Raw genomic sequence first — 57671 nt, forward strand, 5'->3', positions numbered from 1 at the left:
CGCACACCAAAAAATATTAAACGCAGCGAACATCAGCAACGCCAGCACACCGCGAATCTGAAGCACTCTTTCCTCGCGCAGCAGCCTCAACATTGATGTAAGCAGTTGCGGGTAGCTCAGGGTATTTGGCACCGCCGTTAATACCGGCAACCGACGCCATAACGGCAGTGCGATGCTCAGCATCAGCAAAGCGGCAAAAATGTAAACTCCGCGCCAGCCGAGCAGATCGCTGATGCCTCCGGAAAATACCCGCGCCATCAGCAGTCCGATAAACACTCCGCTTTGCGCGGCACCGACAACGCGCCCCTGCTCATGGGGCAAAGCGGCGCTGGCTGCGTAGGCAATTAATCCCTGAGTCATCGCGGTCCCCAAAAGGCCAACGGCAAGCATGCTGCCCAACAACATCAGGGCAGAAGATGCCATGCTTACCGCAGCAAGCGCGGCAATCAGTAGTATCAATTGTATCGCCATCAGGCGGCGGCGATCCACCCGGTCACCAAGCGGCACCAGCAATAACAACGCCAGCGCGCAGCCAATCTGGGTCGCCGTAATCACACCCCCGACGGCAGCATGGCTAATAGCAAAATTTCGTGCTAACGCGTCGAGCAACGGTTGCGCGTAATACACATTTGCCACACTCAAGCCGCTGGCGATGGCAAATAACCAGACCAGACTGCGTGGCATCACTGCAACCGGGTCCATTGATGATGGCGATACTAATGACGCTTTCATGATTCCAACCTTACCATTCTGGTTTCAAAACAAAACCAGTTGAAGGCTAGATGATGTAGTTTTAAAATGCAACCAGATTAGCCAAATGTCAGGAGAGCGAATGTCGTCGCGTGAAAAGTTGGGAAATGAGACCTGCCCCGTGGCGCGCAGTGTGGATATTATCGGTGACCGCTGGTCGTTGATGATTGTTCGCGACGCCTTTGATGGCATGCGCCGCTTCAGCGATTTCCAGCGCAGCCTCGGAATGGCCCGTAATATTCTCTCCGATCGTCTGCACAAGCTGATGGATGCGGGTATTCTGACCACTCAGGCTGCTTCAGATGGTACGGCCTATCAAGAATACGTACTGACGGAAAAAGGAGAGCGCCTGTTCCCCATCGTCGTCGCGTTACGCCAGTGGGGAGAACAATATCTCTTCGCCGACAGCGAGCGTCATTCAGTCCTGATCGATAAACGGACGCAGCACGCGCTCCCTCTGATGATGCCGGTCGCCCAGGATGGAATGCCGCTAACGCCTCATGAAACAGAGGTGCAAAAAATTAAATAAAACTCGTTATTTAACAGCTGTTTATATTAAAGGTGTATAATTAGAGCTAAACTATTCAAATCATAAATAAAATGGAGAACTGGCATGCGCGTACTCGTGGTTGAGGACAACGCTCTGCTGCGCCATCACCTGAAAGTTCAGTTGCAGGAATTGGGCCATCAGGTAGATGCGGCAGAAGATGCGAAGGAAGCAGATTACTATCTGGGTGAACACGTTCCGGACATCGCTATTGTTGATCTTGGCCTGCCGGATGAAGACGGTCTGTCGCTCATTCGCCGCTGGCGCGGTCACGACGTCTCGGTGCCGATTCTGGTGCTCACCGCGCGTGAAGGGTGGCAGGACAAGGTCGAAGTTCTCAGCGCCGGGGCCGATGACTACGTCACCAAACCGTTTCATATCGAAGAGGTCGCCGCCCGCATGCAGGCTCTGCTGCGGCGTAACAGCGGCCTGGCCTCACAGGTTATCTCCATCCCGCCTTTCCAGGTTGATTTGTCGCGCCGTGAACTGTCGGTCAACGACCAGCCGATCAAACTTACCGCTTTCGAATACACCATTATGGAAACGCTGATCCGTAACCGGGGCAAAGTGGTCAGTAAAGACTCGCTGATGCTGCAACTCTATCCCGACGCCGAACTGCGCGAAAGCCACACCATTGATGTACTTATGGGAAGACTGCGCAAGAAAATCCAGGCCGAGCATCCGCAGGATGTGATTACGACGGTCCGCGGCCAGGGCTATCTGTTCGAACTTCGCGGATGAAAGGCGTGCTACGGCATATTCTGCCGCTGTCGCTTCGCGTCCGCTTTCTGCTGGCGACAGCCGCTGTGGTGCTGGTGCTGTCGCTGTCTTACGGAATGGTGGCGCTGGTCGGCTATAGCGTAAGCTTCGATAAAACCACTTTTCGCCTGCTACGTGGCGAGAGTAACCTGTTCTATATGCTGGCAAAGTGGGAAAACAACACAATTGAGGTCGATATTCCCGAAAACCTCAATATGCAAAGCCCCACAGTGACGCTGATTTACGACGCCAACGGCAAACTCTTATGGGCACAGCACGACGTGCCGTGGCTCACCAAACGCATTCAGCCGGAGTGGCTGAAAAACAACGGTTTTCATGAGATTGAGGCCGATGTCGACAGCAGTAGCATGCTGCAACACAATAACCTGGAAGTGCAGCAACAGCTGGACGCTATCCGTGAAGAGGATGACGACTCCGAGATGACCCACTCGGTGGCGATCAATCTTTACCCCGCCACCAGCACGATGCCGCAGTTGAGTATCGTGGTCGTCGATACCATTCCGGTGGAACTTAAGCGTTCCTATATGGTGTGGAGCTGGTTTATCTACGTGCTGGCGGCCAACCTGCTGCTGGTGATCCCGTTACTATGGGTAGCAGCATGGTGGAGCCTGCGACCTATCGAGTCGCTGGCAAAAGAGGTGCGTGAACTGGAAGAGCATCACCGTGAGATGCTCAACCCGAACACCACTCGCGAGCTCACCCGGCTGGTCAGTAACCTCAACCGCCTGCTGAAAAGTGAACGCGAGCGCTACGACAAATACCGCACCACCCTGACCGACCTGACCCATAGCCTGAAAACGCCGCTGGCGGTGATGCAAAGCACCCTGCGCTCGATGCGCGGCGGGAAGCTCAACGTCAATGAAGCCGAACCGGTGATGCTGGAACAAATTAGTCGTATCTCGCAGCAGATTGGTTACTATCTCCATCGCGCCAGCATGCGCAGCGGCGGTTCTCTCCTCAGTCGCGAACTTCACCCAATCGCCCCACTGCTTGATAGCCTGACCTCGGCGCTAAACAAGGTCTATCAGCGTAAAGGCGTGAATATCACCCTCGATATTTCACCGGAAATCAGCTTCGTCGGCGAACAGAATGATTTTATGGAAGTCATGGGCAACGTGCTCGACAACGCCTGCAAGTATTGCCTGGAGTTTGTGGAAGTCTCCGTGCGTCAGTCCAACGACAACCACCTGCATATTCTGGTTGAAGATGATGGTCCAGGGATCCCCCAGAGCCTGCGTAACGCGGTGTTCGATCGCGGTCAGCGCGCCGATACCCTGCGCCCCGGACAAGGCGTAGGCCTCGCCGTCGCCCGCGATATTGTTGAACAGTATGATGGCCGCATCCTGACCGAGGACAGCTTACTCGGCGGAGCCTGCATGGAAGTCATTTTTGGTCACCAGCTCCCTGACGATAAAGAAAGCTAAAACAATCAGTTTTTTAACGGCGCCTGCATCATGCAGGTGCCGCATCCGTTATAATCCCTAACAAACACCTGCTGTGGAATATAATTATGGATTATCAATTAACGCTGAACTGGCCCGACTTTATCGAGCGCTACTGGCAAAAACGCCCGGTAGTACTGAAACGTGGCTTTGCTAATTTCGTCGATCCTTTAAGCCCGGATGAGCTGGCTGGGCTGGCCATGGAGAGCGAAGTCGACAGCCGCCTGGTTAGCCACCAGGACGGCAAATGGCAGGTCAGCCACGGTCCGTTTGAGAGCTACGATCACCTGAGCGAGAATAACTGGTCGCTGTTGGTACAGGCGGTAAACAACTGGCACGAGCCATCAGCGGCGCTGATGGCTCCGTTCCGCGCCCTGCCCGACTGGCGCATCGACGATCTCATGATCTCATTTTCCGTCCCTGGCGGCGGCGTCGGTCCCCATCTCGATCAATACGACGTATTTATCATTCAGGGCACCGGTCGTCGCCGCTGGCGTGTGGGCGAAAAGGTGCCGATGAAGCAGCACTGCCCGCACCCGGATCTGCTGCAGGTTGATCCGTTTGACGCGATTATTGATGAAGAGATGGAGCCAGGCGATATTCTCTATATTCCACCGGGATTCCCGCATGAGGGTTATTCGCTGGAAAACTCGCTGAACTATTCCGTTGGCTATCGCGCCCCTAACGCCCGCGAGCTGTTCAGCGGCTTTGCTGATTATGTTTTACAGCGCGAGTTAGGTAGCCAGCGTTACGCCGATCCGGACGTGCCGTCGCGGGATCATCCGGCGGATATTTTGCCTGCCGAGCTGGATCGCCTGCGCGAAATGATGCTCGGGCTGATTAACCAGCCGGAGCATTTTAAGCAGTGGTTTGGCGAGTTTATTACTCAGTCCCGTCACGAGCTGGACGTCGCGCCGCCGGAGCCGCCGTATCAGCCCGATGAGATTTACGACGCTCTGCAGCAGGGGGATAAGCTGGCGCGCCTCGGTGGCCTGCGCGTGCTGCGTATCGATGGCGAAGTGTTCGTCAACGGCGAACAAATTAACTCCCCGCACCGCCCGGCGCTGGATGCCATGGCAACGCACCTTTCGCTCAAGGCAGACCATTTCGGCGATGCGCTGGAAGACCCATCATTCCTCGCCCTGCTGGCGGCGCTGGTCAACAGCGGTTACTGGTTCTTCGAGGACTGATCCCCCAGTTTGCCCGGTGGCGGCTAACGCCTTACCGGGCCTACGGCCGAGCTCCGGATTTGCGTACCGACCCGTCTGTTTTGCCCGGTGGCGGCTAACGCCTTACCGGGCCTACGGGCCAAGCTCCGAATTTGCGTACCGAACCGTTTGTTTTGCCCGGTGGCGGCTAGCGCCTTACCGGGCCTACGGGCAGGGCTCCGGGTTTGCGTACCGAACGCGGAGCGGTAGGCCGGGTAAGGCGCTAGCCGCCACCCGGCGTTCTATCTGCGCTCTCCGGCGTCAAAATCGGCAACTTCCCCCGCCCAATCAGACGAATACAACCCCGCGCGAACATCACGATGAAAAGTTGAATACGGCCAATCAATAACTCTCTTCACATAACCATGCTTCACCGGGTTGATATAAACGTAATCTATATGCCGCTGGTAATCTTCTTCGTTGCGAATCGCATGCTCCCAAAAACGCGGCTGCCAGACTTGCTGCATCTCTAACTCACGGGTGAAGATTTTTTTGATATCCCGCCAGCGTCCCGAATAATCGGTATCGCCTTCCGGCAACGTCCAGATACAGTGCATATGCTCAGGTAAAATAACCAATGCATTAATCAGAAAGGGCTTTTTGCGTTTGATAAGCGCGGTGGTGGCACGCAGTTTTTCAATGTGCCGGGTCAGGAGATCGCTTTGGCGGTTTTGCAGATTTACCGTGAAGAACCAGGTACCGCCGGGGATATAACTACGGCGATAATTTGACATCAGAGGTTCCCTCCTCTTCAGCTTATATGGACTCTTTTTGCCCGGTGGCGGCTAGCGCCTTACCGGGCCGACAGGAGCGGGCTCTGGGTTTAGCGTTTTGCCGTCAGCTCGGCGATACGCACAATCACCTGCACCGCTTTTTCCATACCTTCGAGAGTTACGAACTCATGCTTGCCGTGGTAGTTATAGCCGCCGGTAAACAGGTTCGGGCACGGTAAGCCCATAAAAGAGAGCTGCGCGCCGTCGGTGCCGCCACGAATCGGCTTCATTTCCGGCTCAATATGGCAATCAACCATCGCCTGACGAGCAATCTCGACCACGTGCGGGTGCGCCATCACCTTCTCATGCATATTGTAATAGCTGTCCTCAATAATCAGCTCAATATAGCAATCCGGGTGCAGCCCTTTGCCAACCTTCTTGGCGATCTCCATCATTTTGCGTTTGCGGGCTTCAAACTGCTTACGGTCAAAATCGCGGATAATATAGTGCATATCCGCACGATCGACCGTACCTTTGATACTGGCCAGATGGTAGAAGCCCTCGTAGCCTTCGGTGGTTTCCGGTGCTTCATCGGCGGGCACTTCGGCATGAATTCGTGCCGCCAGCGACAGCGCATTGACCATCACGCCCTTTGCGGTGCCGGGATGCACGTTGTTGCCGACGATCTTAATCGTCACCGACGCGGCGTTAAAGTTTTCAAACTCCAGCTCACCCACGCCGCCGCCATCGACGGTATAGGCCCAGCGGGCGTCAAACGCGGCGACGTCAAAATGCTTCGCCCCTTTTCCCACCTCTTCATCCGGGGTAAAGGCCACGCGAATATCGCCGTGGGGAATGTTCTTCGCCTTTAGCGTTGCCAGTGCGGTCATAATCTCGGCAATACCCGCTTTATCATCAGCGCCGAGCAGGGTTTTACCATCAGTGGTAATTAACGTCTGTCCAAGCAGCTGGTGCAGCACCGGAAACATCACCGGAGAAAGCACCTCGTCACCAATACCAAGAGCAATATCGCCGCCGCGGTAGTTTTCAACTATCTGCGGATTGACGTTCTTGCCGCTGAAGTCTGGCGACGTATCAACGTGAGAAATAAAGCCAATGGCCGGAATATCGCCCGCGACGTTAGCCGGCAGGGTGCCCATGACTGTCCCTTTCTCACTTAGCGTCACATTGACGAGTCCCATTTCTTCCAGCTGCGCCTGGAGCAGGCGTAACAGCTTCCACTGCCCTTCGGTGCTCGGAACCTGACGCACACCAGGCTTCGATTGCGTGTCCAAAGAAACGTACTGCAAAAAACGCTCAAGCAATTTATCCATGTAGCCACCCTCTTCTTTTGTGACAACATTATTGATAAGCCGGAAAAGACAAATATTGCGTCAGGTCATTTTTAGCCCGGCAAATGAGAATTTAATACATTTCGAACGATAATGTTGTAAAGGTAGTTCATCGTGGCGCATCAATCATTGGCGATTACAATCGTTTGCCGTAGAATGCTTGCCCTTATTATTTCATGTGCAAACCCAAAGGTGGTTAACCACAAACCCCGCATCGGTAAGCTTTCCGCTGCGTCTACATGGGACAGAGTCAAAAATTGAATATACAACCGCGTTCGCGTTCGCCGCTGGTTCAACTGGCGGGAATTCGCAAAAGCTTTGATGGTAAAACGGTAATATCCGACCTCAATCTGACCATCAACAACGGTGAGTTTCTCACCCTGCTTGGCCCCTCTGGCTGCGGTAAAACAACCGTTCTTCGTCTTATCGCCGGACTGGAAAACGTCGATAGTGGCCATATCCATCTCGAAGATCACGACATCACCCATATCCCGGCGGAAAACCGTCACGTTAACACCGTTTTTCAAAGCTATGCGCTCTTTCCGCACATGACGGTATTTGAGAACGTCGCCTTTGGCCTGCGCATGCAAAAAACCCCGGCGGCGGAAATTACCCCCCGCGTCCATGACGCTTTGCGCATGGTCCAGCTTGAAGAGTTTGCCCAGCGTAAACCGCATCAGCTTTCCGGCGGGCAACAGCAGCGCGTAGCGATTGCCCGAGCTGTGGTTAATAAACCGCGTCTGCTGCTGCTTGATGAATCCCTCTCCGCGCTGGATTACAAACTGCGCAAGCAGATGCAGAACGAGTTGAAAGCCCTCCAGCGTAAGCTCGGTATTACTTTCGTGTTCGTCACTCACGATCAGGAAGAAGCGCTAACCATGTCCGATCGCATCGTGGTGATGCGCGACGGAAAAATCGAGCAGGACGGCACGCCGCGTGAAATCTACGAAGAGCCGAAAAACCTGTTTGTCGCCAGCTTTATCGGCGAAATCAACCTCTTCAATGCCACGGTTATCGAACGTATTGATGAACAGCGAGTGCGTGCTAGCGTTGAAGGTCGTGAATGCAATATCTATGTCAACTTTGCCGTCGAAAAAGGCCAGAAGCTCAATGTGTTACTGCGCCCGGAAGATCTGCGCGTCGATGAGATTCACCACAGTAATGAGGCAGATGGCCTGATAGGCTATATCCGTGAACGCAACTATAAAGGCATGACGCTGGAGTCGGTGGTTGAGCTGGAAAACGGCAAGATGGTGATGGTCAGTGAATTCTTTAATGAAGACGATCCTGACTTTGACCACTCTCTCGACCAGAAAATGGCCATTAACTGGGTAGAAAGCTGGGAGGTTGTGCTGGCCGATGAAGAACACAAGTAGATTCCAAAATGTGGTGATTGCCACCATCGTGGGCTGGCTTGTGCTGTTTGTCTTTCTGCCCAACCTGATGATTATTGGCACCAGCTTCCTGACCCGCGACGATACCAATTTCGTCAAGCTGGTCTTTACGCTGGATAACTACGCGCGCCTGCTCGACCCGCTCTACTACGATGTGCTTCTGCACTCGCTGAATATGGCGCTGCTGGCGACGCTGGCCTGCCTGGCGCTCGGCTATCCCTTTGCCTGGTTTCTGGCGAGATTGCCCGAGAAAGTGCGTCCGCTGCTATTGTTTTTGCTGATCGTGCCTTTCTGGACCAATTCACTGATTCGTATCTACGGACTGAAGATCTTTCTCAGCACCAAAGGTTATCTCAACGAGTTTCTGCTGTGGTCAGGCGTTATCGATACGCCGCTGCGCATCATGTACACTCCCTCGGCGGTGATTATCGGCCTGGTCTATATTCTGCTGCCGTTTATGGTAATGCCGCTCTACTCCAGCATCGAGAAACTCGACCGCCCGCTGCTGGAAGCAGCGAAAGATCTGGGTGCCAACAAGGTGCAAACCTTTATCCGCATCATCATTCCGCTGACCATGCCGGGCATTATTGCTGGCTGCCTGTTGGTGATGCTCCCGGCGATGGGGCTGTTCTACGTTTCTGACCTGATGGGCGGCGCGAAAAACCTGCTTATCGGTAACGTGATTAAGAGCCAGTTCCTCAACATTCGCGACTGGCCATTCGGCGCAGCGACGAGCATTACGCTCACGTTGGTGATGGGCCTGATGCTGCTGATTTACTGGCGCGCGGCACGTTTACTGAATAAAAAGGTGGAGCTGGAATGATCGGTCGACTGCTGCGCGGCGGCTTTATGACCGCCATTTACGCGTACCTCTATATCCCCATTATTATTCTGATCGTCAACTCGTTTAACAGTTCACGCTTCGGCATTAACTGGCAAGGCTTCACTACCAAGTGGTATAGCCTGTTGATGAACAACGACAGCCTGCTGCAGGCGGCGCAGCACTCACTGACCATGGCGGTGTTGTCGGCGACTTTCGCCACGCTTATCGGCTCGCTGACCGCCGTGGCGCTGTATCGCTATCGCTTTCGCGGTAAGCCGTTTGTCAGCGGGATGCTGTTTGTGGTGATGATGTCGCCAGATATCGTGATGGCGATTTCGCTGCTGGTGCTGTTTATGCTGATCGGTATTCAGCTCGGCTTCTGGTCGCTGCTGTTTTCGCATATCACTTTCTGCCTGCCCTTTGTGGTCGTCACGGTATTCTCGCGCCTGAAGGGCTTCGACGTGCGGATGCTGGAAGCGGCAAAAGATCTCGGTGCCAGTGAAATAACCATTCTGCGCAAGATTATTCTGCCGCTGGCGTTGCCCGCAGTGGCAGCAGGCTGGCTGCTGAGCTTTACTCTGTCGATGGATGACGTGGTGGTCTCTTCGTTCGTTACCGGTCCAGGTTATGAAATCCTGCCGCTGAAAATTTATTCGATGGTCAAAGTTGGAGTATCGCCAGAGGTCAATGCGCTGGCGACCATTTTGTTGGTTCTGTCGCTGGTGATGGTGATTGCCAGCCAGTTAATTGCACGTGATAAAACTCAGGGGACGTTAAAATGAAAAAATGGTCACGCCACCTGCTCGCTGCGGGGGCTCTGGCAGTAGGTATGAGCGCCGCGCACGCGGACGATAGCAAAACGCTCTACTTCTATAACTGGACCGAGTATGTTCCACCGGGCCTGCTGGAGCAGTTCACCAAAGAGACCGGCATCAAGGTTATCTATTCGACCTACGAGTCGAACGAGACCATGTACGCCAAGCTCAAAACCTATAAAGACGGCGCTTATGACCTGGTGGTGCCGTCCACCTATTTCGTCGATAAAATGCGCAAAGAGGGCATGCTACAGAAGATCGACAAAAGCAAGCTGACCAACTTCGGCAATCTCGATCCTGAAATGCTGAACAAACCGTTCGATCCAAATAACGACTACTCGATCCCCTACATCTGGGGCGCGACGGCGATTGGCATCAATAGCGACGAAATCGATCCAAAGACCGTCACCAGTTGGGCTGATTTGTGGAAGCCCGAGTATAAAAGCAGCCTTCTGCTGACCGACGACGCGCGCGAAGTGTTCCAGGTCGCGTTGCGTAAACTGGGCTACTCCGGCAATACCACCGATCCGAAAGAGATTGAAGCGGCGTATAACGAGCTGAAAAAACTGATGCCTAACGTGGCGGCGTTCAACTCCGATAACCCGGCGAACCCGTATATGGAAGGCGAAGTAAATCTCGGCATGGTGTGGAACGGCTCTGCATGGGTGGCGCGCCAGGCCGGTACGCCGCTGGAAGTGGTATGGCCGAAAGAAGGCGGCATCTTCTGGATGGATAGCCTGTCGATCCCGGCAAACGCCAAAAACGTCGACGGCGCGCTGAAGCTGATCAACTTCCTGCTGCGCCCGGAAGTGGCCAAACAGGTGGCGGAAACTATCGGCTACCCGACGCCAAATCTCGCCGCGCGTAAGATGCTGAGCCCGGAAGTCGCTAACGATAAATCCCTCTACCCGGACGCCGAGACGATTCAAAAAGGCGAGTGGCAGAACGACGTCGGCGGCGCCAGCACCTTGTATGAAGAGTATTATCAAAAGCTGAAAGCGGGTCGTTAATCGCTCCAGCCTGCCGGGCTTCGGTTAAGTTTAATACCCAAAATAGTTCGAGTTGCATCACGGCGGCAACTAAACGCATCCCCGGGAGCGTACAAACAGTACGTGACCGGGGTAAGTGCAGGCAGCCAACAAAGATGCGGCTTGAAATATGACGGGTATTAATGTGTTACAAGGATAAGTACACATGAAACAAGACAGTAAAGTCCTTTATTATATCTTCCTCAGCATTGGCATCGTGATGATGCTCATCTCCGCCGCTATTTTTTATTATCAATATCGCTCTACCAGCAACGTTATCCATACTACCGGTATTATCGTTGATACCGAATTGCGCAGAAGCAACCCCAACGCCAAAGGGACAAAACGCAACAAAGCCACCTGGCGTCCCGTTGTCGCCTTCCGCCCGACGCCGGATTACACGCTCATTTTTAAATCAAAGAGCGGAAATTCCCTTTATGAAAACAGTGAAGGAGAAACCGTCGACGTTATTTACCCTCCTGGACAACCGCATCAGGCCAGAATCCATAGCCCATGGATGAATTTTTTTAAATGGGGTTTTTTAGGTCTTATTGGCATCATTTTTACTGCGGGTAGCCAGCTTATTCGCCCTTCCTCTAAAAAGAAACGGAGGGTAGTCCAGTGAGGAAGTTAATTACCCTATTGTTCTGTCTTTCGATATTTCATCCTGGTTTCGCAGCGTCAACGCCTGACATCGAAGGATACTTTACGGATACTACCAATACGGTCTCCAGTAAGAGCGACATTATCCAGCGCGCTGAGCTTTTCAAAAAGCAAACGGGGATCGCGCCGTTTATTCTGTTAACCACGCAAGAAACCCTTTTGCTGGCGAAAAAAGCACAACTCCTGCAATCGGCAAAACGACTGGCTGACGAAAATCAGGGCTTCCTTCTGCTGATTATCACTACCGACAGCCGCCAGATTGAACTGATTGGCGACCCGAAAGCACAGTCACGCCTACGGGACAGTCACGCGGCCTTAATCATTGAGAATCACACCCTCGCCTACTGGCAGAATAGTCTGTGGTTCCAGGGACTCAATACCGCGCTGGACGTATTACAGGCGGCGCTATTACAGCAGCCCACTCCGCCGCTCACCTGGTATGCTTCGTCGGATGCGCCCTACAAAAACGATTTGCCCGGCCATCCGCTCGGTTTTCTCTTCTGGGTACTGGCGTTTATGGCCTTCACATGGTGTTTCCGCTTCACCACCCGCTGGCGCTATGCGCTGAAGTTCACGCTGGCCATGACGATAGCCAACCTCTTTTATCAGGCGCTGTGCCTGTTCTTAAGTCACGGCGGGTTCTCACTGCACAAAATTGCTCCGCTATGGGCAGTGCTTATCGGCTTCTGCACCTTTCTGGCTACCTGGCTATGGACGAGAAGAAGGCGTTGAATAACGCCACTGATTGCTGACAAAGTGCACTCATCTGGAATTGCCCGGTGGCGGCTAGCGCCTTACCGGGCCTACGAAAATGCACAATTTATTAATATTGTGGGTTTTGTAGGCCGGGCAAGGCGTCAGCCGCCGCCCGGCAGAAACGCGAGCACAATTTTTAAATCTGGTTTGTCATCAGTCTCAGGCGTTGAATAACGCCGCTCTTTTCTTAACCCTGCTGGTGCAGAGCGTCGGCAATTAAGCGCGCTTCTTTCGCCGGGTCTTCCGCGTGGGTAATCGCAGAGCCCACAATCACCACGTCCGGCTTCAACGCCGCGTAGGAAGCAATCGTTTTGCTGCTGATGCCCCCGGCGACGGCGATTTTGGCATGGCGGCGGTGCTCAATCATCACCGCCAGGTCGTCAATCGGCTTACGCCCCGCGGCCTGCTGGTCGGTACCGGTGTGGACCGCCAGCATATTGGCGCCGGCATCTTCAAGCTGGTGCACGCGCGCCGGAAGGTCATCAACGCAAATCATATCGACCACCACCTGCTTACCGAAATCTTTCGCCGCCATAATGCAGGACTGAATGGTCAGAATATCCGTCACGCCCAATACCGTGACATATTCAGCGCCAGCGTTAAATGCCATTTCAGATTCAAAATAGCCGCCATCCATAATTTTGGCGTCAGCCAAAACTTCTTTATGCGGATATTTCTCTTTAATGGCTTTTATCGCGTGGCATCCTTCACGAATTAAAAAGGGTGTTCCTACTTCAATAATATCAATATCCTTCTCAACTTTATCAATAAAGACCAGCGCTTCGCTTAAGGTCATTTCATCAATAGCCAGCTGTAATTTCATGTTAATTCCCCTATGATTATTCAAGATTGGCGTGCAGCGCAAAACCTTTGGTTAATAGATGGCCGTTCATTTCTGCCAGACGTAAAGTCAGGGTATCGCCGAGCAGCAATACGCTCTCTTCAAACATACTGCCGCCGGGCAGCACGCCTTTAACGTTATCCGGTCCGTCCGGCAGCTTGTCGGTATAGGCCGGCAGCTTCACCGTGACATCCGCCAGTTGGCCTAAGGTTGATTCTGGAAAGATGCTTAACAACGCAATTTTACCGCCCAGACTACGGGCCTTTTTGGCGACCTGAATCAGCAAACCGGTTTCACCGGACGCGCTGGCAAGCAGCAGCAAATCGCCTTCCCGCAACGCCGGAGTCACGACGTCACCAACAATATGCACGCTTATACCGATATGCATCAGCCGCATCGCAAACGCTTTAAGCATCAGCAGCGAACGCCCGGCCCCATAAACAAATACCGCAGGGGCTTCGCTAATGAGCAGTTCCAGATGCTGTACATCATCGGCATTCACTTTTTTAAATAGCTGATGCAGATCGTTGCTGGCCTGAATGACGTTATTTACCGAGTTCATTATCTTCCCTCCCGAACGGGCAATAACTCATCGTGAATATCCAGCATGGACATAATTTCATCGACATAACTGTCAACGTTACCCAAAAAATGAAAACGCGGCGGGTCTTCTTGATAGCTCTGATAAACCGGTTTATTAAAGACGATCCCCAGCCGTGGATTCTCTTTTACCGTGGCAAAGCGTATTTTCGGCAATTGTGGATAATGTTTATTTTTCACCACCGTCAACTGACCGTTCTCTTCATAGACCGAACAGCTCATACCGTGATAATACTGAACGGGTTCGTAGTGGATCGCACAGGGGACATAGGCCAGATTGCTGAATACCAGCGGACCGTCACCAATATTAATTGCGCAGTGGCCATAATTTGGCGGAACAATGATACTTTGCCCGGCCTTAACGACGGCAATAATAATGTCATCTACCGCTAAATCTTGTGGATCAACGGAATAATCTGGTGATTTTTGCAGAACATAGGCCGCCGTACCGCTGATGACTTCATACACCTCAGGGTGCGTATTCTTACCGCTCTCATTAATGCCATGATAATGGCCGCTGGTTTTCTTACGCTCATTGCCAATCAGCCCGGACAGCACAATCGTAATATCGTAGCGATACCTGTCGGCCTCCAGCATTTTTTCATCTTCAGGGAAAGAAATCCCCCGATAAACATCATAAACCAGGGTATTTTTTTTCTCTTCGCTAAACTCCCAGAGTAGCCCCGCCATCTGCCCAGCCTTTTTTCGTCCATAGCCTAAATAATTCAACGGTGCCTTAAGAGCCATAACCTCATCGGTATCCAGCCACAGGGGAATACCGCTATGCGTGAGTAATTTCATAGAACCTCCTTTAAGAGTGAACAGTGTGAAGTACAGCCTTTTCCTGCTGCGCCTTAACGGCGCGAATTTCTTCTTTTAAACGGTCGGATTTCATGCCAAAAACGCTTTGAATATTCTGTCCAACCTCAACAATTCCCGATGCGCCTAATTGTTTAAGCCTGTTCTTATCCACAATAGCTTTATCGACAACATCAATACGCAGTCGCGACATGCAAGCCTCAATGCTGCGCATATTCTCTAATCCACCGTAGGCGGCAATAATGTTGGTGATTAGCGCATCCGATTTCACATCCGCGCTATTACCGTTTTCTGCTAATATTTTTTCACGCCCCGGAGTGAGTAAATTCCAGCGTTTAATTGCCCAGCTAAACAGGAAGTAATAAACCGCGCCCATCACCAGACCGACCGGAATCACCATGTACCAGTTGCCGCCGCGCGGCAGTACGCCAAAAAATAGGTAGTCAATTAAACCGCCGGAGAACGACAGACCAATGTGAACGCTGAACAATTCCATCAGCAGGAATACTACCCCGGCAAGCACCGCATGAATGCCGTAGAGCACCGGTGCGACGAACAGGAACGAGAACTCCACGGGTTCAGTAATGCCGCAGACGATAGAAGTAATCGCGCCGGAGAGCATAATGCCTTTTACCCGCGCCTTATTTTCGTCATCAGCGCAGCGATAAATCGCCAGGGCAATGGCCGGGATACAGAACATCTTGATTGGCGTCAGGCCGGCCATAAAGGTCCCGGCGGTGAGCGGCACCTGGTCTTTTAACTGCGCGAAGAAAATCAGCTGATCGCCGTGAACCACCTGCCCGGCTTTATTAACGTATTCGCCAAACTGTAACCAGAAGGTAGGCCACCAGACGTGGTTTAAACCAAAAGGAATCAGCAGGCGCTCTACGAAACCAAACAGGAAAGCGGAGAACCCAAGGCCGGAGTTCATCATGGTATTAGACAGGCCATTAATCGCATGCTGCACCGGAGGCCAGATGATTGCCATAACCAAACCAACAAACAGCGCTGCGAAGGAGGTAATAATTGGCACAAAGCGCTTACCGGAAAAGAATTCCAGCCAGGAAGGCAAGCTTATCTGGTAATAACGCTTATAGAGCCATGCGGCGATAATACCGATAACAATCCCGCCAAAAACCCCCGTTTGTAGCGATGGGATCCCCAGCACAAAGGTATAATCGCGCACCTGAGATACCGATTCGGCAGTAATACCTAAAAACTGCCCGATGGTGACATTCATTATCAAAAATCCGACTATCGCCGATAGCCCGGCAATACCCTGATCGTTTGACAATCCCACCGCTACGCCGACGGCAAATAACAACGGCAGATTGGCAAATATAATTCCGCCTGCCTCCGACATAAGTTTTAATGTGTGAACTAACCAATTTGCACCCAGAAAAGGCAGCTGCGCCACAATATTGGGATCCTGTAAACTGGTACCAAATGCCAATAAAATCCCTGCCGCCGGTAACATTGCAATAGGAATCATTAGCGAGCGACCAATACTTTGCAGTTTTTGCAACAAATTAAATTTTTCCATTCCGCAACTCCTGATGATCGTTGAACGTCATTTAGCCCGAAATATTTTTTTGCTTTCGCAACTCTGACTTACACGTTTACTCCAGGCTGCGAATAGACTGATTATTTGCCGTGGAATGCTTTTTAAAAACTGTAATAAGCCACACTTATTACTTCCGGTTTTAGCCAAAAACAGGAAGTACTTTGAACGCAATCACACTTAAAGCCGCCATTCCTGCATAAAATAGGAAAAAATTCCTTTTATGGAGCGGAAAACTGATGGCGAATATCGAAGATCACTTCCGCAAATTGTACGCACGCTACGGCGTCGGCCAGGATATGCCGGTCCAGGTGCAGCAAATTGCCGAGTTGTTCGATTGTTCAATAAGAAATGCGCGTATTACCCTCACGCGGATGCAGCAGGAAAAATGGATAGAGTGGCAGCCCCAGCGCGGTCGGGGTAAACAATCGATATTGCGTCTGCTGATCGCACCGGATACGTTAATCAACCAGAATATTGAGCAGATGATTGCCCATTTTGACTACGGCAACGTGCTGAAATTTATTGGCAATGAAAAACAGGCCCTGAATCGAATTATTCAATATCGCTTCGGCGCCCAAGAAAATAATAGCGAAACCCGCGTTCGTATTCCCTATTATCGCGATATTGACCGGCTCAATCCCCTGCACCCGCTGCGGCGTACGGAGCGACATCTGGTTCGTCAGTGTTTAAGCGGTCTGACCCGTTATGACGGCGTTCAGGGAAAAATTGTCCCGGATATCGCGCATTACTGGACTCACAACGAGCAGGCTACTCGCTGGGAGTTCTATATAAAATCAACGGCCCATTTTTCCGACGGCGAACGGCTAAGCGCGCCTCTGTTGGCGCGCTGTCTGAACGCCGCCAGCCAGAGCCCCTGGTTTGCTGCGTTGTTTAGTGATTTATCCGCCATTTACGCTGCCGATGAATACCAGATGGTGGTCGAAACATCTGTCTCAATGAACCGGCTCGACTGCCTGCTGGCGACCCAGGCCGCTCTGATTTTCGACCTGCGGGACAGCGAAATGCGCTGTAGCGGCCCCTTTCGCATTCAGCGGCACCAGGGCAACTTTCTGACGCTCCATCGCAATGAGCATTATCATCAGGCCCGGCCAATGCTCAATGAAATCAACATCTTTACCTGGGCACCGGAGAGCATCAGCATGAGTTTTATCCCGGTGTTACACGGAGAGCAGGCGCTGGATACCCGCCCGCTTAGCGAGCGGCAGCTGGAAAAAGGGAGTTGCTTTGTGCTGGTGGATAACGAAGGGCTTTTCGCTGACGATGTCGGCAGGCGTTTTCTCAATCACGTGCTGCAACCCATGGCGCTGCTCGATCGCACTAATCTTCCACAAGAGTACGCCAGCATCCTGTCGATTGCGCAAGGGTTACTGCCAGAATGGAACCACCGACGGGTCGATTTCGGCAATATTCCGCTACCGTTTACCGCTCACCGTCAGGTAACGATTGCCACCTTCGGTCAACCGGAGCTTGTCGAGCTTGCGCAGGCCATGGCCGACATCCTGCGTGGGCATCATTTTCAATGCACCGTGCACGTTTACACTTTTGAAGAATTTACGATGGGGAACACGCAGAGCGCGGATGTCTGGCTCACTAATTTTATGCTGGATACGCTTTCCAGCCCGGCTTTCCTGGACTGGCTGGCCTCGTCCCCCGTCTTTCGCCATTTGCCGGAAAAAGCGCAGCAGGATCATCGGGCGCTTATTCAGCACATTCTCAATGAGGCCGACGATGTTGCCCATCAGAGTATCAACGAACACTTTCATCAGCTCACTCACCAGCGGTGGATTATTCCGCTGCTGCACCACTGGATGGAGTTCGCTAACGAAAATTCGTTTACCTGGCGCGATTTGAGCACCCTGGGCTGGCCCGATTTCAGCCAGCTGTGGCTATAGTGAAGGGTTACGCTCTAAGCGGGTGGATCCTTGATTTAACCAGCGCTTCCTCAACGTCAAAATCCGCCAGCGGGTAGTTGGTCGCCACCAGATAAAATCGGCCATCTTGCGCCGGGTATTCATGTACGTTGTAGTTCACCATTTTTGGCTGCGCGGAGGCGGAATCTGTATTGGCGGCGTAACGCTGAACCGGCGCTGAGTATTTCGAACGGACCTGGAGAGAGTGGGTTTTGATATCGCGGTAGGTTTCGCCGTGATGTTCGTCGCCGAGGATAAGGTAGTCAACATACTCAGTGGCCATGGTTATATTCCTTCTCTGTTACCTGAGTTAAGGAACATGCCACAAATGAATATTTGATAATGCCTCGTTAGTCACAATGTTACTTTTTTGTGAAACAAAACAGCATTAAAAGCTCCCGGAAGTGCGGCCTTACCGCCCCGCCCCGGGAGCAATCTAAGACCTACAGCAGCGCTTTCGCTTTGGCGACTACGTTGTCAACGGTGAAGCCAAACTCTTCAAACAGCAGCTCAGCCGGAGCAGATTCGCCGAAGGTAGTCATGCCGACGATAGCGCCGTTCAGGCCCACGTATTTGAACCAGTAGTCAGCGATGCCCGCTTCAACGGCTACGCGAGCAGAGACGGCTTTCGGCAGCACGGCTTCACGGTAAGCCGTATCCTGCTTGTCGAATGCATCAGTGGACGGCATGGAAACCACGCGCGCCTTCACGCCTTCGGCAGTCAGTTTTTCGTAAGCAGCTACCGCCAGCTCAACTTCTGAACCGGTGGCGATAAAAATCAGCTCTGGCTGGCCAGCGCAATCTTTCAGCACGTAACCACCGCGGGCGACGTTCGCCAGCTGCTCTTCGGTACGTTCCTGCTGCGCCAGGTTCTGACGGGAGAGGATCAGCGCGGTCGGGCCGTCCTGACGCTCAACGCCGTATTTCCACGCGATAGCAGATTCAACCTGGTCACACGGACGCCATGTGGACATGTTTGGCGTGACGCGCAGGGAAGCAACCTGCTCAACCGGCTGGTGAGTCGGGCCATCTTCGCCCAGACCGATGGAGTCGTGGGTATAGACCATCACCTGACGCTGCTTCATGAGAGCCGCCATACGCACCGCGTTACGGGCGTATTCCACGAACATCAGGAAGGTAGAGGTGTACGGCAGGAAGCCGCCGTGCAGCGAGATACCGTTGGCAATCGCGGTCATGCCGAACTCGCGCACACCGTAGTGGATGTAGTTACCGGCGGTGTCTTCGTTAATCGCTTTAGAGCCGGACCAGATGGTCAGGTTAGACGGTGCCAGGTCAGCGGAGCCGCCGAGGAATTCCGGCAGCAGCGGGCCGAAAGCTTCGATCGCATTCTGGGATGCTTTACGGCTGGCGATTTTCGCCGGATTCGCCTGCAGCTTAGCGATGAACTCATTCGCTTTCGCATCGAAGTCAGACGGCATATCGCCTTTCATACGACGGGTGAATTCTGCCGCTTCCTGCGGGAAGGCTTTGGCGTAGGCCGCGAACTTCTCGTTCCAGGAGGCTTCTTTCGCCTGACCGGCTTCTTTCGCATCCCACTGAGCATAGATATCAGACGGGATTTCAAAGGCCGGGTGTTTCCAGCCCAAAGCTTCGCGGGTCAGCGCGATTTCCGCGTCGCCCAGCGGCGCGCCGTGGGAGTCGTGAGTGCCCTGCTTGTTCGGCGAACCGAAACCGATGATGGTTTTGCACATCAGCAGGGACGGTTTGTCGGTAGCTGCACGCGCTTCTTCCACCGCGCGTTTAATCGCCTCCGCATCGTGACCGTCCACGCCACGAACAACGTGCCAGCCGTAGGCTTCAAAACGCTTCGCGGTGTCGTCGGTGAACCAGCCTTCAACGTGACCGTCGATGGAGATGCCGTTGTCGTCATAGAACGCCACCAGCTTGCCCAGTTTCAGGGTACCGGCCAGGGAGCATACCTCGTGAGAGATACCTTCCATCATGCAGCCATCGCCCATAAAGACGTAGGTAAAGTGGTCAACAATGTCGTGGCCCGGGCGGTTGAACTGCGCCGCCAGCGTTTTCTCCGCAATAGCCATACCTACCGCATTGGCAATCCCCTGCCCCAGCGGCCCGGTGGTGGTTTCGACACCCGGGGTGTAACCCACTTCCGGGTGGCCCGGCGTTTTAGAGTGCAACTGGCGGAAACTCTGCAAATCGTTCAGCGACACATCGTAGCCCGTCAGATGCAACAGGCTGTAAATCAGCATCGAGCCGTGACCGTTGGAGAGAATAAAGCGGTCACGATCGGCCCATTCCGGGTTGTTCGGGTTATGCCGCAGGAAGTCCCGCCACAGGACCTCCGCAATATCCGCCATCCCCATCGGCGCACCGGGGTGACCAGAGTTTGCTTTCTGCACCGCGTCCATGCTCAGCGCACGCAGCGCATTGGCGCACAGGCGGCGGGTATTATTGGTTGTGTTCATCAGGATATTCCCCACGCCTTACAGCATCTGCTGAATCTGATTTTCCAGTTTGACCTGGTCGACCGCGAACAACCGGATCCCTTCCGCCAGTTTATCCACTGCCATGGGGTCCTGATTATGCGACCAGAGGAACTCCGCCTGGGTCATCGGGCTGGGGCGGGTTTCCGTCACGTTGCCTGGCAACAACTGACGGGTCAGGGTACCTTCGCTGGCGGCCAGTTCATCAAGCAGCGCCGGAGAGATAGTCAAACGATCGCAGCCTGCCAGCGCCTGGATCTGCTCAATGCGGCGGAAGCTGGCGCCCATCACCACGGTGTCGTAGCCGTGGGACTTGTAGTACTGATAAATCTGGCGCACGGAAACCACGCCCGGATCGCGGTCCACCTGATACTCCGTCTGCGGCTGATTTTTCTGATACCAGTCGTAAATACGCCCGACAAACGGCGAGATTAAAAAGACGCCCGCTTCGGCGCAGGCCCGTGCCTGAGCAAAAGAGAACAGCAGGGTCAGGTTGCAGTTGATGCCGCTCTGCTCCAGCTCTTCAGCAGCACGAATGCCCTCCCAGGTGGCGGCAAGCTTGATTAAGATACGCTCTGGACCGACACCGTTCTTTTCGTACATCTGGATAAGTTTGCGTGCTTTCGACACGCACATCCCGCGATCCCAGGCAAATCGGGCATCGACTTCTGTCGAGATACGCCCCGGTACGTGGCGCAGCACTTCGCTACCGATATCCACCGCGACCTGGTCGCAGGCGTTAATCAGCTGCGTTTGCGCGCTGCCGCCCTGCTGGCGAGCTTTGCCGATAGCGTCGGCAATCAGCGCCTGATACTGCGGCAGCTGTGCGGCCTTGAGCACCAGCGAAGGATTAGTTGTGGCATCCTGCGGGGCAAATTTTTTAATCGATTCAATATCACCGGTATCGGCGACAACCGTGGTGTATTTTTTCAGCTCGTCTAACTGGCTCATAGTCTGTTCCTTATATTACGACTGCGGATATTAATCTCTGGCGTGCTGGTGTTCGTAATAATCGATACGCTCTACTTTCGATGCAGAGCCGCCGCCTTCATATTCGGATTCAAGCCATGCCTGAATAATTTTTTTGCCCAGCTCCGGGCCAATCACGCGAGCCCCAAGGGTAATAATCTGCGCATTATTACTTTTGCGCGCCCGTTCGGCGGAGAAGGTATCGTGGCACTGGGCTGCACGAACGCCCGGCACTTTATTCGCCACAATGCTCATCCCAATACCGGTGCCGCAAATTAAAATGCCGCGTTCGTGCTCGCCCTGCTTAATCGACATCGCCACCGCATGGGCAACGTCCGGATAGACCGTACTGCCCTGGCGTTTATCGCTGCTGTAATCCGCGACGTTAATTCCCTGCCCATTCAGATAAGCGACGATAGCGTCGCGGAAAGCATAGGCGGCATCATCCGCACCAATAGCGATTGTTTTCATGGTAGTTTCCTTAATTTAACAGTACGTCTTAATTCAGATTTTATAGAAAGAAATTCGGTCGCCAGTTTGGATATATTGTGGTGCTTTGCCACAAAGATGTACCGTCCCTGGTAATTCAGCAGTTATAGCGCCATCAAAATTTAATGTAATATGACCAAGCTGTTTTAAATTTGCCGTTGCAACACTGCCCACCGCAGTCACCCGATAAATAGTCTCATTTATTTTCATTATCTGCCCGGGTGACAGTTCAGCCGTCAGCTCACTGCCCTGGTGTACGGCGCAATACATCGCAATATCGTCAGGAACGGAATCTGAGAATAAAATCAGTTTCTGCTCCAGCAGGTAGTTTTCGACGTATTCCCCAACAGCCGTGATAAGTAATGAATACAACGGCACGGTCATATTATTTGTTTCCTTTTGCGGCATGAGAAGATAATGCCACCTTCTCTTCACTCTCTTCTTTCACTGGTTCAACGACCGGAGCGCGTTTTTTCAGGCGTTTATCGAACCAGGCCACCAGAATCGGTGCGGTGATCATGGTGATAATGCTCGCCGTCGCCAGCTGTGCGGTGGCGGCATCAACGTACATCGCCAAAGAAGGGTCGGCCTGAGCCACCATTGCTGGCGTCAGCGCCGAACTGGCGGCAGTCGTCCCCAACGCGGCACCCAGCGCAGTTTTCTTCTTCAGAAACAGGTTGTAGATAAAGTAGAACACAATGCCGGTTATCGCGGAGATAATACCCAGTAAGATCCCGGACAAACCGGCGGTAAAGACCGTATTGATACTGGAGTTTGCGCCGATAGCAAACGACATAATAATGATGATCAGCGGTTGAGCGGCGGCGCACAGCTGCTTGAAGCGCTCATCAAGGTTGCCCCACAGCATGCCAATCAGTAAAGGGATCAGCATCGACAGCAGCGCGGCGAACGGGATATTAGCCAACCCGCTGACGCCCAGTACCATCATGGTCACGAACGGACCATCTTTGACGCAGAAGACGGAAATAGCCCCAGCATCGCTGGCATCGCCGTAGTTGCTGCATAGCGCGATATACAGCGAGCTGTTGGAGCTGGTTAAGCAGGCAATCAGCGCCAGCGTCGAGATGCCAAGAAAACCATTAGGGCCAAACATCGCCCCAGCGGCCCATACGGCCAGCGCACCGGCAAGGCATTTAAGGAACAACAGCACCGCGCCTTTATAGAGTGGCAGCCCGGCCTGGCGGATATTAATCGATGTGCCACAAATAAGCAGAAAAATGCCCATCATCGCGCTGGAACCGACTTTAAATAATGCGGTCGTCGGGCCGCCGATGCCCAGAACTTCAGGAGCAAAGGTATTAATAAGAATCGCCGCGAGCAACGGTATAATAATTAAACCGCCTGGCACCTTATTCATTTTCTCAAGTATATTTATGTTCATAGGGTAACTCATAAATTATGATTTAACAGAGATAACGACGCAATACTACCCGTACGACCATTACGCCGTTTTTTAGTTATATGACTTTTGGGTTATTGCTGTGATTCTTTATAAATTCTATCGACAATGGTACTAATAATATCCTCCGGCCCGGTTAAACCTCCTTTGCCGACGCAAATCAACCCGGCATAATCGCCCCCGATAATACGCACCATATCGGTTTGCGGTATCACATAGTCAATCATTTCAATACCGGTAGCACCGAGTTCCTTCAGCACATTCACCATGGTGTCACCGCCGGTCATATACAGACCTTTAATTTCACCCGATGCACAGTTAAGCACTTCACGTACGATACTCCCCAATCCCTGGTTAATATTTTCCGCAGCCTGACCGTGCGCCAGGCCAAATCGCTGCTCTTCTTCCTGAAGATTCAATAACCGTCCGGTTAACGCAGATTCAAAAACAAACAGCGCGTTCTGCTGTGCCGGTACGCACTGCCGCGCATGCTGAACCACGCGATTGACTTCGATCTCAGCGGCGTTTTTCTTGTCGACCAGCAGCTCGGCATCGACTGGGATATGGCAAACCCTTTCATCATTGGCGATCAGATGCTGGAGTTGCCTTTTGGTCACCGGCGTTGCGCTCCCGGCGACGACCAGGATCGAGCCGCGCGGGTTTTCCGCTGCCGCGGTCGTTGACGCGCTGTTGCGCGCTTCCCGCATCAGGCCGCGACGCACCGCCAGCCGTTCGGTAAATGGACCCGGATCGACCGCCAGCACATTCCAGTTCAGCGAAACCACCGCCCCGGCAATCGCGTCGACATCCTCAACCGTAATCGCATCAACCACGATGACCCGCACACCGCGCTGCTGCTGTTCCTGGAGATCCTGCTGAATCTGCCCCTCGCCTTTCATCACCGAAGCCAGCGCGATATGCCCGACCTGATGATGGGTTTGCGCTGCCAACAGCCCCGGAACCCACGACTCGGTCACCGGAGTACGCACATCGCGAGCCACATCGGTACGCGAGAGCGCAACGGAGTCAATCACCGAGTAGCCGCCAACCAGAATACGGCGCGACTGCGGCATCGCGGGGACCACTACGGCAACCGTTTCCAGCGGCAGCTGTTCCAGCATAGCGTCGATTTCAAAACCAATACCGCCGCGCAGAGTGGTATCAATACGTTTGGTAAAGTAGTGCGCCCCGCGCGCCTGCAGCTGCTTCACCGCGGCGCTAACCTGATGCTGAGCTTCAGCTTTCGGCAGTGGACGGCTGTCGCTACTAACCACCATCGCCGGATACTCTACTTCGTTGCGGGCGAAAGATTCGGTATCGAAAAAGGCGGCGGTTTTCAAGCCGCTGCGCGCCAGCAGTACCCCAACGGTGGTCGCACCGGTCAGGTCGTCGGCGACGATGCCCAGCTTACCGCCTTCTCCTTGCGGCCAGACCATTTCGATACAGGCTGGCGTGACGCCGGAAACGTATATTCCTTCGTGAATAAACTCCGCCAGCGGGCCGCTTTTGCCGGTTGGATGCAGGTTAATCGTCGGAATACCGCGTTTGGGATAGAGACCGCAGCGCAGCGTGCCGCCGCAGTCGATAACCATCAGACCAATTTCCTCTTCCGGCGGCTCGCCGTTTTTAAAGACATCAACGGACGGCCAGCCGGTAAGCTCGCTCAGGCGTTCAACTACCGGGGGACAAATCCCCCCGGTAATATAAGCAATCTTTTTCGCCTGGCTAATATTAATGGTCAGCGGCCCACCCCAGCCCTTACTGCCCTTGCTAATCAACAGATGTTTTTCCATTTCTCTGCCCTTTTGCTTCGCATGAACGTCAGCGATTAGTGGTTTTTCATTTTCCAGTAGCGCGCCGCAGCCATGGTGGATTCCAGCATGCTGACGGTGCCCGCTTTACCCGTGCCTGCAATGTCAAACGCCGTCCCGTGATCGACAGAGCTACGCATAAACGGCAAACCGAACGTGATGGTCACGGAACGTTCAAAATCGAGGGTTTTACAGGCGATATGCCCCTGATCGTGATAAAGAGAGAGGATGGCGTCATAGCGACCCAGCTTGCCAAGATGGAAAACGGAATCTGCCGGTACCGGGCCGATGGCGTTAATGCCCATGTCCTGCGCCGCTTTAACCGCCGGGATCAGGTTATCGGCTTCTTCATGACCAAACAGACCGTTATCTGAACCGTGCGGATTCAGTGCGGCCACCGCAATGCGCGGGTTCTGGATATTCAGCGCAGTGAACTCATGGTGGATTTGCTGTACGCAAGCCAGCACGCGCTCTTTATTGGCGTAATCGCAGGCATCTTTCAGCGCCATATGGCGGCTGACGAAAAACACGCGCAGATTGTGGACGTGGAACATCGTCAGGCCGTAATCCGAATTGGTTTCAACCTGATAGATTTCGGTATGGCCCGGTAATTTACATCCCGCCAGCTTGATAGCTTCTTTATGAATGGGCGCGGTAGAGACCACATCGATCAGGCCCGCTTTGCCCAGCTCGATAGATTTCAGGACATAGTCCAGCGACATTTGCCCCGCCAGCTTCTGTACTTTCCCCCATTCAATACTCTCGCAGTCGTAATCACCGGTTTCCAGGACATCCAGCGTACCCCAGCTAAAGCGAGCTTCCTGCGGATGGGTAATTTTGTTTATCGGGAAATCACATCCCATGATCTTCATCGCTCTGGCGATAATAGGCACTGAACCAATTAAAAAAGGTTTGCACTCGTCGTAGACGCTTTTTTCCATCATCGTCGCGACTGAAATCTCTGGGCCAATTCCAGCAGGATCGCCAATGGTAAGTGCGACAACGGGTTTTTTCTCTTGTGACATCGTGGACCTCTCGTAGTGGAAATCAGTTTTTGTTCATATGTTCATTGGTTAATCATATGGTCAGAACATTACCTGATGATTGAGAGGTTATTAGTGATTTAGATCACATAAAAAAATCCATAGATTTATTTTATAAAAAAATGTGATCTAACATATGTTCACATAGTGATAAAAAGTTCAATCTCACTACTACGCGAACTCACTTTCACTACAAGCTATTGATTTATCTATTATGGAGAATAACAATGGAACAAATCTGGTTAGGAACCAGCTGGAAAATGAACAAGCCGTTGTCTCAGGCCATGGCCTGGTGTGAAACGCTGACAGAGCGGCTACCGGAGGTTTTACATCCGAAAATTCAGCCGTTTGTTATCCCTCCCTTTACCGCTATTCATCCGGTTAGTCAGTATCTCCAGCAGCACCAAATCCCTTGTCTGACCGGGGCACAGAACATGCATGAAGCGGAAAACGGCGCCTGGACAGGTGAAATTTCCGCCGCCATGCTGGCTGAAACCGGCGCAACCCTGGTCGAACTTGGCCATTCTGAACGCCGGGGCGCATTTAATGAAACCGATGCCGCCATTAACCAAAAGGTGCATAGCGCCCTGCGCCACGGTTTGCGGCCGCTTATCTGCATTGGCGACAGCGCCGACGAGAAGCGCTGGCAGGTATCGCGAGAAACCGTGGTACGACAGATGAAAATCGCCCTGTATGGTTTAAGCGAAGAACAGGTTTTACAAACTCTGGTCGCCTACGAGCCGGTATGGGCCATTGGCGAACACGGCACCCCAGCGACGCCGGAACAGGCCGCAGATATCCACCGGGCACTTCGTCAGGCATTGTGTGAAACCTTCGGCACAGAGACCGGACAGCGCATTCCCCTGCTGTATGGCGGTAGCGTCAATCGGCAAAATGCCGTAGAACTACTCCTTCAGGATGATATCAATGGGCTGTTTATTGGTCGTTCGGCATGGGATGCCAACGGCTATTGCGACATTGTTCAACGCGTTACAGAGGAATTTATTCTTCAGGCGCAGTAGTATTAGGGAGACATCAAAGATGGAAACACCGGGCGATAACTATGACTGAACAAGACTCAGATTATGCGCTGCTGACAGAAATTGCCGTGGCTTATTACGATCAGGAACAAACCCAGGAAGAGATTGCAAAGCGCTTTGGTATCTCGCGCATTAAGGTCGGTCGTTTGCTGAAGAAAGCCCGTCACGAAGGGATTGTCGAGATCAGCGTGAAATATCATCCGGTCTTCAGCTCGCAGATAGAGCAGCAGTTTATTTCTCATTTCGGGATCAAACGTGCGCTTATCGCCTTAGACCATCACGACGAGGACGAACAGCGCCAGCAGGTGGCGGCGCTGGTCAGCAACTATCTGGCCGGGATCCTCAAAAATGATATGACCGTGACCGTTGGCCAGGGGCGCAACGTCGCCGCCGTCGCTAACCATGTGGGGATTTTCCCGGAACGCAACTGCCGCTTTATTTGCGGTATCGGCGGAACCAAGCGCGATAACCAGCTGATCGATGCCGATCACATCAGTCGAAACCTGGCGCGCAAATTTAACGGCTTTAGCGAAACGCTGTACGCTCCAGCCTACGTCGAAACCCCGGAACTGCGTTCAGCGTTTATGCAAAACCGGCTGATTAAAGCTACGCTCGAACAGGCCAGCAAGGCGGACGTTGCCATTATTGGCCTCGGCGATATGAACGAAAACAGCTTTATGGTGCAGTTGGGCTGGTTCTCACCGCAGGAGATAGCCACCGCTCGTCAGGAACAGGGCGTGGTGGGCGATCTCGCGGGCTATAGCTTTTTCAATATTCAGGGCACGCCGGTTGATACGGTAATGAATGATCGGGTTATTGGCCTGAGCCTTGAACAACTGCGCACCATCCCCTGCGTGATTGCTATTGCTTCGGAAAGCACTAAATCAACGGCCATTCTTGGCGCGCTGCGCACCGGCGTAATAGATGTGCTGGCTACCAGCGCATCAAATGCCCGGGCAGTGATTAACATGCAGAAAGCGTTATAAAAAAGGGCGCCGCGGCGCCCTTAAGCAATAATCGCACTCCCCGGAGTGCGGCGCTACCCGACAACGCAAGCCCTGTAGCCCTCCCCGCCCCGGGGCTAACAAAACCATTATGGCTGCAACTCGACGAATATCAGGAAGCAAAGAGAAGGGTTACAGCATCCTCAACGCCACTGTTGCCATTCGGGAAAACAGAAAGCCGGACCGGTTAAATAGACCTCTGCTTAAACGTATATCTACGTGCCGGTTGAGGATGCTGTAAATTTTATGCGCTGACCTCACGCTCGAAGATAGTCATCATATTATCCCAGGCATCTCCCACGTCTTCCGCCAGAGAAAATAGCCCGGATGTGCCGACGATAAAGACATCAACGCCTGTTTGAGCTATCACTCCGAAGGTCTTCTCATTGCAGGAGCCATCGATCTCCGTCAGATAATGCCAGCCGTTCTCTTCGCGCATGGCAATCAGCTGTTTAATCTTATTCAGCGATTCCGGGATAAATTTCTGCCCGGCATAACCCGGATCCACCGACATCACCGTCACTTTATCGAGCAGATGCGCGTACTCTTTAATAGCTTCCGCTGGCGTCGCCGGGTTCAGCACCACGCCACAGCGGCGGCCTGCATCTTTAATCTGGTTCAGTAAACGAAAGATTTTGTTATTCGCCGTCTCAGGATGGAAGCTGATAATGTCCGCCCCTGCCTCAAGACACATCGGAATAATATCTTCCGGGTGGTTCACCATCAAATGCACATCAACAGGCACATCGGTTATCTTTTTCAGATTCTCGATAAAGAACGGCGACAGCGTGATGTTTCTGGCGTAGTTGCCGTCCATAATGTCGACGTGATAGAAGTCCGCTCTGCCGTTCATCGCCGTAATCTGCTCTCTGAACTGGGTTAAATCCATGCACATCAACGAGGGCGAAAATTTAGCTGCCATACCCCATCTCCAAAAAAATCAATTAATTAAACCAGGCCACAACGTGTCCGAGCACGATGCCGACCACGCCGAAATCCGCATCTCCGAAGGTGGTGGATGCAAAGCCCAGGTCGCCCATCAGCGGCAGAAGAATGGCCGGTAAGAAAGAAATCAGTAATCCTTGCGCAAACGCGCCAGCGATGGCGCCTCGGCGGCCGCCGCAGATATTGCCGTACACGCCCGCCGTTGCGCCGCAGAAGAAATGCGGGACCAGGCCGGGAACTATTACGCTCAGGCCAAACAGCGGGCACAGGAACATGCTTACCAGACCGGCGGCAAAGCTTGATAAGAAGCCAACGATGACCGCATTCGGCGCGAACGGGAATACCGTTGGGCAATCGAGCGCCGGTTTAGCGTCCTTAACCAGTTTATCGGCGATACCTTTAAAGGCTGGGACGATTTCGGCGATCACCATGCGCACACCCGCAAGAATGATCCATACCCCGGCGGCAAAGGTCAGCGACTGAATAATGGCGAAGATAATGAAGTTCTGACCACCGCTGATGCTGGTTTCAACAAACGATTTCCCTGCCACCAGAACCAGAATCAGGAACAGAATCATCATGGTCAGCGAGATGGCTACCGATGAGTCACGCAGGAAGTTCAGCGATTTAGGAACCTTCAGTTCTTCAATCGACGGACTGCCCTTGCCTACCGCTTTGCCGACCAGCGCCGACAGCAGATAGCCAGTGGAGCCAAAGTGGCCCAGCGCCAGATCGTCAGTCCCGGTAATTTTGCGGGTAAACGGTTGCAGGATTGCCGGGGAAATCACCATCATAGCGCCGAGGATCACCGCGCCGAGAGCAACAACCCAGAAAGGAGACAGGCCGCCAACGGAAAGGATTACCGCCAGCATCGCCGACATATACAATGTGTGGTGACCGGTCAAAAAGATGTATTTCAGCGGGGTGATGCGTGCCAGCACGATGTTAAACAGCATCCCCAGCACCATAATCATCGCGGTCGCCGTACCGTAGTTCTTTTGCGCCAGCGCGGCCATCGCATCGGTGTTGGGTACCACGCCCTGAATATGGAATGAGTGTTCAAACAGCTGGCTGAAGGTTGTTAACGTGGTGGCGATAATCGCCGCACCGGATGTTAATATCACGAAACCCATAATCGTTTTCAGGGTTCCGGAAATAACATCAGAAATAGCTTTTTTCTGTAATAACAAACCGATTAAAGAAAAAAGACCGACCAGTATCGCTGGTGTGCCAAGCACATCATGAATAATAAACTGCAGCATAGAATGACTCCGTAGGGCCGCAAGGAATTAATTAAAGGTTATCAACCAGGATTTCTTTAATTTTGTTATTATCCAGCAGATTATTTAAACCAAAGACCTGAGCGGAATGTCCGGACAGATGCTCAGCAATATCTTTAGCGCTCAAAATAATATCTGCAGATTCGCTTTTTGCCGAGGTGAGATCGGTATGTGATACCTCCGCCTCTTTGCCTAGCTCGGCAATGATTTTTTTGACATTCATTTCTACAATGAAGCTACTGCCTAAACCATTACCGCAAACAATCAGAATTTTTTTCATGACTAACCTCATTATTCATTGATAACACTGTTAATTTCTTCAATCGTCGATGCATTAAGCAGACTTTCCAGACGTGTCTCATCGCAGAAAATTTCCGCCAGGGCGGTTATCATGCGGATGTGCTCATCACCAGAAACTGCGCATAGCATAATCACGACATAGATAGGATCGTTTTCATCAGCATCAAAAGAAACACCCTCTTTAATATGCAGTAAAGATAATCCATTTTTTTTAGCACCCTGCTCCGGACGAGCATGAGGCATTGCCAGACCGGGAGCCAGAACATAATACGGGCCTAATTCCTCATGACTACGAAAAATAGCTTCAATATAATGTTCATTAATTGATTCATCAGCTAACAGTGGCTGCGCAGAAATAGCCACGGCCTGTTTCCAGTCGCTAACGCTATCCACTATTTGAATCTTCTTTTCTGTTAACCAGGTAGAAATCATAAATCCCCCGCTCTATTTCAATATGGGCCTACTATAGTGGAATACTTTCGTGGCTTACCGTGATCTGCATCTCAAAGTTAGCGCTAACACGATAAAATGTTAAAATACTTGTTACCGCTAACTTTGTTAACCATACTGATGGTGACTGTAGGAATGAGCATTAGTAGTGCCCTGGTCGCCCGCCATCATTTACAATAGGCCGGGGCGATTGGGTAAACAGGAGGAAATCAGTGCAGACGTTACAAGCGGATGACGGCGCAAAAGAAAAACGCAGAAAGAACACCGGCAAAATCACGCTGGCGGAAGTCGCAAAGCTGGTGGGCGTCAGTACCATGACCGTATCCCGCGCGTTACGCATGCCTGAAAAGGTCAACCCGGAACTACGCACGCGCATTGAGGCCGCAGTCAGCGAACTGGGCTATGTGCCCAATTTACAGGCGCGCAGCCTGGCCTCTGCTGATTCAACGCTGGTGATGGGCGTCGTCCCCTCGTTTTCATCGCCCGGTTTTATCGCCGCCTCAGAAACGCTGCAAACCGTCCTCGCATCGCGAGGCTATACGATGATGTTTATCGAATCCGGCCAGGGCGGGCAAAGCGAGGAAAAGGCCTTTCAGCAGATGTTGGCCTATAATCCGGCGGCGATCGTTCAATTCAATATCGATAACATCGATAGCTGTGCGCAGATGCTGATAAATGCTGGTATACCGGTGGTAGAAATCGGCGCGATTAACCACGTGACGACCGGCGTCAACATTGGGGTGGACTACTCCGCTGCATTAAAAAAACTGGTCACTTCGCTGGCGCAGGCGGGCTATAAGAATCTCGGATTACTCTGTACGGCGTCGAACAACATGATGTTCAGGCAGGTATTGAGCGGCTGGAATAGCGGGATGCTTTCGATCAACTACTCTCCGCATCGGGTAGTGACACCGCATTTACCTTCAGGGATCACCACCGGCTTCAATCTGTTGAACGATATTCGCATCACCTGGCCCGAACTGGATGCACTGATCTGTACCTCAGACGAACTGGCCTGCGGCTGTATTATGGCCTGTCATAACGCGGGGATTAAGGTACCGGATACGCTGGCGCTGGCCAGCCTGAGCGGCGGTACGCTGGCGGCAGTCTGCTCACCTGCGTTAACTGCGGTAGAGTTTCCGTGGAGTGAAGCGGGTACGATTGCTGGTAAAACGCTGTTGGATTTGCTGGCAGGAAATACGCTGGAGAGCGCCATTGAGCTGCCCTCCAGCCTGAAAGTTCGCGCCAGCAGCAGAAAGCCGCAGCGTTAAAAACCCTTCAACAGCTTGTCGATAAACTCCGGGACGACTACGCTTGCCAGGCCATAGTGTTTTTCAGCAAATTCACTGCCCACCTGGCTTGGCTCAAGGTTTAGCTCCACCGTATGCGCGCCCTGTAGCCGCGCTTCATGAACAAACCCTGCCGCCGGATAAACGTGCCCGGAGGTGCCGATGGCGATAAAAATATCGCACTCGGCCAGCGCCAGGTAGATCTCATCCATATCCAGCGGCATTTCACCAAACCACACGACGTGCGGGCGCAGCGGCGCGGGGAACTGGCAGCAGTGGCATTTGTCTTCCGTCGTCACATCGCCGGTCCACTCCAGCACCTGCCCGCTCCACGAACAGCGCACTTTCAGCAGCTCACCGTGCATATGTATCACCCGATGATTACCCGCACGCTCGTGCAGGTTATCGATATTCTGAGTAACCAGCAGAAAATGATCGCCCAAAGCTTCTTCCAGCTGCGCCAGCGACTGATGTGCCGCATTGGGTACGATGTCCGGGCTTTGCAACTGCCGACGACGGTCGTTGTAAAACGACTGCACCAGCTCTGGATTACGGGAGAAACCTTCCGGCGTCGCCACGTCTTCTACCCGATGCTCTTCCCACAGGCCATCGGCGGCGCGGAAAGTTCTAATTCCCGACTCCGCCGAAATGCCCGCGCCGGTTAACACCACGACTCTTGGTTTTTCCATCGTCTCAGGGTTCTCCTTATCATCACCGAAGAAAATCCGCTGACGCAGACGGTCACGTAACCGACGTTTGTTGCGGCGAAATCGGCTTAATCGATGTAAGCGGCGCGACTGCATAGCTACCTCTGTAATTAATGAGTCAGATGAAGGAAGGCCGCACCGCGCATGCCTCCGGCATCACCATGACGCGCACGCTCAATGCGCGGCACGCTGGCGACAGGGAGCAGATGTCGCGGCAGACGCTGCGCCAGCCCTTCGGTTATTGCCGTAAAGTTAGACAATCCTCCGCCAAGCACCAGCAGATCCGGGTCAATAATGGTTAAAATATTGCCCAGACATACCGCCAGCAGATCGAGATAGCGCTCGACATGCTCCTGCGCTTTCGCATCGCCCTGCTGCCAGAGCGCAACGATTTCCGGCGAAGTTAAGGATTGTTGATAAAAATGTTCATACAGCCAGGCAAATCCACGACCGGAAAGGTAATTTTCGATGCAGCCAAGCTGACCACAACCGCAGCGGGTCAGCGGAAAATCACGGCCCACCACTTCCAGCGCATCCACCGGCAGGCGGATATGACCGAATTCACCGGTAATATAGCGATGTCCGGTAATCGATTTGCCGTTGAGCACCAGACCACCGCCGACGCCAGTGCCGAGGATCATCCCCATCACCAGCGGATACTGCGTAAACTCATCGTCCCACGCTTCGGAGAGCGCAAAACAGTTAGCGTCGTTATCAAGGCGCACGTCGCGCCCCAAACGCTCGCTCAGATCCGCCCGCAGTCGCCTGCCGCTGGCAGCGGGAACGTTGGCGGCATATAGCGTGCCGTCCTCTGTTTCCGGCATTCCCGGAATACCAATTCCCACAGAGCCCTTGCAGCCAAAACGCTGATCGGCTTCCTGAACCAGTTCTTCCACCGCCAGTAAAAAGGCCTCGTAGCTCTCTTTCGGCGTGGCGATGCGTTTTTCCCACTGCAATCGCCGCTCTTTATCAAATACGCCCAGCGCTATCTTGCTGCCGCCAATGTCAAATCCGTAGTACATTTCAGCAATTCCTCTTGATGCATCGGCAAAGCCGATCATGACGATAAATTACTGGCCACTCAGCACCCTCGCCGGGTCAATGCGGCTGGCGCGGCGGGCGGGATACCAGCTGGCCAGCAAACTCAGCAACAGTGCCGTCACCAGCACGTAAACGACGTCCAGCCAGTGCAGTTCAGACGGCAGGAAGTCAATAAAATAGATGTCGCCGGAGAGGAATTTATGCCCGATCAGATCCTCAATCCCGTTAATAATCGAGGTCAACTTGAACGCACAGATAACGCCAATCGCCACCCCAATCAGGCTCCCTACCGAACCGGCAAGTAAACCATACCATACGAAAATCGCGCGGATCAGGCCGTCTTTTGCGCCAAGCGTGCGCAGCACCGCAATATCGCCGCTTTTATCCTTCACCGCCATCACCAGCGTCGAGACGATGTTAAAGCAGGCCACGCCGATCACCAGCACCATCGCCAGATACATAATGGCGCGGATCATCTGAATGTCGCGATACATATAGCCGTAGGTGCCAATCCAGCTCTTGATATAAACGTAGCTGTTGGTCACTTCACCCGCGTCGCGCACCAGGGTATTCGCATGAAACACATCGTTCACTTTAAGCGCGATACCGGTCACGCTGCTGCCCATATCCAGATACTGCTGCGCATCCTGCATTGGGATCATGGCAAAACTATGATCGAGCTGACCGCTGAGCTGCAAAATGCCGGTGACGTGAAGCCTGACGCGCTTGGGTTGCAACAGTTGGTGATCGGCATCGGAGTTAGGGATCATGATCGAGACCCAATCGCCCTGCTTAACGTGCAGCGCGTCGGCAACGCCCTTACCGAGGATCACCTGCTGCTCACCGGCCTTGAAGCTGGCCCAGGCGTTATTCTGCACAAACGTTGGCAATGAGCTGAGACGACTCTCCTGCAGCGGGTCGACGCCCTTCACCTGAATCGCCCGCATATTGCTGCCGCTCTCCACCAGCCCGGTGAAGTTAATATAGGGCGCGGCGGCAACGATGCCTTTGACCTTTTCAACCTTCGTTAACGCATCGTTCCAGTTGTTCCACGGCTGGTTTACCGGCTCAATTTCACCATGTGGGACCACCGCCAGAATGCGGTTATTGAGTTCGCGTTCAAAGCCGTTCATCGCGCTCAGGCCGACGATTAACACCGCCACCCCCAGCGCAATGCCGATGGTTGAGATAACCGAAATCAGCGACACCATCCCGCCGCGTCGCCGCCCGCGGCTAAAACGCAGGGCAATCAATAACGATAACGGAGAAGCCATTACTCGGCCCCCATCAGGGAGAGTTCAGCGGTCAAGTGCCCATCGCGCATCTCCAGCTGGCGGTTCATGCGTTTTGCCAGTTGCAGGTCATGGGTGACCACCAGAAATGCAGTGCGCTGGGCCACGTTCAGCTCGCCGAGAAGCTGGAAAATGCTGTCGGCATTACGGGCATCGAGGTTACCGGTAGGCTCATCCGCCAGCACCAGACGCGGTTTATTGACCAGCGCACGGGCAATCGCTACGCGCTGACGCTCGCCGCCGGAAAGCTCCGACGGGCGGTGGTCACTTCGATGCTCAAGCCCAACTGCGCGCAGCATCGCTTTGGCCTGGCGTTCGATATCCGCCGCCTTCTGTTTACCAATCAGCAGCGGCATCGCTACGTTTTCCAGGGCGGTGAAATCCGGCAGCAGGTGGTGGAATTGATAAATAAAGCCCAGCTCGCGGTTACGCAGGTCGGCACGAGCTGCGGCAGAAAGCTGGCTCATCGATTGACCGGAAAAAATAACGTCGCCGGAGGTCGGCGTATCCAGCCCACCCAGCAGATGCAGCAGCGTACTCTTGCCGGAACCGGAGGTACCGACAATCGCCATCATCTCGCCCTCTTCAATGCTGAAGCTGACATCGTGCAATACGTCGGTTTGCACAGTGCCTTCCTGATAGCGTTTGCACAGGTTGTCGCATTGCAGCAGGATCTTATTCATAACGTAAAGCCTCAGCGGGTTGAGTGGCGGCAGCGCGCCATGAAGGATACAACGTAGAGAGTAATGCCAGCACCATCGCCACCAGGGCGATGGAAATCACCTGCAGCGGCTCAATGGCTACCGGCAGCGCGGCGCCATCAAGGAACGCGCCGATAATCGGCATTAAATTATTCAGCTGGCTGGCGAGCAGTGCGCCCAGCCCGGCCCCCAGCAGCGCACCGACAATCCCGGCGCTGGCCCCCTGGACCATAAAGACCAGCATGATTTGCCGCGGCGTGAGCCCGAGAGTCTGCAAAATTGCCACCTCACCCTGTTTCTCCATCACCATCATCCCCAGAGAGGTGATGATATTGAAGGCGGCGACGGCGATAATCAGGCTCAGCAGCAGGCCCATCATATTTTTTTCCATCCGCACGGCCTGGAACAGCTCGCCTTTACGCTCGCGCCAGTCCTGCCATTTAGTGCCTTCCGGCAGCGTTTGTTGACTGAGGGTATCAACCTGCAAAGGCTGACTCAGCCAGAGACGCCAGCCGGTAATATTGCCCAGCGGGTAGCGCATCAGGCGAGAAGCATCGTCAATGTTGGTCAACATCTGATAGCCATCGACTTCACTACTGGCAGCAAAGGTGCCGATCACGTTAAACAGACGCTGGCTGGGAACCCGCCCCATCGGAGTGAACTGGCTGGCGGAGGGGACCATCACGCGGATCTGATCGCCGCGATTAACCCCCAGTTGTCCAGCCAACTGCTCGCCGATAATCACGTTGTATTTTCCAGGTTGCAGATCGCTTTGCTTGACGTTCACCAGGTATGGCGTCAGAGGATCTTTCTGCGCCGGATCGATACCCAGTATTACGCCAACCGCCACGCTGCGGGCGCTTTGCAGCACCACATCGCCAGTGGTCAACGGCGCAATCCGGGTGACGCCCTGTAATTTTACCGCGCTTTCCGGCAGCTTTTGCGGATCGATGGACCCTTGCTGGGCGCTAAGAATGGCCTGTGGCATCAGCCCCAGGATGTTGTTTTGCAGTTCGCGTTCAAAGCCGTTCATCACCGAAAGCACGGTAACCAGCGCCATTACGCCAAGCGTAATGCCAATGGTCGAGAGCCAGGAGACGAAACGACCGAAGCGGTCAGCTGCGCGCCCGCGCATATAGCGCAGGCCAATAAAGAGTGCGGCAGGTTGATACATGTAATCCATCTGATTGCTGAAGCCGATGCCCGAGTATATAAGCGATTATGGGCAGCGTAAATGTCTGAAACCTGACGATTTTATTAGCAAACCCATTAAAAATTCAATATAAACAGCCACATAGATAAGTAAGTCCTTATTTATCTTTACGCTTATCAGAGTCCGTTACATTTTTGCCCAAAACATGACATTTGCGATACGGGTTGGCGAATCCAGGTCGATCGCGGATAATCACACTATTGAATATCAGCGAGTTGCCCTCCATATCGGCAGAGCGAATCCCCAAGAGATTATGATACCGTCTATGCCTGAACAAAACCGATACTCTCTGCCGGTCAAAGCCGGCGATCAGCGCCAGCTTGGCGAACTTACCGGCGCGGCCTGCGCGACGCTGGTGGCGGAAATGGCCGAGCGTCACGCCGGACCGGTGATCCTTATCGCCCCGGACATGCAAAACGCTCTGCGGCTGAATGATGAAATCCGGCAGTTTACCGACAGCATGGTGGCAGGCCTGGCGGACTGGGAAACGCTCCCCTACGACAGCTTCTCGCCGCACCAGGATATTATCTCTTCCCGTCTCGCCACCCTTTATCAGCTTCCGACCATGGAACGCGGCGTGCTGATCGTTCCGGTCAGCACCCTGATGCAGCGCGTCTGCCCGCATAATTTCCTTCATGGCCATGCGCTAGTGATGAAAAAAGGCCAGCGTCTGTCGCGGGATGCGCTGCGCTCGCAGCTCGATAGCGCCGGCTATCGCCATGTCGATCAGGTGATGGAGCACGGTGAATACGCCACGCGCGGGGCGCTGCTTGACCTGTACCCAATGGGTAGCGAGCAGCCTTATCGCCTTGACTTTTTTGATGACGAAATCGACAGCCTGCGTCTGTTCGACGTCGACAGCCAACGCACGCTGGAAGAAGTCGCCGCCATTAATTTGCTACCTGCGCATGAATTTCCGATTGACCAGGCCGCTATCGAACTCTTCCGCAGCCAATGGCGCGACCGCTTCGACGTGAAACGCGACGCCGAACATATTTACCAGCAGGTCAGTAAAGGCACGCTGCCTGCGGGGATCGAATACTGGCAGCCGCTGTTTTTTAACGAGTCGCTACCGCCGCTGTTCAGCTATTTCCCGGCCAAAACGCTGATTGTGAATACTGGCGATCTGGAGGCCAGCGCCGAACGATTCCAGAATGAAACCCGCGCCCGCTTTGAAAATCGCGGCGTCGACCCGATGCGCCCTCTTCTACCACCTGAGATGCTATGGCTGCGTAGCGATGAGCTGTTTAGCGAGCTAAAAAAATGGCCGCGCGTGCAGCTTAAAACCGAGCGTCTGGCGGAGAAAGCCGCCAATACCAACCTCGGTTATCAGACATTACCCGAGCTGGCAATTCAGGCGCAGAATAAAGCGCCGCTGGATAACCTGCGCCGCTTCCTTGAATCCTTCAGCGGGCCAGTGATTTTCTCTGTGGAAAGCGAAGGCCGTCGCGAAACGCTGGGCGAAATGCTGGCGCGAATTAAGGTGGCGCCGAAATATATTCAACGCCTTGAAGACGCTACCGGTAATGGCCGCTACCTGATGATTGGCGCGGCGGAACATGGTTTTATCGACAGCCAGCGTAACCTGGCGCTGATTTGCGAAAGTGACCTTCTGGGCGAACGCGTTGCCCGTCGCCGCCAGGATTCACGGCGCACCATTAACCCGGACACCTTGATCCGCAACCTGGCGGAGCTGCATATTGGCCAGCCGGTGGTGCATCTTGAGCATGGCGTAGGCCGCTACGCCGGAATGACCACCCTTGAAGCGGGCGGCATTAATGGCGAATACCTGATGCTGACCTACGCCAACGACGCCAAACTGTACGTGCCGGTGTCGTCGCTGCATCTGATTAGCCGCTACGCCGGTGGCGCGGAAGAGAACGCGCCGCTGCATAAACTGGGCGGCGACGTTTGGGCGCGCGCGCGGCAGAAAGCCGCCGAGAAGGTGCGTGATGTGGCCGCCGAGCTGCTGGATATTTACGCCCAGCGAGCAGCAAAAGCAGGCTACGCGTTTAAACATGATAAAGAGCAGTACCAGCTATTCTGCGACGGCTTCCCGTTCGAAACCACACCGGATCAAGCGCAGGCCATCAACGCCGTGTTAAGCGATATGTGCCAGCCGCTGGCAATGGACCGTCTGGTCTGTGGCGATGTGGGCTTTGGTAAAACTGAAGTCGCCATGCGCGCCGCTTTTCTGGCGGTTGAAAACCATAAGCAGGTGGCGGTGCTGGTGCCGACCACACTGCTCGCCCAGCAGCACTTTGATAACTTCCGCGATCGCTTCGCCAACTGGCCGGTGCGCATCGAGATGCTCTCGCGCTTCAGAAGCGCCAAAGAACAGGCGCAGATCCTCGAACAGGTCGCTGAAGGGAAAGTCGACATACTTATCGGCACCCATAAGCTGCTGCAACCGGACGTTAAGCTGCGCGATCTTGGCCTGCTGATTGTCGATGAAGAGCACCGATTCGGCGTGCGCCACAAAGAGCGCATCAAGGCAATGCGCGCCGACGTCGATATCCTGACCCTGACCGCGACGCCAATTCCGCGAACTCTGAATATGGCGATGAGCGGAATGCGCGATCTGTCGATCATTGCCACGCCGCCGGCCCGCCGTCTGGCGGTCAAAACCTTTGTGCGCGAATATGATGCTCTGGTGGTGCGTGAGGCTATCCTGCGCGAAGTGCTGCGCGGCGGCCAGGTTTACTATCTCTTTAATGATGTCGAAAACATCCAGAAAGCGGCAGACAAGCTGGCAGAGCTGGTACCGGAAGCACGTATCGCCATCGGCCACGGGCAGATGCGCGAGCGCGAGCTGGAGCGGGTGATGAATGATTTCCACCACCAGCGCTTTAACGTGCTGGTGTGCACCACCATCATCGAAACCGGGATCGACATTCCCACCGCCAACACCATTATTATCGAGCGCGCCGACCACTTCGGTCTGGCGCAGCTGCACCAGCTGCGCGGTCGTGTTGGTCGTTCGCACCATCAGGCCTATGCCTGGCTGCTGACGCCGCATCCGAAAGCGATGACTACCGATGCGCAAAAACGCCTTGAGGCTATCGCGTCGCTTGAAGATCTCGGCGCCGGGTTCGCGCTGGCGACCCATGACCTCGAAATTCGCGGCGCGGGTGAACTACTGGGCGAAGATCAGAGCGGTTCGATGGAAACCATCGGCTTCTCGCTGTATATGGAGCTGCTGGAAAACGCCGTCGATGCGCTGAAAGCCGGGCGCGAACCCTCTCTGGAAGATCTCACCAGCCAGCAGACGGAAGTTGAGCTGCGGATGCCGTCACTGCTGCCGGACGACTTTATCCCGGACGTGAATACTCGCCTGTCGTTCTACAAGCGCATTGCCAGCGCGAAAAATGAAAACGAGCTGGAGGAGATCAAGGTTGAGCTTATCGATCGCTTCGGCCAACTGCCGGATCCGGCAAGAAACCTGCTCGATATCGCCCGTTTACGCCAGCAGGCGCAGAAGCTAGGGATCCGCAAACTGGAGAGCAACGAAAAAGGCGGTACCGTTGAGTTTAACGAGAAGAATCACGTTAACCCCATGTGGCTAATTGGTTTATTGCAGAAACAGCCTCAGCACTATCGACTTGATGGCCCGACGCGGCTGAAGTTTATGCAGGACCTTGCCGAGCGTAAAACACGGATGGACTGGGTGCGTCAGTTTATGCGTCAACTGGAAGAAAACACCACCGCTTAGCGGTATTCGGGATACGGCCTGGACGCCGTATCCCGGCCCTCCAACATGCTCTGCAAAATTTACAAACATTTTGCAATCCCCCTGCACTTCCCAACACTCGCTACGCCATAATGCGCAAGACTTTACGTATAAAAATAACCACTTACATTATATGGAATTAGCGTGATGAAAAGCTTTTCGCGTATTTCAATTTGGTTGGGGATGATTGCCATCGCCGCCGCGCTGGCGCTACCCGCCCGCGCCAATACCTGGCCGCTGCCGCCTCCGGGCAGCCGGCTGGTTGGGCAAAATCAGTTTCACGTCGTCGAAAATAACGGCGGTTCCCTGGAGGCCATTGCCAAAAAGTACAATGTCGGTTTTCTGGCGCTGCTACAAGCGAACCCTGGCGTTGATCCTTACGTTCCGCGAGCGGGCAGCGTGCTGACAATTCCGCTACAAACCCTGTTACCTGAAGCGCCGCGCGAAGGGTTAGTCCTTAACCTTGCCGAGCTGCGCCTCTACTACTATCCGCCGGGTAAAAGCGAGGTCACCGTCTATCCTATCGGCATTGGTCAGTTGGGCGGCGATACCATTACGCCAACGATGGTCACTACCGTTTCCGACAAGCGCGCAAACCCGACCTGGACGCCGACGGCCAATATTCGCGCCCGCTATAAAGCAATGGGCATTGACCTGCCCGCCGTCATGCCTGCCGGGCCAGATAACCCGATGGGCCACCACGCCATTCGTCTGGCAGCCTACGGCGGCGTCTATCTGCTTCATGGCACTAACGCTGATTTCGGCATCGGTATGCGCGTCAGCTCCGGCTGCATCCGCCTGCGTGATGACGATATCAAAACGTTGTATAGCAAGATAACGTCGGGCACTAAGGTCACCATTATCAATACGCCGATTAAAGCCTCTGTCGAGCCGAACGGTACCCGTCTGGTTGAAATTCACCAGCCGCTGTCCAAACACATTGATGACGATCCGCAGACGCTGCCTATTACGCTTAACGACAGCATGCAGGCCTTTAAGCAGACCCAGTTAACCGATGAGGATGTTATGGAGCGCGCAATGACGCTGCGTTCAGGTATGCCGGTTGACGTGACGCGTCACCATGGTGGCAGCACGCAGTCGCTATAGCCTCCTGAAAACAGATATAAAAAAACCGCCTGACACAAACGTGCTGGCGGTTTTTTTGTAGCAATAATCAAACAGGGTACAACATATTTCTTGCTAACGCGGGCTGCTGAAGGGGTCAGGTCCGCGTTTTGTCAGTGGCATGACAGGGTACAAAAAATTATTTGTAGATAACCGCAGTCCCGTGAAGGGTGTTAGGACCGGTTACCGAAGTAATACGATAAGAGCTTGCGCCCATTTCTTCAGCCTTTTGCGCCAACTGATCTTCCAGAGAACCCAGGTTGGTCCCGGCGGAAGCGGAAACGGTGCCAATTTTATGCTGGCCTGCCGGAGTTGACTGAACTTCAACAGCGGCAAAGCTTGCGAAAGAGAGCGAGCTAAGAACAGCGGCGATGGCCAATGTTTTAACGTTTTTCATGATTATTATACCTATGCAGATGAATGTTTTTGTAGGGTCGAACGAATTAACTTAACGATCGATAGGCAAATAATAATGTGATCCACATCACACGTCAAACCATTTTTATAACGACCGTTTAACTATTTATAAAAAACTTAAAATTCATACATATATGAATTATTTATTTTTAGAGCAACATCACTGGCAGCCCACGACGTTTATTTTTATAATGCCCTTTCAACAAACCAACACAGGTACAACGGCACCATGACAACTGACGTTCAAGGTTGCGTAAAAAAAAGCCGTGGCCGACCTAAAGTGTTCGACAGGGACGCGGCGCTGGATAAGGCCATGACACTCTTCTGGCAGCACGGCTATGAAGCCACCTCTCTTGCCGATCTGGTGGAGGCGACGGGCGCAAAAGCGCCAACGCTCTATGCAGAATTCGTGAATAAAGAGGGGTTATTTCGCGCAGTGCTGGATCGCTACATCTCTCGCTTTGCCGCCAAACACGAAGCATTGCTGTTTGATGAGGGCAAAACCGTCGATCAGGCATTGCGCGATTACTTCACCGCTGTCGCCACCTGCTTTACCAGCAAAGAAACGCCCGCAGGCTGCTTTATGGTCAACGCCTCTGCAGCGCTGGCGGCCTCGTCTACCGATATCGCCAATACGCTTAAATCGCGGCATGCCATGCAGGAACAGGCATTGACGCAATTTCTACAGCAGCGGCAGCTGCGCGGCGAACTTCCGTCTGACGGCGACGTGAGCCAATTGGCGCAGTTCTTAAGCTGCGTATTGCAGGGCATGTCAATCAGCGCCCGCGAAGGTGCAGATTTCACTAAAATCATGCAAATTGCCGAGACCATGATGCGTCTTTGGCCGCAGGTTCTTCAGCACTAAACCTCTCTTTGACCGATGGCTCCTCCGTCGGTCACCCCCCCTGCTTACCCACACATTAAGTAATGATTTCAATAGGTTATTTGCACATTCCACGTAAATGATATTGATAACAATAATCAATACGGGCAAACTTCAGCCTTAAACATTTCTGTTTATTTCACCTTGTAACAACCGGTGCGCCCGTACCGGAAAACTAAAACAACGATATCGTAAACTCATAAAAGGAATGAGCATGAAAACGCGTCTCTGGGTGCTTAACCCACTGCTGCTGGCAACCGCCCTCCCCGCCTGGGCCGCTGATGACAACATGATCGTCAGCGCCAACCGTACACACCGTACCGTCGCTGAAATGGCCCAGACCACCTGGGTTATCGAAGGCCAGGAAATTGAACAACAGGTTCAGGGCGGTAAAGAGTTCAAAGATGTCCTGGCGCAGCTGATCCCCGGCATCGACGTCAGCAGCCAGGGACGTACTAACTACGGCATGAATATGCGCGGTCGCGCGATCGTGGTGCTGATTGACGGCGTTCGCCTTAACTCTTCCCGTACCGACAGCCGTCAGCTCGACTCTATCGATCCTTTCAACATTGAGCACATCGAGGTGATCTCCGGGGCAACATCGCTGTACGGCGGCGGCAGTACCGGCGGTCTTATCAATATCGTCACCAAAAAGGGCCAACAGGAGCGCCAGGTCGATCTGGAGCTGGGCGGCAAAACCGGCTTTGCTAATAGCAACGATCATGATGAGCGCGTCGCGGCGGCGGTGAGTGGTGGAACCGACCACGCATCTGGCCGCTTGTCCGTAGCCTATCAACGCTTTGGCGGCTGGTATGACGGCAACAACGATGCGCTGGTCCTCGATAATACCCAGACCGGGCTTCAGCACTCGGATCGCCTTGACGTGATGGGAACGGGAACCATCGAAATTGACAATAACCGTCAGCTCCAGCTGGTCACGCAATACTATAAAAGTCAGGGAGACGACTACGGACTGTATCTGGGGAAAAATATGTCGGCGGTGACCGGCGACGGTAAAGCCTTCACCACTGGCGGGCTTAATTCCGACCGCGTCCCCGGCACCGAACGCCACTTGATTAGCTTGCAGTACTCAGATGCTGACTTCTTTGGCCAGAACCTGGTCAGCCAAATCTACTATCGTGATGAATCCCTGACCTTTTACCCCTTCCCTACGCTGAGTAAAGGCCAGGTCAGCAGCTTCTCTTCCTCAAAGCAGGATACCGACCAGTATGGCGCGAAGATAACCCTGAATAGCCAGCCGTTGGATGGATGGGACCTGACATGGGGACTGGATGCCGATCATGAAACCTTCAACGCCAACCAGATGTTCTTCGACCTGGGGCAATCAATGCCTTCCGGCGGCCTGAATAATCAGTCGATTTATACTACCGGTCGTTATCCGAGCTACAGCATTACCAACCTGGCACCTTTCCTGCAGTCCAGCTATGACCTGAACGATATCTTCACCATTAGCGGCGGCGTGCGTTATCAGTGGACGGAAAATAAGGTCGATGATTTTGTCGGCTACGCCCAGCAGCAGGATGTCGCCAACGGCAAAGTCAGCTCGGCGGATGCGATTCCGGGTGGTAAAACCGATTACGACAACTTCTTATTTAACGCCGGGATTGTTGCCCACCTTACCGACCGTCAGCAAACCTGGTTTAACTTCTCCCAGGGCGTTGAGCTGCCGGATCCGGGCAAATATTACGGCATTGGCAAATATGGCGCAGCGGTCAACGGTCATCTGCCTCTGCTTTCAAGCGTTAACGTCGGCGATTCGCCATTGCAGGGAATTAAAGTCAACTCTTACGAGCTCGGCTGGCGCTACACCGGTGATAATCTACGCACTCAGTTGGCGGCTTACTACTCCACCTCAGATAAGACCATCGTCGTTAACCGTACCGATATGACTATCGACGTCGAGTCTGACAAACGCCGTATTTATGGACTTGAGGGAGCGGTAGACTACTTCTTCCCTGATAGCGACTGGAGCGCCGGGGCCAACTTTAACGTACTGAAATCTCAGGTGAAGAGTGAGGGCAGCTGGAAAAAATGGGATGTTACGCTCGCGTCGCCTTCAAAAGCCACCGCCTGGGTCGGCTGGGCGCCGGAACCATGGTCGCTACGGGTACAAAGCCAACAGGTGTTTGATATCAGCGATGCCAGCGGCAATAAGCTCGATGGCTATAACACCGTGGACTTTATCGGCAGCTACGCGCTTCCTCTCGGCAAGCTAACCTTCAGCATCGAAAACCTGCTCAATGAAGACTATGTCACCATCTGGGGCCAGCGCGCACCGCTGCTTTACAGCCCAACCTACGGCAGCAGCTCTTTATATGAGTACAAAGGACGCGGTCGCACCTTTGGCCTGAACTACGCACTGAGCTTCTGATAAAAAAGCCCCTCAGACTGAGGGGCTAATAGAAATAAACATCTTTTTTACGCTTTATTAGTCAGAATCAGCTGGCCATTACCGTCCAGCGGAATTTGCGTTCCGGGGTCGCGATCCATGCGGATTTTACCCTGCTGGTCGCCGATTTTATAAGTGACGTCATAACCGAGCATTTTTTCCGATTTGTCGTACACCGTTTTACAGCGCTGCTGGGTAGTGGTGTAGGTATCCCCTTCCTGCATCGATCCCTGTATCTGGTTACCGGCGTAGCCGCCGCCCAGCGCACCGACCACGGTAGCAACATCACGACCGCGTCCGCCGCCAAACTGATGGCCAATAACGCCACCGGCGACTGCACCTAATACGGAACCCGCGATACGGTTTTCATCCTGCACCGGGCGACGATGGGTCACGGTGACGTTTCGGCACTCCTGGCGTGGCGTTTTAACGCTCTCTTTTATCGGCGTACTGGACACCACCTGCGCATATTGTGGGCCACGATCTAACACGTTAAGACCGGCAACGGCTGCAACGCCCAGCGCGGCGGCCACGCCAATTCCTATACCCGCCAACATCGATTTATTCACGGGAGATCCTCCTTCATTGCTATTGCCTGTAATTCTGCGATCGGGACACAGGGCTTGCAAATAAGAAGCGGATTAAAAATACAGGAAAATAGCAGGATTCAGAGGAATCCGAGAAGATTTAGCGGATAAGGCAGAAGGATATTCTGGAATTGAGCTATAAATATACCCTAAATAATTCGAGTTGCAGGAAGGCGGCAAGTGAGAAAGTCCCGATGAGCTTACTCAAGTAAGTGATTCGGGCGAACGAGCGTAGCCAACGCACAAGCAACTTGAAGTATGACGGGTATAAATCGGGCGGCAAAACCATCAGGTTCTGCCGCCCGTCGGTCATTAATGCAGCTTCAGACGCGGACGAATAATACGGTTGATACGGCCAACCAGCATCATCAGGCCGGTTTTAAAGTAGCCGTGCAGCGCAATCTGGTGCATACGGTACAGAGAGATGTACACGAAACGCGCGATGCGCCCTTCGATCATCATAGAACCGCGCATCAGGTTGCCCATCAGGCTTCCGACGGTGGAATAGTTAGAGAGCGATACCAGCGAACCGTGATCTTTATAGGTATAAGATTTCAGCGGTTTGCCTTTCATTTGCGCCAGAATATTGTGCAGGGCGCAGCTCGCCATCTGGTGTGCTGCCTGGGCGCGCGGCGGCACAAAACCACCTTCCGGACGGGCGCAGGAAGCGCAGTCGCCGATTGCGTAGATGTCCTGATCGCGCGTGGTCTGCAGCGTCGGCTCAACCACCAGTTGGTTGATGCGGTTAGTTTCCAGACCACCAATCTCTTTCATAAAGTCCGGTGCTTTAATCCCTGCCGCCCAGACCATCAGGTCAGCGTCAATAAATTCACCGTCTTTGGTGTGCAGACCGTTAGCATCGGCGCTGGTGACCATGGTTTTAGTCAACACGCGAACGCCAAGCTTGGTCAGCTCGCTGTGCGCAGCGCCAGAAATGCGCGGCGGCAGTGCAGGCAGAATGCGCTCCCCGGCTTCCACCAGCGTCACGTTCAGCGCTTCGTTAGTCAGTCCTTTGTAACCGTAGCTGTGCAGCTGTTTTACCGCATTGTGCAGTTCAGCAGAAAGCTCCACGCCGGTCGCGCCGCCGCCGACGATGGCGATATTCACTTTGCCGTTCGCGCCGAGATTCGCAGAATACTTCAAGAACAGATCCAGCATTTCCTGGTGGAAACGGCGCGCCTGATGCGGGTTGTCGAGGAAAATACAGTTCTCTTTTACGCCTGGGGTGTTGAAGTCGTTAGAAGTGCTTCCCAACGCCATGACCAGCGTGTCGTAAGGTAGCTTGCGCTCGGCAACCAGCAGTTCGCCTTTTTCATTATGCACCTCAGCCAGGGTGATGGTTTTCGCTTCGCGGTTGATATCCATCACCGAGCCCAGTTGGAACTGGAATCCGTGGTTGCGGGCATGAGCCAGGTAGCTCAGCGCATCTACACCTTCATCAAGTGAACCGGTTGCCACTTCATGCAGCAGCGGTTTCCACAGGTGACTATGATTGCGATCGACCAGCGTTATTTTGGCTTTTTTATTACGACCTAGCTTTTTACCCAACTGAGTCGCCAGCTCCAGCCCACCGGCCCCACCACCTACAATCACTATTTTTTTCATTGGTGTAGTCACACAACCCCCTAAAATTATTAACCAATTGTTAATTAAAAGTTATAACAATAGCCTTTAATTAACAGCAGGTTACAGCAATGAAACCATCCAACGAGATCGAGAATAACATGAACGGTGCATTGGTCATACCAAAATTGATATGCATCAAGTTTTACCGCATATTTTTTGAGCGCACAGTCGCATAACTGGATAAAAAAAGCCCGCGGTGTTTTCACACTGCGGGCTGGAGGAGGATCAGCCGAGGGTTTTAAAGGCTTTTATTCGCTGAAGATGAGGAGAGATATTTTTAAACTTGTGGGTCTGCTCTTCATCCCAGATGATCTCGTAGTAATGATGCAGCAAATCCGCCGAACGCTGGCTATTCAGCGCTTCGTCCTGACGCGAGAGCACTACCAGGCAACGATCGCGATTTTTTTCACGGAAGTTATTCACGCACTTAGTGGCGATATCCGCATACTCTTCAGGCCGGTCAATCTTGCCTTCCATATTTTCATTGGGGAACAAATTCGGGTTCAGAATGGCCTGGCGGATATCGCAAAGAAAGCCAATCCGCTCCGCCCAGAAACCGCCAAGGCCCACGCCGCAAATCAGCGGGCGATCGTCAGCGCTCAGCTGTAGCATCTTGTCGACCTCTTTCAACAAGTGCTGCATATCATGTTTGGGATGCCGCGTGCTGTAGCTAATCAACCGGACATCAGGGTCGATAAACTGAAGCTGAAGCACCTTCTCATGGTTACCGGGGCTGTTTGAGTCAAAACCATGTAAATAGATAATCATCGCATCCTCACCAGACAACAACGCCTTTCAGGTTTATTACGCGGATTTCGCCTCTTGCCAGCGCTCGTGAAGCTGTTCGAGCTGCGCGCTTATCGTTTTCCAGCGGGCGGAATCCCTTAACTCCTGACGACTAAAAGAACCTTTATGATACAATTTCGTAACACACTCTGTTTTGATCGGCGACAGGTTATCCAGCACGCTGACCGCACCTTTACGATTATTGCAGACCAGGATCATATCGCAACCCGCATCCAGCGATGCCTGCCCACGCTCGGCATAGCTGCCCATAATCGCCGCCCCTTCCATCGACAGATCGTCAGAGAAAATAACCCCGTCAAAGCCCAGTTCACCGCGCAGAACCGTCTTCAGCCAGTGCGCTGAACCGCTGGCCGGACGCGGGTCAACGTCGCTGTAAATAACGTGAGCAGGCATAATGGCATCCAGCCGCTGCTCAGTGATAAGCGTGCGAAACACCGCCATATCTTTAGCGCGAATCTCCGCGCGCGCGCGCGGGTCACGCGGCGTCTCTTTGTGTGAATCTGCGGTCACCGCACCGTGACCGGGGAAGTGCTTACCGGTAGTTTTCATTCCCGCACCGTGCATTCCGTCAATAAAATGACGGGCTATCGCCAGCGCTTTGTCGGGGTCTTCATGATAAGAACGTTCGCCGATGGCGGCGCTGATATGCCCAACGTCCAGCACCGGCGCAAAGCTAATATCGATATCCATGGCGATCATTTCGCTGGCCATCAGCCAACCGGCCTCTTCTGCCAGCTTACCGCCCTCCTCCATGCCGAGCAGCGCGGCAAAGGATTGCGCCGCCGGTAGGCGGGTAAAACCCTCGCGGAAACGCTGCACGCGACCGCCTTCCTGGTCAACCGCCACCACCAGATGGTTGCGAGAAGCCTCGCGGATCTGGCGAACCAGCTCGCGTAACTGCGCTGGATCGTGGTAGTTGCGGGTAAACAGGATTAGCCCGCCAACTAAGGGATGCGCCAGAATCTCACGCTCTTCCGCATCCAGTTCAAAACCTTCGACATCCAACATTACCGGGCCCACACATACCTCTCTTATCTTTTTATTCTTTCTCTAGCTGACGCCATATCTCATTCGCCAGCGCAATAAACTGTCGATCGCCGGTTTGTTGCCAGCGTCGCTCATACCAGCCTGCCATCAGCAGACGTACCCATGGACGCCAGCGCTGTATTTGTCGCCATAGTTGAAGCTCATCAATATGCGCCAGCCTCGCGTACTCTGACGCTAGCTGGCGGTGCGCCACGGGCTCAATCCATACCGCAGCCAGCTCCAGCGCGATATCACCATCTCCGGCATATTCCCAATCAATAAGCCGCAGCCCACCCTCGCTATGGACAATATTGCCCGCGTGAACATCCATATGTAATGGCGCGAGACGCAACGGCCGAGGTTCGCCGCGTAGCAACAGTTGCTTATGCCAGCGTAACCATAACGGCGTGCGCCGGGCGGAATCGCACTGCTGCCAGTAAAGCTCAAGCAATGGGCTCAGCGTAATACGCCAGCCAAAGCATGGTTGCCGGTGCAGATGATACAGTAACCCCGCAAGCGCCGGACACTCCGGCAGTGCGTTTGCCACGTCACCGATGAAATATTCCACCACCATCCAGGCAGGAGAATAAAAAAGCGGAGCCGGAGCAAGCGTAGCAGGGAGACGGGAGAGCGCATGGTACTGGCGACGAAAATGACAGATTGGCGCCTGCACATCATGCGGCTGGCGCAGAACCAATCTTTGGCGACCATCGCTGATGACACAACTGCCGCCGCTCAGACCGTTTTCAGTCAGCGCGGCGACAGGTGAAAAACCAGGAAAAAAGCGCGACAGCACTTCGTCGCGCGTAAGCTTATTGTTGCTGAACCGCACCTTTACCTGACCAGATAATTTCGCCAGTTTGCACCAGCATCAGTTGCATTTTCAGCTCAGGCGAGTTGACGTTGCCGGTCGCGTTGGAATAGAGCACATACTGTGCGCCCACGGTACGGGCAATACCCATCGCCTTACTGCGGCTGCCGAGGCTATCCTGTGGCGACAGGCCAAGCTGCTGTTTGGCAACGCCGAGTTGCTGCTGCGACACCAGGGTAAATTTACCGTTACCCGCCAGCGCGTTATGTAGCGCTGTTGTCGCCTCAGCGGCGTTCAACGTGCCGTTGGTGCGGTTGTTTACGCTATCAATCAGCAGAATGCTACCTGCTGTCACGCCGCCCGCTTGCAGCATTTGTCCAACCATCGGCTGCACTGCGCTGCTCCAGTCATAATGGCGCACGCGCGGGGCCGGTTGCGCTGGCTCCTCGCCATGTTCAATTGGGCCTGGCTGCGTAGGTATCACAGGAATACTTGGCACAGTCGGCTGCGGCTGAACAGGCTGCTGCGGTTTTGGCTGTGCTTCCTCAACGGGAGCGGGCTGCTGACCTGGCCCTACGCACCCGGCAAGGAATATCGCCAGTGCGGTAACAAGTGCATAGCGACACATTTTAATCATTACGATGACCTCTTACAGATAAAGATAAAGTCGGGCCTTGTGCGCCCCCAGAATATTGGCGCTGCCGTAAAGCGTGACCGAGGAGTGCGCGGGAACCGTTATGCTGCGCGCCGGCTCAAGTGGATGCATCTCCAGCCCTCTGGCGTCATACCAGAAAAAGCGATAATGCACGGTCACCGGTACCTGGCGCTCATTAAATAATCTTGTGGTCGCCGTCGCTTGTATCTCTGAGGCGGTCACCGTCGGTACTTCAGCGCTAATCCCCGCCGCCAGTACGTTAGATTCCATCACCAGACTTTGCTGATCGCTGACCGGTATTTCCGGATGCGAACTGCATCCAGCCAGGAGCGTCGCGGCCAGAAGTGCGCCGAAATGGGCTGCGCGCATGGGTGTTAACCTTTGTGGGCCAGCATTGGACCTAATGGACGCCCGCCCAGCAGATGCATGTGGATATGGTAGACCTCCTGACCCCCGTGGCGATTGCAGTTGACGATCAGACGGTAGCCATCGTCTGCAAGCCCCTCGTCGCGGGCAATTTTCGCCGCAACGGTCATCATCCGGCCAAGAGCCAGTTCATGCTCCGTAGTCACATCGTTGACGGTTGGAATCAGGATATTAGGAATGATCAGAATATGGGTCGGCGCCTGCGGGGAGATATCGCGAAAAGCGGTGACCAGCTCGTCCTGATAAACAATATCCGACGGGATCTCCCGGCGAATGATTTTGCTGAAAATCGTTTCTTCTGCCATGACTGATTCCTTATTAATTTTTATACCGTGCTCTGGCCTGCCCCTGCAGATAAACGCGGATGCACAGGATTCGCTTAAGAGTATGAGCGAGTTACTCCCACTCTTTCAACCTGAAAGCGTTTTTTCTTACGCGACAAAGGACTTAGCTGCTGACTGATTAATCATTTCGCATGTTCGCCATTTTCACTAGCCCACCCAAAACCATTCACCACACATATTTTACCTCTGTTTACATATTAAATATTAATGCGTATATTTCTCATTTGTATTCACATTGAATGCAACGCGCTTTCGATCGACCGCGGTCACAGAGCCTCGGCGAATAATAATTATCATATGATCAAGGGTTTATGATGTCTCTCTCCACCAACACCCGGGATGGGCATATTGCGCCATCTCTGCTTGCCATGGGCATAGCGCTGGCGCTCTTTCCTGACCTCGGCCAGGCCGCCAGTAAGTCCGAAGAAACTCTCATTGTAGAAGGTTCCACAGATACCGCTTCCAGTGCTCAAGAGCAGGATTACAGCGTCAAAACCACCTCTGCCGGGACCAAGATGGAAATGGCCCAGCGCGATATCCCACAATCGGTTAGCATTATCACCGAGCAACGGATGCAGGATCAGCAGTTGCAAACCCTTGGCGACGTGATGGATCACACGACCGGGATCAGCAGCAGCCAGGCAGACTCCGATCGCACCAGCTACTACTCTCGCGGCTTTCAAATTGACAACTACATGGTCGATGGTATTCCGACCTGGTTTGAATCCCGCTGGAATCTGGGTGACGCCCTTACCGATATGGCGCTCTTCGAGCGAGTGGAAGTCGTGCGTGGCGCCAATGGCCTGCTGACAGGTACGGGCAACCCGGCCGCGTCAATCAACATGATTCGTAAACACGCCACCAGCCGCGAGTTTAAAGGCAATGTCTCTGCGGAGTACGGTAGCTGGAACAAGCAGCGCTATGTTGCTGATATGCAAAGCCCGCTGACCGAAGACGGCAACGTGCGTGCGCGTATTATCGCGGGCTATCAAAATAACGACTCGTGGCTCGATCGTTATAATAGCGAAAAAACCTTCTTCTCCGGCATTCTTGATGCTGACCTCGGGACCTCAACCAGCTTATCCGCTGGCTACGAATATCAGCGTATCGACGTGAATAGCCCAACATGGGGTGGTCTGCCGCGCTGGAATACCGATGGCAGCAAAAACCACTACGACCGTTCTCATAGCACCGCCCCTGATTGGGCTTATAACGACAAAGAGATCAACAAAGTTTTCGTCACGCTGAAACAGCGCTTTGCCGATACCTGGCAGGCGACGATGAACGCGACCCACTCCGAGGTCAAGTTCGACAGCAAAATGATGTACGTCGATGCGTACGTCAATAAAGAGACCGGGATGCTGGTGGGGCCTTATGGCAATTACGGTCCGAGCTTTACCTACGTTGGCGGGACCGGCTGGAACAGCGGCAAGCGTAAAGTCGACGCCGTGGATTTGTTTGCAGATGGCGGCTACGACCTGTTTGGTCGCCAGCACAACCTGATGATTGGCGGCAGCTACAGCAAGCAAAATAACCGCTACTTCAGCTCCTGGGCAAACGTATTTCCGGATGAGATCGGTAATTTCTATGACTTTAATAGTGCCAGCTTCCCGGAAACCAACTGGGGACCGCAGAGCCTGGCGCAGGACGATACCACGCGAATGAAATCGGTATATGCGGCGACTCGTATCTCCCTGCTTGATCCGCTGCACCTGATCCTTGGCGTCCGCTATAACAACTGGAGTATCGAGACGCTGACCTACAATATGGAGAAAAACCATACTACGCCGTACGCCGGTCTGGTTTACGACATCAATGATAACTGGTCGGCCTACACCAGCTACACCTCCGTTTTCCAGCCGCAGAATAAGCGTGATAGTTCCGGTAAATATCTAACCCCGGTTACCGGTAATAACTATGAAGTCGGCCTGAAGTCCGACTGGATGGACAGCCGCCTGACCACCACCCTCTCCATATTCCGCATCGAACAGGATAACCTCGGCCAGGCAACCGGCGGGCAAATCCCTGGCAGCAACGGCGAGGCGGCCTATAAAACCGTCAATGGTACCGTAAGCAAAGGGGTGGAGTTCGAAATCAACGGCGCGCTTACCGATAACTGGCAGATGACCTTCGGCGCGACTCGCTTTGTTGCCGAGGATAATGAAGGCAACGCGGTGAACCCTAACTTGCCGCGTACCAGCGTCAAGCTGTTCACCAGCTATCGCCTGCCGGTGATGCCTGATCTGACCGTCGGCGGCGGCGTTAACTGGCAAAACCGTGTTTATAAAGATACCGCTACCCCTTACGGTACTTTCCGTGCGGAACAAGGCAGCTACGCGCTGGTGGATTTGTTTACCCGTTACCAGGTCAGCAAAAACTTTGCCTTACAGGGCAACGTCAATAACCTGTTCGACAAAACCTACGATACCAACATCGACGGCTCGATTGTGTACGGCGAACCGCGCAACTTCAGCATTACCGCCAGCTATCAGTTCTGATTCGCGGTCAATGTTTCGGGAGCCAATCGGCTCCCTTTTTTATGTTATATACCCTAAATAATTCGAGTTGCTTAAAGGCGGCAAGGGAGTGAGTTCCCAGGAGCATAGATAACTATGTGACTGGGGGGAATGAGCGTAGCCAACACATAAGCAACTTGAAGTATGACGGGTATAGACCCATTAAAAAAGGCAGCCATTTGGCTGCCTTAGTCTCCCCACATCACAACTTAGTTGCTACGGATGTACTCATCCATTTCAGTTTTCAGGTTATCGGATTTGGTACCGAAGATTGCCTGAACACCTGAACCTGCAACAACCACGCCAGCAGCGCCCAGTTTTTTCAGGCCAGCCTGATCAACTTTCGCTACATCCGCCACGCTAACGCGCAGACGGGTGATACATGCGTCGAGGTTAGTAATGTTTTCTTTACCGCCGAAGGCTGCAATCAGGGCCGGAGCCATTTCGCTGGTCGCGCCAACTTTGCTGTCTTCAGTTGAATCTTCACGACCCGGCGTTTTCAGGTCCAGCGCTTTGATCAACACGCGGAATACCACGTAGTAAACAATCGCGTAGCAAATACCGACTATCGGGAACAGCCACAGTTTGCTGCTGTTACCGGACAGAACGATAAAGTCGATCAGACCGTGAGAGAACGAAGTACCGTCACGCATACCCAGCAGGATACAGATTGGGAATGCCAGGCCTGCCAGAATCGCGTGGATGATGTACAGGATCGGTGCAACGAACATGAAGGAGAACTCGATCGGCTCGGTGATACCGGTCAGGAACGAGGTCAACGCTGCGGAGATCATGATACCGCCCACTTTCGCGCGGTTTTCGGGTTTAGCAGAGTGCCAGATAGCGATGGCAGCAGCTGGCAGACCGTACATTTTGAACAGGAAGCCACCGGACAGTTTGCCCGCAGTCGGGTCGCCAGCCATGTAACGAGGGATGTCACCGTGGAACACCTGACCTGCCGCATTGGTGTATTCACCAATTTGCATCTGGAAAGGAACGTTCCAGATATGGTGCAGACCAAACGGCACCAGGCAGCGCTCGATGAAGCCGTAGATACCAAACGCGACAACCGGGTTCTGATAAGCAGCCCACTGAGAGAACGTCTGGATAGCAGTACCGATCGGCGGCCAAATGAAGGAGAGCACGATGCCCATAAAGATCGCGGTCAGACCAGAAATGATCGGCACGAAACGTTTACCGGCGAAGAAGCCCAGATACTCAGGCAGCTTAATACGGTAGAAGCGATTAAACATGTACGCCGCGATTGCGCCCGCAATAATACCGCCCAGTACGCCGGTATCTGCAAGGTGTTTAGCCGCAATCTCTTCAGCAGGTAAATGCAGAACCAGAGGCGCTACCACCGCCATGGTTTTCACCATGATGCCGTAAGCGACAACCGATGCCAGCGCAGATACGCCATCGTTATTGGTGAAGCCTAACGCAACACCGATAGCGAAAATCAGCGGCATATTGGCGAAGACCGAACCGCCCGCTTCTGCCATAACATGTGAAACGACTTCTGGCAGCCAGCTGAAGTTTGCGGAACCGACGCCCAGCAGGATACCTGCGATAGGCAGTACGGATACCGGTAGCATCAGCGATTTACCGACCTTCTGCAGGTTAGCAAATGCATTCTTAAACATAATTGAGAGTGCTCCTGAGTATTTGGTGCTTTTTTTACGTTTTCACGCATTGGCCCGGGGGGAGAACCGCGCCGTGGACAGGACGTCTAAGCGCCCTTTATTTATTACACAGAGTAAAATAATTAGCGGAATGATTGTTTGACGGCTATCACGTTTCAATCAGCCTTCAGGTAAAAACTTACACTGTTTTACATAACACGTGTCTGAATGTTGCCAAAAAAGCTTCACCGCCCCATTTGTGGCGGTGAACTTTACTCGCTTTGAGTATTAATTACGAGCCTTAAAATAATAAGGAAGATCAGGCAGGTTGTAGCCGGGCGGGGTCAATATGAAAAAGCGTTGCAAAGTTTTCCGTGGTCCGTTGCGCCAGCGTATCCAGCGAGACACCTTTCAGAACCGCCATGTACTCAGCAACGTCACGAACCATCGCCGGTTGGTTCTCTTTACCACGGTGCGGTACCGGCGCCAGATACGGCGAATCGGTCTCCACCAGCAGGCGGTCGAGAGGCACATAACGCGCGGCATCGCGCAGCTGTTCTGCATTACGGAACGTTACAATACCGGAAAACGAGATATAGAACCCCATGTCCAGCAGCTTACCCGCAGTCTCCCTATCTTCAGTGAAACAGTGTAGTACGCCACCGCAATCCGTCACTTTTTCTTCGCGTAAAATTGCCAGCGTATCGGCGCGGGCATCACGAGTATGCACAATAACCGGCTTGTTAAGTTCCCGCCCGATACGAATATGATCGCGGAACGACGTCTGTTGACGTGTTTTGGTTTCTGGCGTGTAGAAATAATCCAGCCCGGTTTCACCCATCGCCACTACCCCCTCTTCCGCCGCAAGTTTGCGCAGCTCCTCGACGTCGTACTCTTCATCCTGATTTAACGGATGCACGCCACAGGAGAAAGCAACGCTGCCACTCTGTCCCACCAGCTCGCGCATACTGCGATATCCTGGTAGCGTCGTGGCAACCGCAAGGCAAAACTTCACATCGCGCGCGGCGGCTTTTGCCAGCACATCGTCCACATTTTTATGCAGCGTTTGATAATCCAGGCCATCAAGGTGGCAATGGGAGTCGACTAAAAACATGATGTCTCTCTCAGAGATGGGATACGGGAAGTACCGTCCCGGGTTGCAGGTAATGTTCCCAGCGCAGAAGGCGCTCGGTTAGCAGTA

55 protein-coding genes (2 of these 55 running past the window's edge) are annotated in these 57671 nt (G+C 53.5%); 19 read left to right on the top strand and 36 right to left on the bottom strand.

What is annotated here, in order from left to right:
• A protein-coding gene (locus AC07P6_RS18745; protein WP_478314153.1) for an MFS transporter crosses the window boundary here: on the bottom strand, positions 1–732 show its 5' portion. Its footprint begins 483 nt before the window's first position; the window shows 732 of its 1215 coding nt (coding positions 1–732); it begins with the start codon at positions 730–732; its stop codon lies off the left edge, out of view.
• 100 nt (positions 733–832) lie between these two features.
• Between AC07P6_RS18745 and AC07P6_RS18750 the strand changes: the two genes are divergently transcribed.
• The 4 genes from AC07P6_RS18750 (at position 833) to AC07P6_RS18765 (ending at position 4709) form a co-directional block, all read left to right on the top strand.
• The gene (locus AC07P6_RS18750) at positions 833–1279 is read left to right on the top strand and encodes a winged helix-turn-helix transcriptional regulator (protein WP_478314155.1); all 447 of its coding nucleotides are present in this window, start codon (positions 833–835) and stop codon (positions 1277–1279) included.
• Between the two features lie 84 nt (positions 1280–1363).
• Complete coding sequence (phoP, locus tag AC07P6_RS18755; protein ID WP_112216649.1) at positions 1364–2038, top strand: two-component system response regulator PhoP; 675 nt, start codon at positions 1364–1366, stop codon at positions 2036–2038.
• A complete protein-coding gene (phoQ, locus tag AC07P6_RS18760) occupies positions 2035–3501 on the top strand; it encodes a two-component system sensor histidine kinase PhoQ (RefSeq protein WP_304258212.1) in 1467 nt (488 codons plus the stop codon). The genes phoP and phoQ overlap by 4 nt, the downstream gene beginning before the upstream one ends.
• Before the next feature lie 86 nt (positions 3502–3587).
• A complete protein-coding gene (locus tag AC07P6_RS18765; RefSeq protein WP_110273634.1) occupies positions 3588–4709 on the top strand; it encodes a ribosomal protein uL16 3-hydroxylase in 1122 nt (373 codons plus the stop codon).
• Positions 4710–4969: 260 nt separating this feature from the next.
• Here AC07P6_RS18765 and AC07P6_RS18770 read toward each other — a convergent pair whose 3' ends face one another.
• Positions 4970–5461: an REP-associated tyrosine transposase gene (locus tag AC07P6_RS18770; RefSeq protein ID WP_478314158.1), complete on the bottom strand. Its 492-nt coding sequence runs from the start codon at positions 5459–5461 to the stop codon at positions 4970–4972.
• A gap of 89 nt (positions 5462–5550) precedes the next feature.
• On the bottom strand, positions 5551–6774 hold the full coding sequence (gene pepT / locus AC07P6_RS18775; RefSeq protein ID WP_182237955.1) for a peptidase T: 1224 nt from the start codon (positions 6772–6774) through the stop codon (positions 5551–5553).
• A gap of 257 nt (positions 6775–7031) precedes the next feature.
• On the opposite strand from pepT, the gene potA reads away from it, so the two are divergent.
• The 6 genes from potA to AC07P6_RS18805 all read left to right on the top strand — a co-directional run bounded on the left by potA (position 7032) and on the right by AC07P6_RS18805 (position 12247).
• Positions 7032–8168: a spermidine/putrescine ABC transporter ATP-binding protein PotA gene (gene potA, locus AC07P6_RS18780; protein WP_304258208.1), complete on the top strand. Its 1137-nt coding sequence runs from the start codon at positions 7032–7034 to the stop codon at positions 8166–8168.
• Positions 8152–9009: a spermidine/putrescine ABC transporter permease PotB gene (potB, locus tag AC07P6_RS18785; protein ID WP_478314161.1), complete on the top strand. Its 858-nt coding sequence runs from the start codon at positions 8152–8154 to the stop codon at positions 9007–9009. Before potA ends, potB begins: the two co-directional genes overlap by 17 nt.
• Positions 9006–9791 carry a spermidine/putrescine ABC transporter permease PotC gene (potC, locus tag AC07P6_RS18790; protein WP_181482658.1) on the top strand — a complete coding sequence of 262 codons (786 nt, stop codon included), beginning with the start codon at positions 9006–9008 and terminating at the stop codon, positions 9789–9791. Before potB ends, potC begins: the two co-directional genes overlap by 4 nt.
• Positions 9788–10834 carry a spermidine/putrescine ABC transporter substrate-binding protein PotD gene (gene potD, locus AC07P6_RS18795; RefSeq protein WP_434659198.1) on the top strand — a complete coding sequence of 349 codons (1047 nt, stop codon included), beginning with the start codon at positions 9788–9790 and terminating at the stop codon, positions 10832–10834. Before potC ends, potD begins: the two co-directional genes overlap by 4 nt.
• A gap of 184 nt (positions 10835–11018) precedes the next feature.
• Complete coding sequence (locus tag AC07P6_RS18800) at positions 11019–11477, top strand: DUF3592 domain-containing protein (protein ID WP_182237948.1); 459 nt, start codon at positions 11019–11021, stop codon at positions 11475–11477.
• On the top strand, positions 11474–12247 hold the full coding sequence (locus AC07P6_RS18805; RefSeq protein ID WP_434659199.1) for a TPM domain-containing protein: 774 nt from the start codon (positions 11474–11476) through the stop codon (positions 12245–12247). Before AC07P6_RS18800 ends, AC07P6_RS18805 begins: the two co-directional genes overlap by 4 nt.
• A gap of 211 nt (positions 12248–12458) precedes the next feature.
• Here the strand turns inward: AC07P6_RS18805 and hxlA are convergent, their stop codons facing one another.
• From hxlA to ptsG (AC07P6_RS18825), 4 genes are read right to left on the bottom strand one after another with little or no spacing between them, the layout of a single operon-like run.
• Positions 12459–13094 carry a 3-hexulose-6-phosphate synthase gene (gene hxlA, locus AC07P6_RS18810; protein ID WP_434659200.1) on the bottom strand — a complete coding sequence of 212 codons (636 nt, stop codon included), beginning with the start codon at positions 13092–13094 and terminating at the stop codon, positions 12459–12461.
• Positions 13095–13110: 16 nt separating this feature from the next.
• Complete coding sequence (gene hxlB / locus AC07P6_RS18815) at positions 13111–13674, bottom strand: 6-phospho-3-hexuloisomerase (protein WP_434659201.1); 564 nt, start codon at positions 13672–13674, stop codon at positions 13111–13113.
• Positions 13674–14513, bottom strand: a complete 840-nt coding sequence (locus AC07P6_RS18820) for a glucose-6-phosphate isomerase family protein (protein WP_478314165.1) — start codon at positions 14511–14513, stop codon at positions 13674–13676. The genes hxlB and AC07P6_RS18820 overlap by 1 nt, the downstream gene beginning before the upstream one ends.
• Before the next feature lie 10 nt (positions 14514–14523).
• Positions 14524–16074: a glucose-specific PTS transporter subunit IIBC gene (ptsG, locus tag AC07P6_RS18825; RefSeq protein WP_182237939.1), complete on the bottom strand. Its 1551-nt coding sequence runs from the start codon at positions 16072–16074 to the stop codon at positions 14524–14526.
• 257 nt (positions 16075–16331) lie between these two features.
• Here ptsG (AC07P6_RS18825) and AC07P6_RS18830 point away from each other — a divergent pair, with 257 nt between their 5' ends.
• Positions 16332–18008 carry an SgrR family transcriptional regulator gene (locus AC07P6_RS18830; protein WP_478314168.1) on the top strand — a complete coding sequence of 559 codons (1677 nt, stop codon included), beginning with the start codon at positions 16332–16334 and terminating at the stop codon, positions 18006–18008.
• A gap of 7 nt (positions 18009–18015) precedes the next feature.
• On the opposite strand, the gene AC07P6_RS18835 is transcribed toward AC07P6_RS18830, so the two are convergent.
• The 8 genes from AC07P6_RS18835 to pdxA all read right to left on the bottom strand — a co-directional run bounded on the left by AC07P6_RS18835 (position 18016) and on the right by pdxA (position 26205).
• Positions 18016–18309 (bottom strand): hypothetical protein, encoded by a 294-nt coding sequence (locus AC07P6_RS18835; protein ID WP_139537839.1) that lies wholly within the window; start codon positions 18307–18309, stop codon positions 18016–18018.
• 160 nt (positions 18310–18469) lie between these two features.
• Entirely contained in the window at positions 18470–20473 is a 2004-nt protein-coding gene (gene tkt / locus AC07P6_RS18840; protein WP_478314170.1) for a transketolase, read from the bottom strand.
• An 18-nt stretch (positions 20474–20491) separates the two neighbouring features.
• Positions 20492–21442: a transaldolase gene (gene tal, locus AC07P6_RS18845; RefSeq protein WP_478314172.1), complete on the bottom strand. Its 951-nt coding sequence runs from the start codon at positions 21440–21442 to the stop codon at positions 20492–20494.
• A gap of 30 nt (positions 21443–21472) precedes the next feature.
• A complete protein-coding gene (gene rpiB / locus AC07P6_RS18850; RefSeq protein WP_434659206.1) occupies positions 21473–21931 on the bottom strand; it encodes a ribose 5-phosphate isomerase B in 459 nt (152 codons plus the stop codon).
• 33 nt (positions 21932–21964) lie between these two features.
• On the bottom strand, positions 21965–22333 hold the full coding sequence (locus AC07P6_RS18855; protein WP_478314174.1) for a PTS glucitol/sorbitol transporter subunit IIA: 369 nt from the start codon (positions 22331–22333) through the stop codon (positions 21965–21967).
• Position 22334: 1 nt separating this feature from the next.
• Positions 22335–23351 carry a 2-keto-3-deoxygluconate permease gene (locus AC07P6_RS18860; RefSeq protein ID WP_304258182.1) on the bottom strand — a complete coding sequence of 339 codons (1017 nt, stop codon included), beginning with the start codon at positions 23349–23351 and terminating at the stop codon, positions 22335–22337.
• A 92-nt stretch (positions 23352–23443) separates the two neighbouring features.
• Positions 23444–25162 (bottom strand): four-carbon acid sugar kinase family protein, encoded by a 1719-nt coding sequence (locus AC07P6_RS18865; RefSeq protein ID WP_182237929.1) that lies wholly within the window; start codon positions 25160–25162, stop codon positions 23444–23446.
• A 35-nt stretch (positions 25163–25197) separates the two neighbouring features.
• Entirely contained in the window at positions 25198–26205 is a 1008-nt protein-coding gene (pdxA, locus tag AC07P6_RS18870; RefSeq protein WP_112216798.1) for a 4-hydroxythreonine-4-phosphate dehydrogenase PdxA, read from the bottom strand.
• 245 nt (positions 26206–26450) lie between these two features.
• On the opposite strand from pdxA, the gene AC07P6_RS18875 reads away from it, so the two are divergent.
• Together AC07P6_RS18875 and AC07P6_RS18880 are read left to right on the top strand one after the other, a co-directional pair.
• Complete coding sequence (locus AC07P6_RS18875) at positions 26451–27245, top strand: triose-phosphate isomerase (RefSeq protein WP_434659210.1); 795 nt, start codon at positions 26451–26453, stop codon at positions 27243–27245.
• A 41-nt stretch (positions 27246–27286) separates the two neighbouring features.
• Positions 27287–28249: a sugar-binding transcriptional regulator gene (locus AC07P6_RS18880; RefSeq protein WP_110277146.1), complete on the top strand. Its 963-nt coding sequence runs from the start codon at positions 27287–27289 to the stop codon at positions 28247–28249.
• A 262-nt stretch (positions 28250–28511) separates the two neighbouring features.
• On the opposite strand, the gene alsE is transcribed toward AC07P6_RS18880, so the two are convergent.
• The 4 genes from alsE to AC07P6_RS18900 are packed head-to-tail and all read right to left on the bottom strand — an operon-like array spanning position 28512 to position 31224.
• Positions 28512–29189: a D-allulose 6-phosphate 3-epimerase gene (alsE, locus tag AC07P6_RS18885; protein WP_478314178.1), complete on the bottom strand. Its 678-nt coding sequence runs from the start codon at positions 29187–29189 to the stop codon at positions 28512–28514.
• 22 nt (positions 29190–29211) lie between these two features.
• On the bottom strand, positions 29212–30474 hold the full coding sequence (locus tag AC07P6_RS18890; RefSeq protein ID WP_434659211.1) for a PTS ascorbate transporter subunit IIC: 1263 nt from the start codon (positions 30472–30474) through the stop codon (positions 29212–29214).
• Between the two features lie 31 nt (positions 30475–30505).
• Positions 30506–30772: a PTS sugar transporter subunit IIB gene (locus AC07P6_RS18895; RefSeq protein WP_182237919.1), complete on the bottom strand. Its 267-nt coding sequence runs from the start codon at positions 30770–30772 to the stop codon at positions 30506–30508.
• An 11-nt stretch (positions 30773–30783) separates the two neighbouring features.
• Entirely contained in the window at positions 30784–31224 is a 441-nt protein-coding gene (locus tag AC07P6_RS18900; protein ID WP_434659212.1) for a PTS sugar transporter subunit IIA, read from the bottom strand.
• Between the two features lie 230 nt (positions 31225–31454).
• Between AC07P6_RS18900 and AC07P6_RS18905 the strand changes: the two genes are divergently transcribed.
• Entirely contained in the window at positions 31455–32513 is a 1059-nt protein-coding gene (locus AC07P6_RS18905) for a LacI family DNA-binding transcriptional regulator (protein WP_478314181.1), read from the top strand.
• On the opposite strand, the gene cobB is transcribed toward AC07P6_RS18905, so the two are convergent.
• Genes cobB through lolC form a run of 5 tightly spaced genes read right to left on the bottom strand, consistent with a single transcriptional unit; the run spans position 32510 to position 37446 of the window.
• Positions 32510–33334, bottom strand: a complete 825-nt coding sequence (gene cobB, locus AC07P6_RS18910) for a Sir2 family NAD+-dependent deacetylase (protein ID WP_478314183.1) — start codon at positions 33332–33334, stop codon at positions 32510–32512. The two genes, AC07P6_RS18905 and cobB, sit on opposite strands and share 4 nt — an antisense overlap.
• A 14-nt stretch (positions 33335–33348) precedes the next feature.
• A complete protein-coding gene (gene nagK, locus AC07P6_RS18915) occupies positions 33349–34260 on the bottom strand; it encodes an N-acetylglucosamine kinase (protein ID WP_182237911.1) in 912 nt (303 codons plus the stop codon).
• A gap of 48 nt (positions 34261–34308) precedes the next feature.
• Positions 34309–35553 carry a lipoprotein-releasing ABC transporter permease subunit LolE gene (gene lolE, locus AC07P6_RS18920; protein ID WP_434659215.1) on the bottom strand — a complete coding sequence of 415 codons (1245 nt, stop codon included), beginning with the start codon at positions 35551–35553 and terminating at the stop codon, positions 34309–34311.
• A complete protein-coding gene (lolD, locus tag AC07P6_RS18925) occupies positions 35553–36254 on the bottom strand; it encodes a lipoprotein-releasing ABC transporter ATP-binding protein LolD (protein ID WP_182237907.1) in 702 nt (233 codons plus the stop codon). Before lolD ends, lolE begins: the two co-directional genes overlap by 1 nt.
• Positions 36247–37446, bottom strand: coding sequence for a lipoprotein-releasing ABC transporter permease subunit LolC (gene lolC / locus AC07P6_RS18930; RefSeq protein WP_112216803.1), 1200 nt, complete (start codon positions 37444–37446; stop codon positions 36247–36249). Before lolC ends, lolD begins: the two co-directional genes overlap by 8 nt.
• A gap of 304 nt (positions 37447–37750) precedes the next feature.
• Between lolC and mfd the strand changes: the two genes are divergently transcribed.
• Together mfd and ldtC are read left to right on the top strand one after the other, a co-directional pair.
• Positions 37751–41197, top strand: coding sequence for a transcription-repair coupling factor (gene mfd, locus AC07P6_RS18935; protein ID WP_478314186.1), 3447 nt, complete (start codon positions 37751–37753; stop codon positions 41195–41197).
• A 165-nt stretch (positions 41198–41362) separates the two neighbouring features.
• Positions 41363–42322, top strand: a complete 960-nt coding sequence (gene ldtC, locus AC07P6_RS18940) for a L,D-transpeptidase LdtC (RefSeq protein ID WP_478314188.1) — start codon at positions 41363–41365, stop codon at positions 42320–42322.
• A 157-nt stretch (positions 42323–42479) separates the two neighbouring features.
• Here the strand turns inward: ldtC and bhsA are convergent, their stop codons facing one another.
• Positions 42480–42737 carry a multiple stress resistance protein BhsA gene (gene bhsA, locus AC07P6_RS18945; protein WP_110277139.1) on the bottom strand — a complete coding sequence of 86 codons (258 nt, stop codon included), beginning with the start codon at positions 42735–42737 and terminating at the stop codon, positions 42480–42482.
• Between the two features lie 249 nt (positions 42738–42986).
• Here bhsA and AC07P6_RS18950 point away from each other — a divergent pair, with 249 nt between their 5' ends.
• Together AC07P6_RS18950 and AC07P6_RS18955 are read left to right on the top strand one after the other, a co-directional pair.
• Entirely contained in the window at positions 42987–43622 is a 636-nt protein-coding gene (locus AC07P6_RS18950) for a TetR/AcrR family transcriptional regulator (RefSeq protein WP_304258159.1), read from the top strand.
• 232 nt (positions 43623–43854) lie between these two features.
• Complete coding sequence (locus tag AC07P6_RS18955) at positions 43855–46032, top strand: TonB-dependent siderophore receptor (RefSeq protein WP_478314191.1); 2178 nt, start codon at positions 43855–43857, stop codon at positions 46030–46032.
• 47 nt (positions 46033–46079) lie between these two features.
• Here AC07P6_RS18955 and AC07P6_RS18960 read toward each other — a convergent pair whose 3' ends face one another.
• The 8 genes from AC07P6_RS18960 to hinT form a co-directional block, all read right to left on the bottom strand.
• Positions 46080–46619 carry a glycine zipper 2TM domain-containing protein gene (locus AC07P6_RS18960; protein ID WP_112216808.1) on the bottom strand — a complete coding sequence of 180 codons (540 nt, stop codon included), beginning with the start codon at positions 46617–46619 and terminating at the stop codon, positions 46080–46082.
• Between the two features lie 330 nt (positions 46620–46949).
• Complete coding sequence (locus AC07P6_RS18965; protein WP_142512420.1) at positions 46950–48254, bottom strand: NAD(P)/FAD-dependent oxidoreductase; 1305 nt, start codon at positions 48252–48254, stop codon at positions 46950–46952.
• Between the two features lie 234 nt (positions 48255–48488).
• A complete protein-coding gene (ycfP, locus tag AC07P6_RS18970) occupies positions 48489–49031 on the bottom strand; it encodes an alpha/beta hydrolase YcfP (protein WP_112216810.1) in 543 nt (180 codons plus the stop codon).
• Positions 49032–49067: 36 nt separating this feature from the next.
• Positions 49068–50078, bottom strand: a complete 1011-nt coding sequence (nagZ, locus tag AC07P6_RS18975; RefSeq protein WP_478314193.1) for a beta-N-acetylhexosaminidase — start codon at positions 50076–50078, stop codon at positions 49068–49070.
• A 31-nt stretch (positions 50079–50109) separates the two neighbouring features.
• Positions 50110–50928 carry a thiamine kinase gene (gene thiK, locus AC07P6_RS18980; RefSeq protein ID WP_478314195.1) on the bottom strand — a complete coding sequence of 273 codons (819 nt, stop codon included), beginning with the start codon at positions 50926–50928 and terminating at the stop codon, positions 50110–50112.
• Positions 50909–51535, bottom strand: a complete 627-nt coding sequence (gene lpoB / locus AC07P6_RS18985; protein WP_167492879.1) for a penicillin-binding protein activator LpoB — start codon at positions 51533–51535, stop codon at positions 50909–50911. Before lpoB ends, thiK begins: the two co-directional genes overlap by 20 nt.
• 21 nt (positions 51536–51556) lie before the next feature.
• A complete protein-coding gene (locus AC07P6_RS18990; protein ID WP_181482679.1) occupies positions 51557–51931 on the bottom strand; it encodes a YcfL family putative periplasmic lipoprotein in 375 nt (124 codons plus the stop codon).
• Positions 51932–51936: 5 nt separating this feature from the next.
• Positions 51937–52293, bottom strand: coding sequence for a purine nucleoside phosphoramidase (hinT, locus tag AC07P6_RS18995; protein ID WP_041144975.1), 357 nt, complete (start codon positions 52291–52293; stop codon positions 51937–51939).
• Between the two features lie 353 nt (positions 52294–52646).
• On the opposite strand from hinT, the gene fhuE reads away from it, so the two are divergent.
• Complete coding sequence (fhuE, locus tag AC07P6_RS19000) at positions 52647–54830, top strand: ferric-rhodotorulic acid/ferric-coprogen receptor FhuE (RefSeq protein ID WP_442788170.1); 2184 nt, start codon at positions 52647–52649, stop codon at positions 54828–54830.
• 227 nt (positions 54831–55057) lie between these two features.
• Here fhuE and ptsG (AC07P6_RS19005) read toward each other — a convergent pair whose 3' ends face one another.
• From ptsG (AC07P6_RS19005) to holB, 3 genes are all read right to left on the bottom strand, one after another.
• On the bottom strand, positions 55058–56491 hold the full coding sequence (gene ptsG, locus AC07P6_RS19005) for a PTS glucose transporter subunit IIBC (protein WP_181482682.1): 1434 nt from the start codon (positions 56489–56491) through the stop codon (positions 55058–55060).
• Between the two features lie 298 nt (positions 56492–56789).
• Complete coding sequence (locus tag AC07P6_RS19010) at positions 56790–57584, bottom strand: metal-dependent hydrolase (RefSeq protein ID WP_182237888.1); 795 nt, start codon at positions 57582–57584, stop codon at positions 56790–56792.
• A 10-nt stretch (positions 57585–57594) separates the two neighbouring features.
• On the bottom strand, positions 57595–57671 hold the 3' end of the coding sequence (gene holB, locus AC07P6_RS19015; protein WP_478314199.1) for a DNA polymerase III subunit delta'. 928 nt of this gene lie beyond the right edge of the window; 77 of the gene's 1005 nt are visible here — the last part of the coding sequence; the start codon falls outside the window, past its right edge — the gene reads right to left on this strand; its stop codon occupies positions 57595–57597.

The organism is Klebsiella sp. GFKo11 (assembly GCF_056490265.1).

Coding starts and splice junctions, on each gene's coding strand:
- AC07P6_RS18750 (WP_478314155.1), top strand. CDS start 833: ATGTCGTCGCGTGAAAAGTTGGGAAATGAGACCTGCCCCGTGGCGCGC.
- phoP (WP_112216649.1), top strand. CDS start 1,364: ATGCGCGTACTCGTGGTTGAGGACAACGCTCTGCTGCGCCATCACCTG.
- phoQ (WP_304258212.1), top strand. CDS start 2,035: ATGAAAGGCGTGCTACGGCATATTCTGCCGCTGTCGCTTCGCGTCCGC.
- AC07P6_RS18765 (WP_110273634.1), top strand. CDS start 3,588: ATGGATTATCAATTAACGCTGAACTGGCCCGACTTTATCGAGCGCTAC.
- AC07P6_RS18770 (WP_478314158.1), bottom strand. CDS start 5,461: ATGTCAAATTATCGCCGTAGTTATATCCCCGGCGGTACCTGGTTCTTC.
- pepT (WP_182237955.1), bottom strand. CDS start 6,774: ATGGATAAATTGCTTGAGCGTTTTTTGCAGTACGTTTCTTTGGACACG.
- potA (WP_304258208.1), top strand. CDS start 7,032: ATGGGACAGAGTCAAAAATTGAATATACAACCGCGTTCGCGTTCGCCG.
- potB (WP_478314161.1), top strand. CDS start 8,152: ATGAAGAACACAAGTAGATTCCAAAATGTGGTGATTGCCACCATCGTG.
- potC (WP_181482658.1), top strand. CDS start 9,006: ATGATCGGTCGACTGCTGCGCGGCGGCTTTATGACCGCCATTTACGCG.
- potD (WP_434659198.1), top strand. CDS start 9,788: ATGAAAAAATGGTCACGCCACCTGCTCGCTGCGGGGGCTCTGGCAGTA.
- AC07P6_RS18800 (WP_182237948.1), top strand. CDS start 11,019: ATGAAACAAGACAGTAAAGTCCTTTATTATATCTTCCTCAGCATTGGC.
- hxlA (WP_434659200.1), bottom strand. CDS start 13,094: ATGAAATTACAGCTGGCTATTGATGAAATGACCTTAAGCGAAGCGCTG.
- hxlB (WP_434659201.1), bottom strand. CDS start 13,674: ATGAACTCGGTAAATAACGTCATTCAGGCCAGCAACGATCTGCATCAG.
- AC07P6_RS18820 (WP_478314165.1), bottom strand. CDS start 14,513: ATGAAATTACTCACGCATAGCGGTATTCCCCTGTGGCTGGATACCGAT.
- ptsG (WP_182237939.1), bottom strand. CDS start 16,074: ATGGAAAAATTTAATTTGTTGCAAAAACTGCAAAGTATTGGTCGCTCG.
- AC07P6_RS18830 (WP_478314168.1), top strand. CDS start 16,332: ATGGCGAATATCGAAGATCACTTCCGCAAATTGTACGCACGCTACGGC.
- AC07P6_RS18835 (WP_139537839.1), bottom strand. CDS start 18,309: ATGGCCACTGAGTATGTTGACTACCTTATCCTCGGCGACGAACATCAC.
- tkt (WP_478314170.1), bottom strand. CDS start 20,473: ATGAACACAACCAATAATACCCGCCGCCTGTGCGCCAATGCGCTGCGT.
- tal (WP_478314172.1), bottom strand. CDS start 21,442: ATGAGCCAGTTAGACGAGCTGAAAAAATACACCACGGTTGTCGCCGAT.
- rpiB (WP_434659206.1), bottom strand. CDS start 21,931: ATGAAAACAATCGCTATTGGTGCGGATGATGCCGCCTATGCTTTCCGC.
- AC07P6_RS18855 (WP_478314174.1), bottom strand. CDS start 22,333: ATGACCGTGCCGTTGTATTCATTACTTATCACGGCTGTTGGGGAATAC.
- AC07P6_RS18860 (WP_304258182.1), bottom strand. CDS start 23,351: ATGAACATAAATATACTTGAGAAAATGAATAAGGTGCCAGGCGGTTTA.
- AC07P6_RS18865 (WP_182237929.1), bottom strand. CDS start 25,162: ATGGAAAAACATCTGTTGATTAGCAAGGGCAGTAAGGGCTGGGGTGGG.
- pdxA (WP_112216798.1), bottom strand. CDS start 26,205: ATGTCACAAGAGAAAAAACCCGTTGTCGCACTTACCATTGGCGATCCT.
- AC07P6_RS18875 (WP_434659210.1), top strand. CDS start 26,451: ATGGAACAAATCTGGTTAGGAACCAGCTGGAAAATGAACAAGCCGTTG.
- AC07P6_RS18880 (WP_110277146.1), top strand. CDS start 27,287: ATGACTGAACAAGACTCAGATTATGCGCTGCTGACAGAAATTGCCGTG.
- alsE (WP_478314178.1), bottom strand. CDS start 29,189: ATGGCAGCTAAATTTTCGCCCTCGTTGATGTGCATGGATTTAACCCAG.
- AC07P6_RS18890 (WP_434659211.1), bottom strand. CDS start 30,474: ATGCTGCAGTTTATTATTCATGATGTGCTTGGCACACCAGCGATACTG.
- AC07P6_RS18895 (WP_182237919.1), bottom strand. CDS start 30,772: ATGAAAAAAATTCTGATTGTTTGCGGTAATGGTTTAGGCAGTAGCTTC.
- AC07P6_RS18900 (WP_434659212.1), bottom strand. CDS start 31,224: ATGATTTCTACCTGGTTAACAGAAAAGAAGATTCAAATAGTGGATAGC.
- cobB (WP_478314183.1), bottom strand. CDS start 33,334: ATGCAGTCGCGCCGCTTACATCGATTAAGCCGATTTCGCCGCAACAAA.
- nagK (WP_182237911.1), bottom strand. CDS start 34,260: ATGTACTACGGATTTGACATTGGCGGCAGCAAGATAGCGCTGGGCGTA.
- lolE (WP_434659215.1), bottom strand. CDS start 35,553: ATGGCTTCTCCGTTATCGTTATTGATTGCCCTGCGTTTTAGCCGCGGG.
- lolD (WP_182237907.1), bottom strand. CDS start 36,254: ATGAATAAGATCCTGCTGCAATGCGACAACCTGTGCAAACGCTATCAG.
- lolC (WP_112216803.1), bottom strand. CDS start 37,446: ATGTATCAACCTGCCGCACTCTTTATTGGCCTGCGCTATATGCGCGGG.
- mfd (WP_478314186.1), top strand. CDS start 37,751: ATGCCTGAACAAAACCGATACTCTCTGCCGGTCAAAGCCGGCGATCAG.
- ldtC (WP_478314188.1), top strand. CDS start 41,363: ATGAAAAGCTTTTCGCGTATTTCAATTTGGTTGGGGATGATTGCCATC.
- bhsA (WP_110277139.1), bottom strand. CDS start 42,737: ATGAAAAACGTTAAAACATTGGCCATCGCCGCTGTTCTTAGCTCGCTC.
- AC07P6_RS18950 (WP_304258159.1), top strand. CDS start 42,987: ATGACAACTGACGTTCAAGGTTGCGTAAAAAAAAGCCGTGGCCGACCT.
- AC07P6_RS18955 (WP_478314191.1), top strand. CDS start 43,855: ATGAAAACGCGTCTCTGGGTGCTTAACCCACTGCTGCTGGCAACCGCC.
- ycfP (WP_112216810.1), bottom strand. CDS start 49,031: ATGATTATCTATTTACATGGTTTTGACTCAAACAGCCCCGGTAACCAT.
- nagZ (WP_478314193.1), bottom strand. CDS start 50,078: ATGTTGGATGTCGAAGGTTTTGAACTGGATGCGGAAGAGCGTGAGATT.
- lpoB (WP_167492879.1), bottom strand. CDS start 51,535: ATGTGTCGCTATGCACTTGTTACCGCACTGGCGATATTCCTTGCCGGG.
- AC07P6_RS18990 (WP_181482679.1), bottom strand. CDS start 51,931: ATGCGCGCAGCCCATTTCGGCGCACTTCTGGCCGCGACGCTCCTGGCT.
- hinT (WP_041144975.1), bottom strand. CDS start 52,293: ATGGCAGAAGAAACGATTTTCAGCAAAATCATTCGCCGGGAGATCCCG.
- fhuE (WP_442788170.1), top strand. CDS start 52,647: ATGTCTCTCTCCACCAACACCCGGGATGGGCATATTGCGCCATCTCTG.
- ptsG (WP_181482682.1), bottom strand. CDS start 56,491: ATGTTTAAGAATGCATTTGCTAACCTGCAGAAGGTCGGTAAATCGCTG.
- AC07P6_RS19010 (WP_182237888.1), bottom strand. CDS start 57,584: ATGTTTTTAGTCGACTCCCATTGCCACCTTGATGGCCTGGATTATCAA.